The 56,246-nt window shown below is 54.9% G+C and carries 56 protein-coding genes, 3 tRNA genes and 2 pseudogenes (2 of these 61 cut by a window edge); 44 read left to right on the top strand and 17 right to left on the bottom strand.

Annotated features, from left to right (window positions below; all coding sequences use genetic code 11):
• On the top strand, window positions 1–530 hold the 3' portion of the coding sequence (gene tcyN, locus ACOTXC_RS06055) for an L-cystine ABC transporter ATP-binding protein TcyN (RefSeq protein ID WP_023306513.1). Its footprint begins 223 nt before the window's first position; the window shows 530 of its 753 coding nt (coding positions 224–753); its start codon lies off the left edge, out of view; the stop codon is at window positions 528–530.
• Window positions 531–753: 223 nt separating this feature from the next.
• A complete protein-coding gene (gene sdiA / locus ACOTXC_RS06050) occupies window positions 754–1,476 on the top strand; it encodes a transcriptional regulator SdiA (RefSeq protein ID WP_032622448.1) in 723 nt (240 codons plus the stop codon).
• A 64-nt stretch (window positions 1,477–1,540) separates the two neighbouring features.
• Here the strand turns inward: sdiA and ACOTXC_RS06045 are convergent, their stop codons facing one another.
• Both ACOTXC_RS06045 and ACOTXC_RS06040 read right to left on the bottom strand, forming a co-directional pair.
• Window positions 1,541–1,765 (bottom strand): DUF2594 family protein, encoded by a 225-nt coding sequence (locus ACOTXC_RS06045; protein WP_003859644.1) that lies wholly within the window; start codon window positions 1,763–1,765, stop codon window positions 1,541–1,543.
• Window positions 1,752–1,832: a hypothetical protein gene (locus ACOTXC_RS06040; protein WP_421767512.1), complete on the bottom strand. Its 81-nt coding sequence runs from the start codon at window positions 1,830–1,832 to the stop codon at window positions 1,752–1,754. The genes ACOTXC_RS06045 and ACOTXC_RS06040 overlap by 14 nt, the downstream gene beginning before the upstream one ends.
• A 398-nt stretch (window positions 1,833–2,230) precedes the next feature.
• On the opposite strand from ACOTXC_RS06040, the gene uvrY reads away from it, so the two are divergent.
• From uvrY to ACOTXC_RS06010, 6 genes are all read left to right on the top strand, one after another.
• A complete protein-coding gene (gene uvrY / locus ACOTXC_RS06035) occupies window positions 2,231–2,887 on the top strand; it encodes a UvrY/SirA/GacA family response regulator transcription factor (RefSeq protein WP_017384478.1) in 657 nt (218 codons plus the stop codon).
• Window positions 2,884–4,716 (top strand): excinuclease ABC subunit UvrC, encoded by a 1,833-nt coding sequence (uvrC, locus tag ACOTXC_RS06030; RefSeq protein WP_023300478.1) that lies wholly within the window; start codon window positions 2,884–2,886, stop codon window positions 4,714–4,716. The genes uvrY and uvrC overlap by 4 nt, the downstream gene beginning before the upstream one ends.
• Window positions 4,717–4,772: 56 nt before the next feature.
• Complete coding sequence (gene pgsA, locus ACOTXC_RS06025; RefSeq protein ID WP_003859652.1) at window positions 4,773–5,321, top strand: CDP-diacylglycerol--glycerol-3-phosphate 3-phosphatidyltransferase; 549 nt, start codon at window positions 4,773–4,775, stop codon at window positions 5,319–5,321.
• Window positions 5,322–5,484: 163 nt separating this feature from the next.
• Window positions 5,485–5,560, top strand: a tRNA-Gly gene (locus ACOTXC_RS06020).
• Window positions 5,561–5,611: 51 nt separating this feature from the next.
• Window positions 5,612–5,685 (top strand) — tRNA-Cys (locus tag ACOTXC_RS06015).
• Between the two features lie 11 nt (window positions 5,686–5,696).
• Window positions 5,697–5,783, top strand: a tRNA-Leu gene (locus ACOTXC_RS06010).
• A 126-nt stretch (window positions 5,784–5,909) separates the two neighbouring features.
• Here the strand turns inward: ACOTXC_RS06010 and ACOTXC_RS06005 are convergent.
• Window positions 5,910–6,032: pseudogene (locus ACOTXC_RS06005) on the bottom strand (integrase); the annotation flags it as partial.
• Here ACOTXC_RS06005 and ACOTXC_RS06000 point away from each other — a divergent pair.
• The 3 genes and pseudogenes from ACOTXC_RS06000 to ACOTXC_RS05990 all read left to right on the top strand — a co-directional run bounded on the left by ACOTXC_RS06000 (window position 5,979) and on the right by ACOTXC_RS05990 (window position 7,562).
• Window positions 5,979–6,281 (top strand): DUF4225 domain-containing protein, encoded by a 303-nt coding sequence (locus ACOTXC_RS06000; RefSeq protein ID WP_421767486.1) that lies wholly within the window; start codon window positions 5,979–5,981, stop codon window positions 6,279–6,281. The pseudogene ACOTXC_RS06005 and the gene ACOTXC_RS06000 overlap by 54 nt on opposite strands.
• Window positions 6,282–6,283: 2 nt before the next feature.
• The gene (locus ACOTXC_RS05995) at window positions 6,284–6,607 is read left to right on the top strand and encodes a hypothetical protein (protein ID WP_023306512.1); all 324 of its coding nucleotides are present in this window, start codon (window positions 6,284–6,286) and stop codon (window positions 6,605–6,607) included.
• Between the two features lie 29 nt (window positions 6,608–6,636).
• A pseudogene (locus ACOTXC_RS05990) lies at window positions 6,637–7,562 on the top strand (LysR substrate-binding domain-containing protein).
• A gap of 5 nt (window positions 7,563–7,567) precedes the next feature.
• Here the strand turns inward: ACOTXC_RS05990 and ACOTXC_RS05985 are convergent.
• The 6 genes from ACOTXC_RS05985 to ACOTXC_RS05960 all read right to left on the bottom strand — a co-directional run bounded on the left by ACOTXC_RS05985 (window position 7,568) and on the right by ACOTXC_RS05960 (window position 13,177).
• Window positions 7,568–8,038, bottom strand: coding sequence for a hypothetical protein (locus ACOTXC_RS05985; RefSeq protein ID WP_063146296.1), 471 nt, complete (start codon window positions 8,036–8,038; stop codon window positions 7,568–7,570).
• A 163-nt stretch (window positions 8,039–8,201) separates the two neighbouring features.
• Complete coding sequence (locus ACOTXC_RS05980) at window positions 8,202–8,918, bottom strand: ABC transporter ATP-binding protein (RefSeq protein ID WP_193130223.1); 717 nt, start codon at window positions 8,916–8,918, stop codon at window positions 8,202–8,204.
• Window positions 8,915–9,790 carry an ATP-binding cassette domain-containing protein gene (locus ACOTXC_RS05975; RefSeq protein ID WP_023306508.1) on the bottom strand — a complete coding sequence of 292 codons (876 nt, stop codon included), beginning with the start codon at window positions 9,788–9,790 and terminating at the stop codon, window positions 8,915–8,917. Before ACOTXC_RS05975 ends, ACOTXC_RS05980 begins: the two co-directional genes overlap by 4 nt.
• Window positions 9,787–11,061, bottom strand: a complete 1,275-nt coding sequence (livM, locus tag ACOTXC_RS05970) for a high-affinity branched-chain amino acid ABC transporter permease LivM (protein WP_421767485.1) — start codon at window positions 11,059–11,061, stop codon at window positions 9,787–9,789. Before livM ends, ACOTXC_RS05975 begins: the two co-directional genes overlap by 4 nt.
• An 11-nt stretch (window positions 11,062–11,072) precedes the next feature.
• Window positions 11,073–11,987, bottom strand: a complete 915-nt coding sequence (locus tag ACOTXC_RS05965) for an ABC transporter permease subunit (protein WP_003859667.1) — start codon at window positions 11,985–11,987, stop codon at window positions 11,073–11,075.
• A 68-nt stretch (window positions 11,988–12,055) separates the two neighbouring features.
• Window positions 12,056–13,177, bottom strand: coding sequence for a branched-chain amino acid ABC transporter substrate-binding protein (locus ACOTXC_RS05960; RefSeq protein WP_023300472.1), 1,122 nt, complete (start codon window positions 13,175–13,177; stop codon window positions 12,056–12,058).
• Window positions 13,178–13,588: 411 nt separating this feature from the next.
• Between ACOTXC_RS05960 and ACOTXC_RS05955 the strand changes: the two genes are divergently transcribed.
• Window positions 13,589–14,257, top strand: a complete 669-nt coding sequence (locus ACOTXC_RS05955) for a YecA family protein (protein WP_421767484.1) — start codon at window positions 13,589–13,591, stop codon at window positions 14,255–14,257.
• Between the two features lie 28 nt (window positions 14,258–14,285).
• Here the strand turns inward: ACOTXC_RS05955 and tyrP are convergent, their stop codons facing one another.
• Window positions 14,286–15,497, bottom strand: coding sequence for a tyrosine transporter TyrP (tyrP, locus tag ACOTXC_RS05950; protein WP_421767483.1), 1,212 nt, complete (start codon window positions 15,495–15,497; stop codon window positions 14,286–14,288).
• Window positions 15,498–15,685: 188 nt separating this feature from the next.
• On the opposite strand from tyrP, the gene ACOTXC_RS05945 reads away from it, so the two are divergent.
• The gene (locus ACOTXC_RS05945) at window positions 15,686–15,925 is read left to right on the top strand and encodes a YecH family metal-binding protein (RefSeq protein ID WP_032622412.1); all 240 of its coding nucleotides are present in this window, start codon (window positions 15,686–15,688) and stop codon (window positions 15,923–15,925) included.
• Between the two features lie 36 nt (window positions 15,926–15,961).
• On the opposite strand, the gene ftnA is transcribed toward ACOTXC_RS05945, so the two are convergent.
• Window positions 15,962–16,459, bottom strand: a complete 498-nt coding sequence (ftnA, locus tag ACOTXC_RS05940; protein ID WP_022648525.1) for a non-heme ferritin — start codon at window positions 16,457–16,459, stop codon at window positions 15,962–15,964.
• A gap of 200 nt (window positions 16,460–16,659) precedes the next feature.
• Window positions 16,660–16,998, bottom strand: coding sequence for a YecR family lipoprotein (gene yecR / locus ACOTXC_RS05935; RefSeq protein WP_157507299.1), 339 nt, complete (start codon window positions 16,996–16,998; stop codon window positions 16,660–16,662).
• Between the two features lie 245 nt (window positions 16,999–17,243).
• Between yecR and ACOTXC_RS05930 the strand changes: the two genes are divergently transcribed.
• Entirely contained in the window at window positions 17,244–17,882 is a 639-nt protein-coding gene (locus tag ACOTXC_RS05930) for an RpiB/LacA/LacB family sugar-phosphate isomerase (RefSeq protein ID WP_421767482.1), read from the top strand.
• Between the two features lie 42 nt (window positions 17,883–17,924).
• On the opposite strand, the gene ACOTXC_RS05925 is transcribed toward ACOTXC_RS05930, so the two are convergent.
• Complete coding sequence (locus tag ACOTXC_RS05925) at window positions 17,925–19,343, bottom strand: MFS transporter (RefSeq protein WP_421767481.1); 1,419 nt, start codon at window positions 19,341–19,343, stop codon at window positions 17,925–17,927.
• A gap of 214 nt (window positions 19,344–19,557) precedes the next feature.
• On the opposite strand from ACOTXC_RS05925, the gene azuC reads away from it, so the two are divergent.
• On the top strand, window positions 19,558–19,641 hold the full coding sequence (gene azuC / locus ACOTXC_RS05920; protein WP_003859682.1) for a stress response protein AzuC: 84 nt from the start codon (window positions 19,558–19,560) through the stop codon (window positions 19,639–19,641).
• 106 nt (window positions 19,642–19,747) lie between these two features.
• Window positions 19,748–19,999 (top strand): DUF2766 family protein, encoded by a 252-nt coding sequence (locus ACOTXC_RS05915; RefSeq protein ID WP_003859683.1) that lies wholly within the window; start codon window positions 19,748–19,750, stop codon window positions 19,997–19,999.
• Between the two features lie 80 nt (window positions 20,000–20,079).
• On the opposite strand, the gene ACOTXC_RS05910 is transcribed toward ACOTXC_RS05915, so the two are convergent.
• Entirely contained in the window at window positions 20,080–21,423 is a 1,344-nt protein-coding gene (locus ACOTXC_RS05910; RefSeq protein WP_022648521.1) for an anaerobic C4-dicarboxylate transporter, read from the bottom strand.
• 577 nt (window positions 21,424–22,000) lie between these two features.
• Window positions 22,001–22,504, bottom strand: a complete 504-nt coding sequence (locus tag ACOTXC_RS05905) for a non-heme ferritin-like protein (RefSeq protein WP_022648520.1) — start codon at window positions 22,502–22,504, stop codon at window positions 22,001–22,003.
• A 504-nt stretch (window positions 22,505–23,008) separates the two neighbouring features.
• Between ACOTXC_RS05905 and ACOTXC_RS05900 the strand changes: the two genes are divergently transcribed.
• The 6 genes from ACOTXC_RS05900 (at window position 23,009) to otsA (ending at window position 29,809) form a co-directional block, all read left to right on the top strand.
• Window positions 23,009–23,566 carry a DJ-1/PfpI family protein gene (locus ACOTXC_RS05900; protein ID WP_045308667.1) on the top strand — a complete coding sequence of 186 codons (558 nt, stop codon included), beginning with the start codon at window positions 23,009–23,011 and terminating at the stop codon, window positions 23,564–23,566.
• A gap of 316 nt (window positions 23,567–23,882) precedes the next feature.
• Entirely contained in the window at window positions 23,883–24,872 is a 990-nt protein-coding gene (gene araF, locus ACOTXC_RS05895) for an arabinose ABC transporter substrate-binding protein AraF (protein ID WP_023300466.1), read from the top strand.
• Window positions 24,873–24,943: 71 nt separating this feature from the next.
• A complete protein-coding gene (gene araG / locus ACOTXC_RS05890; RefSeq protein WP_023300465.1) occupies window positions 24,944–26,458 on the top strand; it encodes an L-arabinose ABC transporter ATP-binding protein AraG in 1,515 nt (504 codons plus the stop codon).
• Window positions 26,459–26,472: 14 nt separating this feature from the next.
• A complete protein-coding gene (araH, locus tag ACOTXC_RS05885; RefSeq protein WP_022648516.1) occupies window positions 26,473–27,453 on the top strand; it encodes an arabinose ABC transporter permease AraH in 981 nt (326 codons plus the stop codon).
• Between the two features lie 153 nt (window positions 27,454–27,606).
• Complete coding sequence (gene otsB, locus ACOTXC_RS05880) at window positions 27,607–28,410, top strand: trehalose-phosphatase (protein WP_022648515.1); 804 nt, start codon at window positions 27,607–27,609, stop codon at window positions 28,408–28,410.
• Complete coding sequence (gene otsA / locus ACOTXC_RS05875; protein WP_022648514.1) at window positions 28,385–29,809, top strand: alpha,alpha-trehalose-phosphate synthase; 1,425 nt, start codon at window positions 28,385–28,387, stop codon at window positions 29,807–29,809. Before otsB ends, otsA begins: the two co-directional genes overlap by 26 nt.
• Window positions 29,810–29,824: 15 nt before the next feature.
• Here otsA and uspC read toward each other — a convergent pair whose 3' ends face one another.
• Complete coding sequence (gene uspC / locus ACOTXC_RS05870) at window positions 29,825–30,253, bottom strand: universal stress protein UspC (RefSeq protein ID WP_022648513.1); 429 nt, start codon at window positions 30,251–30,253, stop codon at window positions 29,825–29,827.
• 797 nt (window positions 30,254–31,050) lie between these two features.
• Between uspC and flhD the strand changes: the two genes are divergently transcribed.
• The 6 genes from flhD (at window position 31,051) to cheW (ending at window position 36,456) form a co-directional block, all read left to right on the top strand.
• Window positions 31,051–31,401, top strand: a complete 351-nt coding sequence (flhD, locus tag ACOTXC_RS05865; protein WP_003859693.1) for a flagellar transcriptional regulator FlhD — start codon at window positions 31,051–31,053, stop codon at window positions 31,399–31,401.
• A 2-nt stretch (window positions 31,402–31,403) separates the two neighbouring features.
• Complete coding sequence (gene flhC, locus ACOTXC_RS05860; RefSeq protein ID WP_022648512.1) at window positions 31,404–31,982, top strand: flagellar transcriptional regulator FlhC; 579 nt, start codon at window positions 31,404–31,406, stop codon at window positions 31,980–31,982.
• Window positions 31,983–32,105: 123 nt separating this feature from the next.
• Complete coding sequence (motA, locus tag ACOTXC_RS05855) at window positions 32,106–32,993, top strand: flagellar motor stator protein MotA (protein ID WP_003859696.1); 888 nt, start codon at window positions 32,106–32,108, stop codon at window positions 32,991–32,993.
• Window positions 32,990–33,919 (top strand): flagellar motor protein MotB, encoded by a 930-nt coding sequence (gene motB / locus ACOTXC_RS05850; RefSeq protein WP_022648511.1) that lies wholly within the window; start codon window positions 32,990–32,992, stop codon window positions 33,917–33,919. The genes motA and motB overlap by 4 nt, the downstream gene beginning before the upstream one ends.
• 4 nt (window positions 33,920–33,923) lie before the next feature.
• Window positions 33,924–35,933, top strand: a complete 2,010-nt coding sequence (gene cheA, locus ACOTXC_RS05845) for a chemotaxis protein CheA (RefSeq protein WP_421767480.1) — start codon at window positions 33,924–33,926, stop codon at window positions 35,931–35,933.
• A gap of 19 nt (window positions 35,934–35,952) precedes the next feature.
• Entirely contained in the window at window positions 35,953–36,456 is a 504-nt protein-coding gene (gene cheW / locus ACOTXC_RS05840) for a chemotaxis protein CheW (protein ID WP_003859699.1), read from the top strand.
• 96 nt (window positions 36,457–36,552) lie between these two features.
• Here cheW and ACOTXC_RS05835 read toward each other — a convergent pair whose 3' ends face one another.
• On the bottom strand, window positions 36,553–37,812 hold the full coding sequence (locus ACOTXC_RS05835; protein ID WP_022648509.1) for a dicarboxylate/amino acid:cation symporter: 1,260 nt from the start codon (window positions 37,810–37,812) through the stop codon (window positions 36,553–36,555).
• 427 nt (window positions 37,813–38,239) lie between these two features.
• Between ACOTXC_RS05835 and ACOTXC_RS05830 the strand changes: the two genes are divergently transcribed.
• From ACOTXC_RS05830 to ACOTXC_RS05755, 16 genes are all read left to right on the top strand, one after another.
• A complete protein-coding gene (locus ACOTXC_RS05830) occupies window positions 38,240–38,812 on the top strand; it encodes a spore coat protein U domain-containing protein (protein WP_022648508.1) in 573 nt (190 codons plus the stop codon).
• Between the two features lie 7 nt (window positions 38,813–38,819).
• Window positions 38,820–39,365: a Csu type fimbrial protein gene (locus ACOTXC_RS05825; protein ID WP_022648507.1), complete on the top strand. Its 546-nt coding sequence runs from the start codon at window positions 38,820–38,822 to the stop codon at window positions 39,363–39,365.
• A gap of 16 nt (window positions 39,366–39,381) precedes the next feature.
• On the top strand, window positions 39,382–40,143 hold the full coding sequence (locus ACOTXC_RS05820; protein ID WP_023300459.1) for a fimbrial biogenesis chaperone: 762 nt from the start codon (window positions 39,382–39,384) through the stop codon (window positions 40,141–40,143).
• Window positions 40,119–42,503 carry a fimbria/pilus outer membrane usher protein gene (locus tag ACOTXC_RS05815; protein ID WP_421767479.1) on the top strand — a complete coding sequence of 795 codons (2,385 nt, stop codon included), beginning with the start codon at window positions 40,119–40,121 and terminating at the stop codon, window positions 42,501–42,503. Before ACOTXC_RS05820 ends, ACOTXC_RS05815 begins: the two co-directional genes overlap by 25 nt.
• A complete protein-coding gene (locus ACOTXC_RS05810) occupies window positions 42,500–43,462 on the top strand; it encodes a Csu type fimbrial protein (RefSeq protein WP_023300457.1) in 963 nt (320 codons plus the stop codon). Before ACOTXC_RS05815 ends, ACOTXC_RS05810 begins: the two co-directional genes overlap by 4 nt.
• An 86-nt stretch (window positions 43,463–43,548) precedes the next feature.
• The gene (gene tar, locus ACOTXC_RS05805) at window positions 43,549–45,216 is read left to right on the top strand and encodes a methyl-accepting chemotaxis protein II (protein ID WP_023306492.1); all 1,668 of its coding nucleotides are present in this window, start codon (window positions 43,549–43,551) and stop codon (window positions 45,214–45,216) included.
• Window positions 45,217–45,260: 44 nt separating this feature from the next.
• Window positions 45,261–46,862 carry a methyl-accepting chemotaxis protein IV gene (gene tap / locus ACOTXC_RS05800; protein WP_421767478.1) on the top strand — a complete coding sequence of 534 codons (1,602 nt, stop codon included), beginning with the start codon at window positions 45,261–45,263 and terminating at the stop codon, window positions 46,860–46,862.
• 19 nt (window positions 46,863–46,881) lie between these two features.
• Window positions 46,882–47,748 carry a protein-glutamate O-methyltransferase CheR gene (gene cheR, locus ACOTXC_RS05795; protein ID WP_206227741.1) on the top strand — a complete coding sequence of 289 codons (867 nt, stop codon included), beginning with the start codon at window positions 46,882–46,884 and terminating at the stop codon, window positions 47,746–47,748.
• Window positions 47,745–48,794: a protein-glutamate methylesterase/protein-glutamine glutaminase gene (locus ACOTXC_RS05790; RefSeq protein WP_014884341.1), complete on the top strand. Its 1,050-nt coding sequence runs from the start codon at window positions 47,745–47,747 to the stop codon at window positions 48,792–48,794. The genes cheR and ACOTXC_RS05790 overlap by 4 nt, the downstream gene beginning before the upstream one ends.
• A gap of 17 nt (window positions 48,795–48,811) precedes the next feature.
• Complete coding sequence (gene cheY / locus ACOTXC_RS05785) at window positions 48,812–49,201, top strand: chemotaxis response regulator CheY (protein ID WP_000763862.1); 390 nt, start codon at window positions 48,812–48,814, stop codon at window positions 49,199–49,201.
• Between the two features lie 10 nt (window positions 49,202–49,211).
• Window positions 49,212–49,856, top strand: a complete 645-nt coding sequence (gene cheZ / locus ACOTXC_RS05780; RefSeq protein WP_022648501.1) for a protein phosphatase CheZ — start codon at window positions 49,212–49,214, stop codon at window positions 49,854–49,856.
• A 149-nt stretch (window positions 49,857–50,005) separates the two neighbouring features.
• Window positions 50,006–51,154, top strand: a complete 1,149-nt coding sequence (gene flhB / locus ACOTXC_RS05775; RefSeq protein ID WP_022648500.1) for a flagellar biosynthesis protein FlhB — start codon at window positions 50,006–50,008, stop codon at window positions 51,152–51,154.
• Complete coding sequence (gene flhA / locus ACOTXC_RS05770; protein ID WP_003859723.1) at window positions 51,147–53,225, top strand: flagellar biosynthesis protein FlhA; 2,079 nt, start codon at window positions 51,147–51,149, stop codon at window positions 53,223–53,225. The genes flhB and flhA overlap by 8 nt, the downstream gene beginning before the upstream one ends.
• Window positions 53,225–53,617, top strand: a complete 393-nt coding sequence (gene flhE / locus ACOTXC_RS05765; RefSeq protein WP_048966690.1) for a flagellar protein FlhE — start codon at window positions 53,225–53,227, stop codon at window positions 53,615–53,617. Before flhA ends, flhE begins: the two co-directional genes overlap by 1 nt.
• Window positions 53,618–53,878: 261 nt before the next feature.
• Window positions 53,879–55,462, top strand: a complete 1,584-nt coding sequence (locus ACOTXC_RS05760; RefSeq protein WP_022648498.1) for an MFS transporter — start codon at window positions 53,879–53,881, stop codon at window positions 55,460–55,462.
• A 4-nt stretch (window positions 55,463–55,466) separates the two neighbouring features.
• A protein-coding gene (locus ACOTXC_RS05755; RefSeq protein ID WP_032622451.1) for a glycoside hydrolase family 88/105 protein crosses the window boundary here: on the top strand, window positions 55,467–56,246 show its 5' portion. 360 nt of this gene lie beyond the right edge of the window; only the first 780 of its 1,140 coding nucleotides appear in the window; the start codon lies at window positions 55,467–55,469; its stop codon lies off the right edge, out of view.

Below are 56,246 nucleotides of genomic sequence, written 5' to 3'. Positions count from 1 at the left end.
AGCAAAAAGGGCTGATTCGCCGCCTGCGTCAGCATGTTGGCTTCGTATTCCAGAGCTTTAATCTCTTTCCGCACCGTACGGTGCTGGAAAATATTATCGAAGGTCCGGTCATCGTAAAGGGTGAACCAAAGGAAGACGCGACGGCCCGCGCCCGCGAGCTGCTGGCAAAGGTTGGCCTGGCCGGGAAGGAGACGAGCTATCCGCGTCGGTTATCTGGCGGGCAGCAGCAGCGTGTCGCCATTGCGCGCGCGCTGGCGATGCGCCCGGATGTGATCCTGTTCGACGAACCCACATCCGCACTCGATCCTGAGCTGGTCGGGGAAGTGCTTAACACTATCCGACAGCTGGCGCAGGAAAAACGCACGATGGTGATTGTGACGCATGAAATGAGCTTCGCTCGCGACGTTGCCGATCGGGCAATTTTCATGGATCAGGGGCGAATAGTAGAGCAGGGGCCAGCTAAGGCGCTGTTTGCCAATCCTCAGCAGCCTCGAACCCGCCAGTTCCTTGAAAAATTCTTAATGCAGTAGCATTTTCACGCTCAATTTGCTCCAGATGTCACTTCTGGAGCAAATTATCCTCCCATAAATTCAGTTTTGTTGATTTTTTATTCCACCCGATGTGGATAAGCCATCGCCAAATTAAAGATAATCCGTCTGTGGTCGATATTTTATATAAATGATCCTGCTTTATGTGTTAGGTTATATTCACCATAATAATGATTATCTTTATCAGAGGCTTCATTCGGCAAGTATGAGGGATATAGACTTTTTCACCTGGCGACGGGAATGCGTCCTCCGGTTTCAGGAAATGACCTGTGCTGACGAGGTATATCAGGAACTTCAGCGACAAACGCAGGCGCTTGAATTCGATTATTATGCGCTTTGTGTTCGACACCCTGTGCCATTTACCCGCCCGCGAACATCCGTCCATTCCAGTTATCCGCAACAATGGATGGCGCAATATCAATCCGAGAATTATTTCGCCATTGACCCGGTACTGAAGCCGGAGAATTTCATTCAGGGTCATTTGCCCTGGACGGATGAATTATTCACGGATGCCCAGCAATTATGGGACGGCGCGCGGGACCACGGTTTACGTAAGGGAATAACCCAGTGTCTGATGCTGCCAAATCATGCGCTCGGCTTCCTCTCCGTGTCATGTACTAGCTTACAGGCACACTCGATATCCAGTGAAGAAATTGAGCTGCGTTTACAAATGCTGGTTCAGATGGCGCTCACTACACTGTTGCGCTTTGAACATGAGACGGTGATGCCGCCGGAAATGAAATTCAGCAAGCGTGAACGGGAAATTCTGAAGTGGACCGCAGAAGGGAAGACGTCGGCAGAAATTGCCATCATTCTTTCCATCTCGGAAAATACAGTCAACTTCCATCAGAAGAATATGCAGAAGAAATTCAACGCGCCGAATAAGATCCAGATAGCGTGTTATGCCGCGGCGACTGGGCTTATTTGAATGATATCACGTTCTGCGTGTCAGACGAGGAAAAGGCTGAATGCACTGCATCCAGCCTTTTTTGTTACTGGCGGTAGGCTTGTTTAATTTGCTTAACTGTATTGGCAAAAACAGCGGATTCCGCCTGATCTTCCATCTGCGCGATCTGTTTTTCCATTTTAATGATCACACGTCCAGCATCAGCCTGGCCCATCGCCTGTAGCATAAGCGTCAGCAGCGACTTCAGGCAGTTTACTTCCTGTGCCAGTTCCTGGTTATTCTCGGCAGTGGCAAATTCAGGTGTGCTCATTTTTTTTCCTCATTATAAAACAGCGCATGAGCGCGACGATGAAAGTTAAGGCGGCGGAGTATACCACAAGCTGCGGCAAAAAATGCAGTGGTTGTTTTTTATACTTTTACGCGTATTGATTATTGGCCGGTGCGGATTATGAAGGTAATCTGCCCAATATGTTAGCGACAATTAAATGTTTATCGCCGGTACGCCATCCGTTAATTGTTGTTACAAAAAAATGAGAGCATTTTTTAGTTTACGTTAACAAATGTTTTGGTGGCTTTTTGAATGCTGGTGCTAAAAAAATAGCGGTAAAGCCCAGTACACATGGGTTTTCTTTCCACTTACTGTACAGCCTAATTTCCAAAAACGAGACCCGAATCGTATAGCCGATTTTTTAGCGTTTTAATCTTGCATGGAAAACCGTTAATATAAACCTAATTAGCAGTCAGTAGCGTTATCCCTATTCTGGAGACATTTCCTTTGATCAACGTCCTTCTTGTTGATGACCACGAACTGGTGCGCGCAGGGATACGACGCATTCTTGAAGATATAAAGGGTATTAAAGTTGCCGGCGAGGCGTGCTGTGGCGAAGATGCCGTCAAATGGTGTCGCGCGAACTCCGCAGACGTGGTGCTGATGGATATGAACATGCCCGGTATTGGCGGGCTTGAAGCCACGCGCAAAATCGCGCGCATGTTCGTTGATACCAAAGTCATCATGCTGACCGTCCATACCGAAAATCCGCTGCCCGCCAGGGTCATGCAGGCGGGGGCTGCGGGGTATCTCAGTAAAGGCGCTGCGCCGCAGGAAGTCGTCAATGCGATCCGCACCGTTCACGCAGGGCAGCGCTATATCGCTTCTGATATTGCTCAACAGATGGCGTTGAGTCAGATTGAACCGGAAAAAACGGAATCTCCGTTTGCCAGTTTGTCTGAGCGCGAATTGCAGATTATGCTGATGATCACTAAAGGTCAGAAGGTGAATGAGATTTCTGAGCAGTTGAATCTCAGCCCGAAAACGGTCAACAGCTATCGCTATCGGATGTTCAGTAAACTGAACATTCACGGTGATGTCGAACTGACTCACCTGGCCATTCGCCATGGTTTGTGCAATGCGGAGTCGTTAATAAGTCAGTGAGTGAAGCGTTCGATTCAAAAGCATTTCTGAAAACCGTCACCAGCCAGCCAGGCGTCTACCGGATGTATGATGCTGGCGGTACGGTTATCTATGTCGGTAAGGCGAAAGATCTGAAGAAACGCCTTTCAAGTTATTTCCGCAGCAACCTTGCCTCCCGTAAAACCGAAGCGCTGGTCGCACTTATACACAACATTGATGTCACCGTAACGCACACGGAAACGGAAGCGCTGCTCCTTGAGCACAACTACATTAAGTTGTATCAGCCGCGCTACAACGTTCTGCTGCGTGATGACAAGTCCTATCCGTTTATCTTCCTGAGCGGCGACACGCACCCGCGGCTGGCGATGCATCGTGGCGCTAAGCATGCGAAAGGTGAATATTTCGGCCCCTTCCCGAATGGTTATGCCGTGCGGGAAACGCTGGCGCTTTTGCAAAAAATCTTCCCTGTTCGCCAGTGCGAAAACAGCGTTTATCGCAACCGCTCCCGGCCATGCCTGCAATATCAGATTGGCCGCTGCCTGGGACCATGCGTTGAAGGGCTGGTGAGCGAAGAAGAGTACGCGCAGCAGGTGGAATATGTCCGCCTGTTTTTAGCCGGGAAAGACGATCAGGTGCTGACGCAACTGATTACCCGCATGGAAAAAGCCAGCGCGGCGCTGGAATTTGAGGAGGCCGCACGCATCCGCGACCAGATCCAGGCGGTGCGCAGGGTGACCGAGAAGCAGTTTGTTTCCAATACGGGCGACGACCTCGATGTCATCGGCGTTGCCTTTGACGCCGGCCTGGCCTGCGTTCACGTGCTGTTTATTCGTCAGGGCAAAGTGCTCGGCAGCCGCAGTTACTTCCCGAAAGTGCCGGGCGGGACTGAGATGGGTGAAGTGGTGGAGACCTTTGTCGGCCAGTTTTATTTGCAGGGCAGCCAGATGCGTACGCTGCCCTCGGAGATCCTGCTCGACTTCACGCTGGACGATAAAACCCTGCTGGCGGACTCACTTTCAGAGCTGGCAGGTCGCCGGGTGAATGTCCAGACGAAACCGCGCGGCGATCGTGCGCGTTATCTGAAGCTGGCGCGAACCAATGCCGCCACGGCGCTGACCACCAAACTTTCCCAGCAATCGACCGTCAGCCAACGTTTAACCGCCCTTGCTACGCTGCTCAAGCTGCCGGAAGTGAAACGCATGGAATGCTTCGACATCAGCCATACGATGGGTGAGCAGACCGTGGCGTCGTGTGTGGTCTTTGATGCCAATGGCCCACTGCGGGCAGAGTATCGTCGCTATAACATCACCGGCATTACGCCCGGTGACGATTATGCTGCCATGAATCAGGTGCTGCGTCGTCGCTATGGTAAAGCGATTGAAGAGAGTAAAATCCCGGACGTTATCCTTATCGACGGCGGGAAAGGGCAGTTGGGGCAGGCGAAGGCGGTATTCGAATCGCTCGACGTGGAGTGGGATAAGAACCATCCGCTGCTGTTAGGGGTAGCGAAAGGGGCAGATCGTAAGGCTGGCCTGGAAACGCTGTTCTTTGAGCCGGAAGGCGAGGGCTTTAGCCTGCCGCCAGATTCCCCTGCACTGCACGTGATCCAGCACATCCGAGATGAGTCGCACGATCATGCCATTAGCGGACACCGCAAAAAACGGGCGAAAGTGAAAAATACCAGTACCCTTGAGACGATTGAAGGCGTCGGGCCAAAACGTCGCCAGATGCTGTTGAAGTATATGGGCGGATTGCAAGGATTACTCAACGCCAGTATGGAAGAAATTGCAAAAGTGCCGGGTATTTCGCAAGGGCTGGCAGAAAAGATCTACTACTCGTTGAAACATTGAGGGCTCTGTAGCAACATAGAGCTAAATTTTACTGACAACAGACAGTTACCGTCATCATGCGATTTAATATCCCTACGTTGCTTACTCTCTTTCGCGTTGTGCTCATTCCGTTCTTCGTCCTGGCATTTTACCTGCCGGTCGTCTGGGCGCCTTTTGCCTGTGCGCTTATTTTCCTGATTGCCGCCGTGACGGACTGGTTTGACGGTTATCTGGCGCGTCGCTGGAACCAGAGTACCCGCTTTGGCGCGTTCCTCGATCCGGTTGCGGATAAGGTGATGGTGGCAATCGCGATGGTGCTGGTGGCGGAACATTATCATACCTGGTGGGTGACGCTGCCTGCCGCGACGATGATTGGCCGTGAGATTATTATCTCTGCCCTGCGCGAGTGGATGGCGGAGCTGGGTAAACGCAGCAGCGTGGCGGTGTCCTGGATCGGTAAAGTTAAAACCACTGCGCAGATGGCGGCGCTGGTGTGGATGCTGTGGCGTCCGAATGCTTGGGTAGAGTGGGCCGGCATTGGTCTGCTGTGGGTTGCGGCGGTGCTGACATTGTGGTCAATGCTGCAATATTTGAACGCTGCGCGCGGTGATTTGCTTGAACAGTGATCGTTTCGGCTTAATTTTCAGCAAACGATCCTGAGATGCAAAAAATAACGTTGACTCATAACGTCATATCAGTAGAATGCAACGCATCGAACGGCGGCACAGTAAGCCGGACGATAATGAAATCAAGTGCTTAGCAAGTCGTTAAATAGTTACTTGATAACATGCGGGAATAGCTCAGTTGGTAGAGCACGACCTTGCCAAGGTCGGGGTCGCGAGTTCGAGTCTCGTTTCCCGCTCCAGATTAATGCATCGGCAGTTTGCGGGTGCAGGTCGAAAGACAAAAGATTTAAGGCGCGTTAGCAAAGCGGTTATGTAGCGGATTGCAAATCCGTCTAGTCCGGTTCGACTCCGGAACGCGCCTCCACTTTCTTCCCTGGCCGGATGGTGGAATCGGTAGACACAAGGGATTTAAAATCCCTCGGCGTTCGCGCTGTGTGGGTTCAAGTCCCACTCCGGCTACCATGGGAAAAGTAGAATAAAATCAATGATAAGCAGTGTCGTGTAAACCACCGAAAGGTGGTTTTTTATTGCCTAACTTTCGCCATTCGCCATTCTTTCTCCATTCGGCTTCACCATAAAAAGAGGGCATTACTGCCCTCCGACTACCGGAACTATAGGAATTTTTCTATCATAACGTGCTGTCTGTGACGCGTTTTTATGACCAGCGATTCCCTGTTTTTCGTTAAGCGTGCCTTCCAGATCCGATATCCCTTAAGATTTGCTGCTACGAAGTTAGGTTATGGTAATAACGAGGCTGACTTAGTCTATGGCGTCGTTGATCTCTCTTTATCGGCATATGGTGCGGGCAGAAAAGTTTTGGGTCCCAGAGAGAGGTCCTGGAGTTTATTCCACGATTATATCAGAGGTTGGCAAGAGGCATCTAAAACCGCAATGGCGCTGGATTTGACCAGTGGGAGTATTACGGGGTGGCAGATGTACCAGATAGCAAAAGAGAATTGATTATGTCTCAAGAGTTAGAATTTTCGCTTCATCCACCTGTTTGGCCTGCCGTGGCCTATTTCATTGTATCTATTGCAATTTTTCTCTTGCTTTATCTCGGCAAACTAAAAGTTAACAGGCTGCATAAATACCCGCTATTTATCGCGTATAGGGTGTTTGTAATCGCTATTGCAGCCGTTCAGATAAACATCTTTGCCAATGGCTACGAGTTTGTCAGCAGCTTTTTGCATATAGATTTTGACCCCTATCGCTATGACTCGGTATATTGGGGCTCATTGTTTTTCTCCATAATTTACTTGCTGGCATTGCCCCGGAACAAGTTTTAGCATAATGAAATTTTCATTTAAGGGACGCTATGTCTTTACCGCCATTGTATGCACTGCGTGCGTTTGAAGTTGCTGCGCGGTTGAACTCCTTCAGTAAAGCCGCTGAAACGCTCAATATTACGCCGGGCGCGGTCAGCAGACATGTCCGTACCCTTGAACTGTGGTTCGACTGCGAGCTTTTCAAAAGGCAAGGTCCTCGCGTGGAGGTCACTGAAGCCGGGCGAGTGCTTGCCGGACAGCTGAACGAAAGCTTCACGAGCATTGAATGGGCCTGCCGGGCATTTCGCAGTGAAAACCATCTGCTGCGGTTAAAAACACCCAGCACCCTGACCATGAGATGGCTTCTCGACGTGCTGCGATCTTTTCGCAACAACCATCCAAAACCGCAGGTGGAGATTGCCAGCGTCTGGATGGACATTGACACCGTTGATTTCAATCTTGAGCCATACGACTGCGCCATCCTTCTCGGTAATGGCCGTTTTGGTGAGACAACGGAAAGCCAGCTGCTTTTTCATGAATGGCTTATCCCGGTTTGCACCCCATCGCTTATCGAACCGGCCCGGCAGCGGCTTCCGCAATGCGATTTGATCCATCCTTCACCGGACAGACGTGACTGGCGGCGCTGGCTGCGAAGAACAGGATTGTTTCCGGGGCTCGATATGAGCAGCGGCATGGTGTTTGATACCCTTGACAGGGAAGTATCGCCGCGATGAACGGGCACGGCATCGCTATCGCCGACCTGCATCTCACGCTTGATGCCCTGAAAAGCGGCCTGCTGGGCCTGCCGTTCAGGGAAGCTATCGCGACGGGAGATGGTTACTACCTCGTCTGGCCAAAAAATTCGCTCAAAAGAGAGAGCATCCAGCACCTTCTGGGCTGGCTGCAAAACCATACCCCGGTCGTTCCGGCTCTGGATATCGATTACCTGGAATACGATGAAAGCCGGGTTTATTAATACCGTTATGAGTAAGAGATGTTTGCCATCTTTTTATAGCGTTCTGGCAAAGCGCTGTTCAGGCTGAGTACCTTATCCAGAATATAAAATGCTGGCGTGTTTTTCTGCTGCTCAGCGTCAATAATTGCACCGCGTAATATCGTGGCGGCAGACGAAATCCTGTGAAAATATTCTTCAGTCTCAGGCGTCTGTAATTCACCCGACGTGGCGTAGCGCACGTGCGGCCAGCCGGAGAAGTCGAGCAGCGGAAGGGGCTTTCCTGCTTCAGGATGACAGGCTGAAATCAGCGCAGCCGCTTGCTTAGGGTCGCGATGGGCAACGGACAGCATGTATACGCGCTGCGAAAACGGTGACAGAGCCTCTGAGTGATGTTTCTTAGCCATAAGCATGGCCATAAAATCCTGTAAATCATCGGCTGAATTGGTGTCAGGTGGTAATACAGTTTTCATTAACTGATATAACGCATCAAGTGTCATATTTGCCCCGGATCCTCTTATCATTATTATTCAGTTTGCGGCTGAACGTTTTATCGACCCGCGCAAAGGCGGGTCGTAAAGATGATATTTGAATGCGGTCGCATCAGAAAAACGATTAATAATGGCAATCACTGTGAGTTTTTCTCACTATAGCCTCCAGGCTTCACACGCCGCCCAGGTACGCCTTCCTCACCTCCGGATCCTTTAGCAACGCCTCGCCGCTGCCGCTTAACCGAATCTGCCCGTTAACCATCACATAGCCGCGGTCGGACAACTTCAGCGCGTGGTGGGCATTCTGCTCGACCAGAAAAATCGTCATTCCGTTACGGGCCAGTTCGCGCAGCGTCTGGAAGATCTGTTTAACCACGATTGGTGCGAGGCCGAGGCTGGGTTCATCCAGCAGCAGAAGTTTAGGACGGCTCATCAGCGCCCGGGCAATAGCCAGCATCTGCTGTTCACCGCCGGAAAGCGTCATCGCCCGCTGGTTACGCCGCTCCTTGAGGCGAGGGAAGAGGTCGAACATACTTTGCATATCTTCAGCTGCATGCTGATTGCCGACGGGGATTGTCCCCATCAGCAGGTTCTCTTCTACAGACATATCCGGGAAAATGCGTCGTCCCTCAGGTGCCTGCGCGATGCCGCCGGTGGCAACATAGTGGGTGGATTTGTGGCTGATATCCTCGCCGCAGAAGAGGATCTGCCCGTTGCGGATCCGGGGATGACCAAAGACAGACATCAGTAATGTTGACTTCCCCGCGCCATTAGCGCCAATCAGGGCCACGGTTTCCCCTTTGTTTACCTCAAGTGAAACCTGCTTCAACGCCTGGATCACCCCGTAAAAAACGTCCACATTATGAAATTGAAGCATCGGTGCGCTCACAGATTTACCTCGCTTTCGTCGGTGCCCAGATACGCGGCAATCACTTTTTCATTGTGCTGGATCTCAGCCGGTTTACCTCTGGCAATCACATCGCCGTGATCGAGCACAATGATGTCATCAGAAATGCCCATCACCATCCCCATATCATGCTCGATCAGCAAAACCGTGATGTCGTGGTGGTCGCGCAGGAACCGGATGATCTCGCTCAGCTTGTGCGTCTCCACCGGGTTCAGGCCGGCAGCAGGTTCATCGAGACAAATCATCTCCGGGCCGGTGCACATGGCGCGGGCGATTTCGAGGCGTCGTTGCTGGCCATAGGACATTTCCCCGGCCAGACGGTTCGCGCAATCTACCAGATCCACCACCTCCAGCCAGTAAAACGCCCGGTCCAGCGCCTCGTTCTCTGCCCGACGATACGCAGGGGTGTTCAGCACCCCCGCCAGCAGATTGCGGTTGACGCGCATGTGCTGTGCCACCAGCAGGTTTTCCACAACGGACATCTCGCGGAACAGGCGGATGTTCTGAAACGTACGCGCAAGACCCGCGCGGTTCACCAGATGCGTGCCGCCAAACATCTTATAGAACAGGCGTTGACCAAGCTGCGCCGGGCTGAGCCAGTCGCCCGGCTGGAGTTTCTGGCCGAGCACCTGAATGACATTGGTGGTTTTATTTCGTGCATTGAACAGAATGTTGCCGCCGGAGGCCCGGTAGAAACCGGTCAGGCAGTTAAAGACGGTTGTTTTTCCCGCGCCGTTAGGCCCAATGAGTGCAGTAATAGAGCCGCGCTGCACCTCAAGATTGACGTCGTTTAAGGCCTTGATCCCGCCGAAGTGCATCATCAGATGTTCTACACGCAAAATCGTTGCGTTCATGGCGCCACTCCTTTACGCACGGCAAATCCGCTGCGGTTGATGCGGATCAGACCGCGAGGACGCCAGATCATCATCATCACCATCAGCATGCCAAACAGCAGCACGCGGTATTCCGCAAAGCTGCGCAGCAGTTCCGGCGTGACGGTCAGCACAAAGGCGGCCAGTACGACGCCGACGGTGGAGCCCATCCCGCCCAGGACCACAATCGCGAGGATGAGGGCCGATTCAAAAAAGGTGAAAGAGGTGGGGTTAACAAACCCCTGCCAGGTGGCAAAAAACACCCCGGCGATACCTGCCGTCGATGCGCCCAGGGTGAAGGCCGAGAGTTTGACCAGAACGTGGTTGAGCCCCATGGAACGGCAGGCAATCTCATCCTCACGGAGCGCTTCCCACGCCCGTCCAATGGGCATTCGGGTCAGCCTGTGTTTAATGTACAGCACCAGCATGACTACCAGGAAAAGTACCGCATAGATGAAAATAAACTTCATGTTGGGGTTATAGGTCAGGCCGAAGAACTCGTGGAAAGGGACGCCGCCTTCTTTGGCGCGTCGGCCAAACTCCAGGCCAAAAAAGGTCGGGGCAGGGGCTGAAACGCCGTTAGGCCCGCCGGTGAATGTAAGCCAGTTGTTCAGCACCAGACGGATGATCTCGCCAAACCCGAGCGTGACGATGGCGAGATAATCCCCGTGCATGCGCAACACCGGAAAGCCGAGCAGGGCGCCCGCGCCCGCAGCCATTAGCGCCGCCAGCGGCAGCATGCTCCAGAACCCAAGCCCCAGATACTGATACCCGAGCGCCAGCCCGTAAGCGCCGATGGCATAGAAGGCGACATAACCCAGATCCAGCAGCCCTGCCAGGCCAACGACAATGTTCAGCCCAAGACCGAGCAGGACGTAGATCAGTCCGAGTATAGCGACCGTCAGAACGTATTTTGTGGCCACAAACGGGAAGCAGATCGCCAGCGTGACAATCAGCGGAATGATCCAGCGCATGCGGCTTTTATACGCCGGTGGCCGGACATACACCCCCGCATTGTCGGATTCAAACCGCGCCTGTAAACGTCCTCCGGCCGCCGTAGCTGAAAAGGCGCTCAGCAAAAAGCGTCCCAGCATCACCGTGCCTACAATCCACGCCAGCCGCTGGCCGTCAAAGGTAAAGCTGTAACCATCCAGTATGACGCCCGCAATCGGGCCGAAAATAATCAGGGCGATCATTCCGGAAAAAATCGCGTCCAGAATGCAGCGCTTCAGGGAAAAGCCGTCAGAGGTCATCGCGTTGTTCCTTACACTTTAGCCACGACAGGGCGGCCCAGCAGCCCCTGAGGACGGAAGATCAGGATTAATACCAGCAATCCAAACGAGAACACGTCTTTATAATCCGAGTTCACCATCCCGGAGAATTGCGCTTCTGCGACGCCCAGAATCAGCCCGCCAAGCATCGCACCGGGCAGAGAGCCGATGCCGCCCAGCACCGCTGCCGTAAAGGCCTTGATGCCGATAACGAACCCGACGTAAAAATCAAAGGTGCCGTAATTCATGGTGATCAGCACGCCCGCCAGCCCGGCCATGGCTGCGCCGATAACAAACACCAGCGAAATAATTCTGTCGGTGTTGATACCCAAAATGGAGGCCATCTTACGATCCTGCTGCACCGCACGGCACATGCGCCCTAAGCGGGTACGGTTGATAATCCAGGTCAGCACCAGCATGCCCGCGAACGAGGCGATGAGAATAAAGACTTTGGTATAGGTTATCTGGACAAACCCTTCGCCGAGGTGAAAACGCAGCACACCATCCAGCATGGTCGGTACGCCCTGCTGCCGTGGGCCCTGGCTGAGCTGGACGTAGTTTTGCAGTATCAACGACATCCCGATGGCCGAAATCAGCGGCGCCAGACGCGTCGAATTGCGTAGCGGCTTATAGGCGATGCGCTCAATCGTCCAGCCATAAACGCCGGTGACCACGATGGTGAAAACCAGGGTTCCCAGGATCAGCAGCGGAAAGGAGTGGAGTCCAAAAAACGCCAGCAGGGCCAGGCCAATGGCCGAGAGATAGGCGGAGATCATATACACTTCGCCGTGGGCGAAATTGATCATACCGATGATGCCGTACACCATGGTGTAGCCGATGGCGATAAGACCATAGACCGAACCCAGCGTTAAGCCATTAATTAATTGTTGCAGGAAGAATGTACTCATGGTCGCGCACCTGAATAAAGGGTTACGCCGACAGTCAGACCTGCCGGCGTTGAGCAGATTCCGTCCCGTTATGGCACTTCTTTATATTTGCCTTTGTCGTCCCACTGGTAGACCACGTAGTCAGACACTTTGAGGTCACCTTTGCTGTCCCAGGCTTTTTTACCCATCACCGTGTCGACAGGATTGGCCTTCAGCCACTCGCTGGCTTTTGCGGAATCCGTCCCTTTCGTGGCCTTGAATGCCGCTGCGATAGCCTGCACAGACGCGTAGGCGTAGAGGGTGTATCCTTCTGGTTCAAATTTACCGGCGCGGAATTTCTCGATGACGGCTTTTCCGTCCGGGATCAGGCGCGGGTCTTTACCGAAGGTCATGTAAATACCGTTGGTGTACTGCGCCCCACCGGCGGCGGTGACCATCTCTTCATTGACGATACAGTCTCCCGAGAAGAACTTCGCCTGCACGCCCTGTTCACGCATCTGGCGAACCAGCGGGCCCGCTTCCGGGTGACAGCCCCCGAAGAACACCACGTCTGGTTTTTGTGCGCCAATTTTGGTCACCAGCGCGTTAAAGTCTTTCTCCCCGCGGGACAACCCTTCGTACATCACTTCCTTAACGCCGCGTTTCGCCAGCGCCGCTTTAGTGGCGTCCGCCAGCCCCTGACCGTAGGTGTCTTTATCGTGGATGATGACGACCCGTTTGGCTTTAAGCTTATCAAGAATAAAATCGCTGGCGACCTGGCCCTGCTGGTCGTCACGTCCGCACATGCGGAACATATCGCTCATGCCCCGCTCGGTAATAAGCGGGTTCGTTGAGCCGGGGGTGATGGAGAGGATCCCGGCATCGCTATAGACCTCGGAGGCGGGCATGGTCGACGAGGAGCAGAAGTGGCCGACGACCGCTTTCACTTTATCCTGATCGACTAAGCGGTTGGCGACGGCAACGGCCTGTTTGGGTTCGCAGGCGTCATCGCCCTGAACCAGTTTGATTTTCTCACCGTTGATCCCGCCAGCGGCGTTAATGTCTTCCGCCGCCTGCGTAGCGCCATGCCAGTATTGATCGCCATAGGTTGCGTTCGGGCCTGTGAACGGCCCGGCCACGCCGATCACGATATCGGCCTGTGCAGAAAAGGCCGTCACCAGACAACCGGCCAGCAACAGGGAGAGGGGAGTTTTGGTAAATTTCAGCGACATTATTATGTTCCTTAGCAAAGAGGTTTTTGCACCAGGTATAAACCCGAACGCCTGATGGCATCGTAAATCCAAAAACAAGAGCGAGAACAAAATGCACTTTAGAAGCAATCTCGTGCTTAATACGGCGAGGATCCCACGCACCGCGAAGCGCGCAGAACATTAAGCAAAAAGGTTGCCAGAATGGTTAATCCCTTGACCGGGTCACAACACGTTGAGTATAGAGCGCCGTTTTATGCGCCTTTGCGGGATGAGATGAATTTACAGCGGAGATCACATCTCCTTAACAACAAAGCCCATAAGTTGTGCAACGGTCACGATTTGCACGTTTTTGCAGCAATAAAGACCTAAACTTCAGATAGGCATGCGCGGCGATATATGTCAGGATCGTTTTTTTTATCAGGAGTATCAGCAATGGCTGAAGGCCCATTAAATGAAAGCGAGATGGCGTGGCTGGAAGAGACATTAATCTCTTACGGACACGACGATGCATCCGTGATTGACGTGTCCGAACTGGACGGCATGCTTACCGCAGTACTTTCCGGTCCCGTTGTGGGGGAGCCCGACACCTGGCTGGTGGCGGTATGGGGTGGCGAGAAGTATATTCCGCGCTGGAAAAACGATCGTGAGATGAACCGTTTTATCGATCTCTGCTTTAAGCACATGAACGATATTGCCGAGCGCCTGAGCGAATACCCGGATCAGTTTGAACCGCTGTTTGGCTATAACGACGTTGACGGTCAGAGCTATACCGTAGTGGAAGAGTGGTGCTATGGCTACATGCGCGGCGTGGCGCTGACGGACTGGTCATCCCTGCCGGAAGCGCTGGAAGCGGATCTGGCGGTGATTGCCCTGCACGGAACGGAAGAGAACAGCGAGAAGCTGGAAGCGCTGACCGAAGAGGAGTATATGGCCAGCATCGAGAGCATTCAGCCTGCGGCGCTGCGTTTGTACAACTACTGGGTGGCTAATCCGCAGCAGCCGGAAGCGAAAAAGCCGATCGTGAACGGGTCGAAGGTGGGACGTAACGATCCGTGTCCGTGCGGGAGCGGTAAGAAGTTTAAGAGTTGCTGTCTGCACTGAAAAAAGGGGCTATTCATAGCCCCTTTTTTTATCCCACTTCCGGCAGCATCCCCGCTGCAATCAAAATCTGCACCAGAATAATCACCACCCCACAACCAAACACCACGCACAGCAGCGGCTTACCACCCGCCACGCGGTATCCTTGCTGCGGATGTTGCTGGCGGCTCTTCCACGCCAGCAGGGAAGGCAGCAGCAGGGCCAGTACCGATAACGCCACGCCAGCATATCCTAGCGCCATCACAAACCCGCGCGGATAAAAGAGCGCGAAGGCCAGCGGCGGCAGGAAGGTCATCGCCCCCGTCTGTAAGCGTCCGGCAACGGTATTGCGACGCTGGAACAGATCCGCCATATAGTCAAACAGGCCAAGCGCTACGCCGAGGAAGGAGGTTGCCAGCGCCAGGTCTGCAAACAGATGTACCGCCAGCTCCACGTGTGAAGAGGCCACCACGTTACGCAGGGCAACCAGGAATCCATTCAGACCAGAATGCTCTGCCATCAGGCCGATAAAGGTGGTGGAATCAATACTGCCCAGCGTCACCAGCTGCCAGAACAGGTAAGCAATCAACGGAATGGCGCTGCCGATCACAAAGACGCGGCGCAGCTTGCGAATATCCCCGTTCATATAGCTCACGATGCTCGGCACGCTGCCATGAAAACCGAAAGAGGTGAAAATCACCGGGATGGCCGAAAGCGCCAGACCTTTCTCCAGCGGGAGGGAGAGCAGGTTAACCTTGTGCACATGCGGTGCCAGCAGCACCAGCATCACAACAAGGAAGAGAATTTTGGCGCTGAACAAAAAACGGTTAAACAGATCGACCAGCGACGTGCCCGCACAAACCACGCCGCCACCGATCAGCGTAAAGACAATGGCGCCTGTTTCCGGTGAAAGCGACGCACCGAAGCCGTCATTGATGCTTGACGCAATTAGCTCCCCGGCGCCGCTGATGTAGGCGGCGGTCAGCGCGTACATCAGGAACATCATGCTGAAACCGGTGATCCACTGCCCGTAGCGTCCAAGATAGCGTGCAGCCAGGGAGCCTAAGCCGGTATCGGCAGGGACATGTTGATAAACCTCCAGCAATAATAGCGCGGTGTAACACATCAGGGCCCAAAGACCACCCAGCAGCACTACGATAACCCCAAACCCGACGCCGGCGGCAGCCAACGGCATGGCCAACATTCCTGCGCCAATTGTCGTTCCGGCGACGATAAAAATACTTCCCAGAGTTCTGTTCTTCACGCTTTCCTCTACAACGCTTCCATACCGCGACTCATTCTGCGGCGCAGAGTAAGGGAAAAGCACCATCTCGTCAAATCACCGTTACATAGGGTGTAATGATTAATTTACAAAAAGAAAGGGGGAACCTGCGCCAGCGCAAAGCGTGTCGTGGAGGGAGCATTTAGTCTGCTTTTTATTTGCGAGAGGTAATGATGTCAATTCACGGACACGACGTGCTGAATATGATGATTGAGTCAGGTGAGCGTTATACGAAGGAGAGTCTGGTTGAGGCGATACATGCCCGCTTTGGCGAAGCGGCGCGTTTCCATACCTGTTCAGCTTCGGAAATGACAGCCGCGGAGCTGGTGGCGTTTCTGGCGGCGCGCGGAAAATTCATTCCGGCAGCAGACGGATTTTCCACGCACGAAAGTAAAATTTGCCGTCATTGAATAAAGCGGTGCTGAAAACTCAGCACCGCTTTTCTATTAATTCTGCGTGTCGAGCGTCGACAGCTCTTTATCAATGAAGTACAGACCTTCCCCGGATTTACCTGCCAGAGATAATTTATCCAGCACGGATTTAAACAGCTTCTCTTCTTCGTGCTGTTCAGCCACATACCACTGAAGGAAATTAAAGGTTGGATAATCCTGACTGGTCATGGCGGCATGAGCCAGTTCATTTATTTTCTGGGTGATCAGCTGTTCGTGCTCATAGGTGGCACGGAACAGTTCATCAAGAGAGCCGTACTCGGCGAAAGGCGATACCACGTTATCAATGCGCGGCAGGCTGCCGGTGTCCGTCAGGTAATCAAACAGACGCTGCATGTGCGTCATCTCTTCCTGGGCATGACGACGCAGGAAGGCGGCAGCCCCTTCAAAGCTGTGATAGCTGCACCAGGCGCTCATCTGCTGATAAAGCAGGGAAGAAAATAGCTCAAGATTCATTTGCGCATTGAGCTTGTCGATCATTTCAGTTTTTAACATGGTGCAGCTCCGGTTTATTAATTCTGGTTCACGATGAGCGACACTATAATTTGTTATTTAATTATTTGCAAAAAGTAAAATAAATATTTATTTATTAAAAATACGAATGGGAATAAAACGCATTGCCGCCATTTATATTTATTAATGAGAATTATTTTTGTTCTTATTAAATAAACTGCCAGCGTGACTGGCAGTCGCGGTTAATACCACGGATTCTGGCTGGAAGAGGTAACGGCATATCCCTGACATTTATACTGAATGGTCACACTTTCGTTCAGACAGAGTGAACCGCTGATCAGGGTGCAGGTTTTAATCGGCTGCCCGTAGGCTGACGCGGAGGCGTAGCCCATACGTTGGCAGGCCTTTGTTGCCATACCGTTATTAACATAGTCATCAGACCAGGCGTTTTGCAGCATGGTCTGGCCATAGTCGAGGCGCACAATTCCGTTTGGGGCATCCGTACTACTGACTTCTGCCTGACGGTTGATGCTGCAACCGGCGAGCAACAGGATCGTTCCGGCTATGATTACACGTTTCATGTTTCACTCTGCGTGACGGGAAATACGCCATTGTAACCAACGCGACGGGACGCAATGGCCGGAATAGCCGGAGGATCTGCCCTTTCACTGTACAACGAGCCGGGCCACCGCGCGAAATTGTGAGCGCATCTTTGTTTTTTAAAACAAGTTTTCACTTAATTTGAAAGTGCGTTTGTTTGATAGTAAGGTTAAGTTGAAAAGGTATCCACAGCGGGATCGCCCGCCATGCATTCAGGAGAGACAAGATGAAAATTGCACTGATGATGGAAAACAGCCAGGCCGCTAAGAATCCCATCATCCTTAATGAGCTGAAAGCCGTTGCTGATGAGAAAGGTTTCCCGGTCTATAACGTCGGTATGAGTGATGAGAACGATCATCATCTCACTTATATTCACCTGGGCATCATGGCGAGCATTCTGCTTAACGCTAAAGCCGTTGATTTTGTTGTCACCGGCTGCGGTACCGGGCAGGGCGCGTTAATGTCCCTGAACATCCATCCGGGTGTGATTTGCGGTTACTGCATCGATCCTGCGGATGCTTTCCTGTTTGCGCAAATCAACAACGGTAACGCGCTTTCTCTGCCGTTTGCGAAGGGCTTCGGCTGGGGGGCAGAACTGAACGTACGCTTTATCTTTGAGAAAGCGTTTACCGGACGCAATGGCGAAGGCTATCCACCAGAGCGTAAGGAGCCGCAGGTGCGTAACGCCGGTATTCTGAACCAGGTGAAAGCGGCGGTGGTAAGAGAAAACTATCTGGATACCCTGCGTGCAATCGATCCTGAGCTGGTTAAAACCGCCGTCTCAGGCCAGCGCTTCCAGCAGTGCTTCTTCGAGAACTGCCAGGACAAAGAGATCGAAGCCTTCGTGCGCGGTATTGTTGGCTGATTTCCTTTGCCGGGCGGTGCGTTGCCCGCCCGGCACAGAGCCTTACTTTTTCGATGATACCGCGCTGCCTGCATATTTGGTCAGACGCAGCGTGTCAACCATTCCCACCAGGCAGATCAGCGCGATCGCCACAAATGCCAGCCGGAAGCTCATTCCCGGCATGCCGGCAATCCCCATCGTCTCACTGACTTTTTCCCCGATACGAATACCAATGGCCCCGAGCGTGATCCCAAGTCCCACGGCAAGCTGCGTTGCGGTTGAAAACAGCGTATTGGCATAGCTCATCTGCGCAGAGGGTACATCCGCAAAGGCCAGCGTACTGATGGCTGTAAACTGGATCGAACGAAAAACGCCACCCAGATAGAGGATCAGCATGACGAGCCACACAGGAGTCTGCGGCGTAAGAAAGGCGCAGGCCAGCAGCGCCAGGACATTAAGTGAACCGTTAATCAGCAACAGCCGCTTAAACCCCAGGCTGCGGATCAGGGGCGTCGTCGCCGGTTTAATGGTGAGATTGCCTACGAAAACGGCCAGCACCAGCAGGCCAGAATGGAACGCGTCCATGCCAAAGCCGACCTGGAACATCAGCGGTAACAGGAACGGAACCGCGCTGATGGAGGCGCGAAACAGCGATCCGCCGTACAGGGTGACGCGAAACGTCGGCACTTGCATCGCATCGAGCCTGATCATCGGCCAGGTTGCCCGCTTAAAGTGGCGCAGCGCCAGGCTCAACGCGGCGACACCGACGATAAACAGCGTGGCGGTTAATCCTGTCCGCAGAGGCTCTGCGCCCATCAACTCCATCGCATAAACCAGGCTCACCATGGCAAGGGTGGTGACCACAAAACCCGGTAAATCAAACGGTCGGCGCGTATCTTCATGCAGGTCTGGAATGATTCGCAGTGCCAGCAAAATGGCGATTATCCCCAGCGGCACGTTAATAAAGAAGATCCAGCGCCAGTCGGCATAGCTTGTAATGAACCCGCCCAGCGGCGGGCCGATGATCGGCGCGACCAGCGCAGGCCACGTCAGGGTGGCGATTGCCGTGATGAGCTGATGCTTTGGCGTTGTACGTAACACGGCCAGGCGACCCACAGGCACCATCAGCGCGCCACCCATGCCCTGGAAGACGCGCATTGCGACAAACTCCTCGAGCGTGGTGGACAGGCCGCAAAATACCGAGGCCAGCGTGAAGATCGCCAGCGCGAGGGCAAATACTTTTCGCGCGCCGAAGCGGTCGGCGATCCAGCCGCTGGCGGGGATCAGCACGGCAAGGGTGATCAGGTAGGCGCTGATGCCGATATTCAGATCCACGGCCTGTACGCCGAAGCTTTTTGACATATCCGGCAATGCGGTGGCGATCACCGTCCCGTCCAGAAACTCCATAAAGAAAGCACCGGCCACCAGCAGTGCCGCAGGCGATAATCCACGGCTCTCTTTGCCGGATACGTTTTCACTCATTCTCTTCCTGCCCGCTCAAAAAATTTTATAAAAATTTACTGGAATTTATAAGTCTGTAACGTGCGGATTTATCGTGCCTTTTTTTAACAAACCGGCAGCACTGAGGGTTTGTTAACCGTGATGCAGGTCACAAAATGGTTGATTTTTGTGATGGCGGTCATATTATAAGCGTATTGATAATAACACCTGCATAACACGTTACTGGAGCAACATAATGAAACTGCGCAAAATCCTGAAAAGCATGTGGGCTAACTACTGCACAACGTTTAAAGACGTCCCACCGGGTGCGATGTTCTGATAAAAAAACCTGCTTCGGCAGGTTTTTTTATGTCTGCGGACGACGAGAGGGAGATGGAAGGGCGTCTGTTTTGCTACTATGGCGGCCTTTGAATAAGGAGAACCCCATGTCACAAAACCTGAGCGCCGATCAGGAACTGGTATCTGACGTCGTCGCCTGCCAGCTGGTTATCAAACAAATCCTTGATGTGATTGACGTTATCGCGCCGGTTGAGGTACGCGAAAAGATGTCGACCCAGCTAAAAAACATCGATTTCACCAATCATCCTGCTGCGGCGGACCCGGTTACGCTCCGCGCGATCCAGAAAGCGATCGCGCTGATTGAACTGCGCTTCACGCCGCAGGGTGAGTCACATTAAAATAAACCGATGTTTTAAAATTAGAAACCGTTTTCTGATTTTACGTCGAAGGGCGACAGAGTCTGTCGCCCACAGAAGGCTCAAAAGAACGTCTGCACCAGCAGATAGCTCACCACGCAGGCACAGCTGACGCCAATCAGACCCGGCAGAATAAAGCTGTGGTTGATGATGAATTTACCGATGCGGGTGGTGCCGGAGCGATCGAATCCAATACAGGCCAGATCGCTCGGATAGGTGGGCAGCACAAAGTAGCCGTAGGAGGCCGGGAAGAAGGCCACCAGCATTTTCGGATCGATGCCTAACATCAACCCCATCGGGGCGACTGCGGTTAAGGCCGCGGCCTGGCTGTTGACCAGTTTCGACACCAGAAACAACACGATGGCATACGTCCAGGGATGACTCTTCACTACCCCCTCCAGTGCCATTTTCAGTTCGTCGAGATGCGCCTGGAAAAAGGTATCGCTCATCCATGCCACGCCAAACACCGAGAAGATGGCGACCATCCCCGCCTTAAATACCGCTCCGTTTGAAATGGCCGACGCATTAACCTTACAGGTCATCAGCATGATGGCCCCGGCAATAAGCATCATCATTTGAATGACAAGGTTCATCGACAGGGCCGTCATTTTGCCTTTGATTTCAAACGCCGGACGCAACTCGGGCAACGCACCCAGCAGGACCACAACGGCAATCCCGGCGAAGAAGATCCACGTTGACCAGTAGGCCTGTTTAGGGAAACGCTGATCCATCAACGTCTCCGTTCCCCCATAGATAAACTCCCGCTGTTTCGGATCTTTCAGCTTTTCCTGAAATTCAGGATCGTCTGCGAGGTTTTTCCCCCGGCGCAGGCTCCACAGTGCCGCAATGGCGACGCCTGACAGTGAGGCCGGTACGGAAACGGCGAGTATTTCGAGGATCCCCCACGCGTGGCCGATACCGTGCTGCGCACCCAGAATTGAGACCAGCGAAACGACGGCCACGGAAACGGGGGAGGCGGTGATCGCCATCTGTGAGGCCACCGAGGCCACCGCCATCGGCCGTTCCGGGCGAATGCCTTTTTTCAGGGCGATATCCGCGATAATGGGAAACATAGTGTAGACGACGTGGCCGGTCCCGCAGAGAAAGGTCAACATCCAGGTGGTAAACGGCGCGAGAAGGGTGATGTGCTGGGGATGTTTACGCAGCAGGCGCTCTGCGAATTGCATCATCACGTTCAGGCCACCGGCGGTTTGTAGCGTGGCCGCGCAGCCGATGACGGCGAGGATCGTTAGCATCACGTCAACCGGCGGTTTACCGGGTTGCAGACCAAAGACAAAACTCAAAATAAACAGGCCGATGCCGCTTATCAGCCCCAGGCCCATCCCGCCGAAGCGGGTACCTACCAGCAGGCAGAGGATAATGACAATAAACTCAATGGTGATCATGATGCTCCCTCGTTAATGAATGTAATTAAACAAATCATTACACGATGTGGGGTTATTCATTGGGAGCAAGATCTGATTTGTTAAATGTCAGCAAAAGCAGGGAGTTGGCACCCACTCCCTGACGGGCTGAGGGATCCCCAGTAATTTGAAAGCAAAAGCGATAACGTTGCCTTCAGAATAACTGAAGGCTTTCAGCGATGCCTCGGTCCGGCTGTAAATCGCTGAGGCGTTTCCTGTAGGCCGGGGCGAGGCGCAGGGATGCGCCGAGAGGGCGGGCTTTACAGGGATGTTACCTCCGCCCGTCCCCGATAAGCCGGAAGGAATAAGCCGAAGGTACCGCGAAGCGGCGATTTTCCGCCGGAAGCCCGGGTCGCCAGGGTGGTGGCGACTGAGCCACCCTGGCACGTTCACCGGTTATGCCGTGACAGAGTAGCAAGGAACATAAAGTGAACGGAATGACCACCAGAGCCGTATGTTCCCCCTCACCCCAGCCCTCTCCCTCAAGGGAGAGGGGGCCGTCTGTGCAGGCATTATTTTGTGGGGAACTCTCAGCCCTGACGGGAGCGGGTGAAGGAACTTAGTGGTGTTGCACGGTAGCTATGTCGAGAAGATGGCGGTCCGTCTGCTCCAGACAGATCCCTGCGCGTTTCGCGTTGCGGATTTCGTCTGCGAGCGTTTTCAGCAGCATGCCATCCTGCTGCTGCTCTCTGTCCATATCACGTAAAAACTTGAGGGTAATGATGTCCTGTTGCGCTTTGGCTTCATCGGCCAGCTTGTTCAGCTTCGTACAGCGTTGCTCATACTCTTCAAGCGTTTTCTGGAACAGTTCCTCCAGAGAGGAGTAATTATCTTCAATCGTTTCAAGCTCTTTGACTGTGGGATTGGCGCCGATGGCTTTCAAAAAGTTAAAGACACGCATCATGTGCGTGACGTTACTTTGCGCCTGAGTACGAAAGAAGGTGGCAGTGCCGTTGAGGCTTTTTCTGGAACACCAGGCGCTCAAATGCAGATGCAGATTTGAAGCATAAAACTCCAGGTTCATCTGGGCATTCAGTTTTTGCATCATCGTTTGGGTAGTCATACTCATATCCTTATTGACTGTGGGACTTGATGTCCGCTACTAAACCTGACCCGGCAGGTACTGACGATTGAATAACAGAAAAAGATTTCTGCAAGGTAAACAAACTCGAAAATTCACGTCCTGTGTTCGATTTAAATAAGCATACGCTTCTCTTTGAATTAAGAAAACTCTTAGTTGGGCTGTGTTTACCATACATTACAAATTTAAATATAGCGCAGAACAGAAAACAGGTGACGAGATCTAATATTTTTTATCTATATGATTTTAATGATATTAAAATCAGTTCTTCCCATTTTTATCGTTTCAGGAAACCTTCTGTGGCGGGAAATTCTGTGAAAGTGTTAAATCAGAAATAATAACTGCAAATATATCCTGCTGTAGCAAATTTGAGCTAAATCAATTTTCCCGCAATATACGGTTCTGTGATCGCGTCGTAAGATTGTTATCTAACAAATCTGGAAAATGAAACGATGTTTTATATCTTTTCACTTGTAGGGGTTTATGATGACAAAAGTTGCGGTGCTGCTGGCACCTGGTTTTGAAGAAGCAGAAGCGATTATCACAGTTGATATCCTGCGTCGCTTGCAGATTGAGGTGGAAACGCTGGCCTGCGCGGAGTCCCGTGCGGTAGTGAGTTACCACAATATCCCCATGGTGGCTGACAGTACCTTAACGGAACGTATTAATACGCTGTATGACGCGGTCGTGTTACCCGGTGGGCCGCAGGGGAGTATCAATCTTGCGGCTAACCAGGAGGTGATACGCTTTGTTTCCGCGCATGACGAGCACGGCAAACTCATCTGCCCGATCTGCTCTGCGGCTGCGCGGGTGCTGGGCGCAAACGGGCTACTGAAGGGGCGGCGCTACGTCTGTTCCGGCGATCTTTGGCAGACCGTTGATGATGGAGTATATGTAGATGCGCCGGTGGTGGAGGATAACAACCTCATCAGCGGCAAGGGGCTGGGGCACGCTTTTGACTTTGCGCTGACGCTCTCTGCGCGTCTGTTGGGCGACGATGCCCCCGTGCGCGATCATGCTGAACACATCTATTACCGCTGGTAAATTTTCTGCCGGACGCTAAGGCGTCCGGGTTACAGGGATTTCTTAGCTGACCTTATGGATAATCCTGCTTAACTCCTTTCCATTTGTAGGACAATTACGTCCTTTTTTATGTCATTTTTCGCTGAATTTATGTACGCAATTACTGTAATTCTGCGGTGTGATGTCGCTCTCTTATGGATGATTAATTTCCCGCTAAAACTATCTCCAGCAATAACGCTTATAACGAGGTAAGCGCTAATGCCTTGTTTTAAGTCCGATTAAATAAGTTGTTCGCCATTATTCCCTACAGATAAGAATGCTAAAGCTGGAGTTTACCATGCACAAATTTACTAAAGCGCTGGCGGCCATCGGCCTGGCTGCCGTTATGTCACAATCCGCTATCGCTGAAAATTTAAAGCTCGGTTTTCTGGTTAAACAGCCGGAAGAACCGTGGTTCCAGACCGAATGGAAATTTGCTGATAAAGCCGGAAAAGATTTGGGATTTGAGGTAATTAAAATCGCCGTACCTGACGGCGAGAAAACGCTTAACGCCATTGATAGCCTGGCGGCGAGCGGCGCGAAAGGTTTCGTTATCTGTACGCCGGATCCAAAGCTGGGTTCAGCGATTGCCGCGAAAGCGCGCGGTTATGACATGAAAGTGATTGCGGTGGACGATCAGTTCGTGAATGCCAAAGGCAAACCGATGGATACCGTTCCGCTGGTGATGATGGCGGCCACCAAAATCGGCGAGCGTCAGGGCCAGGAGCTCTATAAAGAGATGCAAAAACGCGGCTGGGATGTAAAAGAGACCGCCGTGATGGCCATTACCGCTGACGAGCTGGATACCGCCCGTCGTCGTACCACGGGCTCCATGGACGCGCTAAAAGCGGCTGGCTTCCCGGAAAAACAAATCTACAAAGTCCCGACCAAATCCAACGATATCCCGGGTGCCTTTGATGCGGCGAACTCCATGCTCGTCCAGCATCCGGAGGTGAAACACTGGTTGGTGGTGGGGATGAACGATAACACCGTGCTGGGCGGCGTGCGTGCAACGGAAGGCCAGGGCTTTAAAGCACCGGACATTATCGGGATCGGCATCAACGGCGTGGACGCCGTGAGCGAACTGTCTAAAGCGCAGGCGACCGGCTTCTACGGCTCTCTGCTGCCGAGCCCGGATGTCCACGGCTATAAATCCAGCGAAATGCTTTACAACTGGGTGACCAAGGGGGTTGAGCCGCCGAAATTCACCGAAGTAACTGATGTGGTGCTGATCACCCGCGATAATTTCAAAGAGGAGCTGGCGAAAAAAGGACTGGGCGGTAAGTAATACGCTGTGATTGCGCCCCTCACACGCCGTGAGGGGCCTGACGTACACACTACAGGAATCACGGAGTCGTTATGCAACAGTCTGATCCGTATCTCTCTTTCCGCGGCATCGGTAAAACATTCCCCGGCGTAAACGCGCTGACCGATATCAGCTTCGACTGCTATGCCGGTCAGGTTCATGCCCTGATGGGGGAGAACGGCGCGGGAAAATCCACGCTGCTAAAAATTCTCAGCGGCAACTACACGCCCACCACCGGCACGCTGGCCATTCGCGGCGAAGAGGTGGCCTTTGCCGATACCACGGCAGCGTTAAACGCGGGCGTCGCCATCATCTATCAGGAGCTGCATCTCATTCCTGAAATGACCGTGGCGGAGAACATCTACCTGGGCCAGCTTCCGCATAAAAGCGGCGTGGTCAACCGCTCGCTGCTCAACTATGAAGCGGGCTTGCAGCTCAGGCACCTTGGGCTGGATGTCGATCCGCAAACGCCCCTTAAGTATCTCTCCATCGGTCAGTGGCAGATGGTGGAAATTGCCAAAGCGCTGGCGCGTAACGCCAAGATCATCGCTTTTGACGAGCCAACCAGCTCGCTCTCGGCGCGTGAAATTGAAAACCTCTTTCGCGTGATCCGCGAGCTGCGCAAAGAGGGCCGCATCATTCTGTACGTCTCCCACCGTATGGAAGAGATTTTTGCCTTAAGCGATGCCATCACCGTGTTTAAGGATGGCCGCTACGTGCGCACCTTCACCGATATGCAGCAGGTCAATCATGACCAGCTGGTGCAGGCGATGGTCGGGCGCGATCTGGGGGATATTTACCACTGGAAGCCGCGCGAGTACGGCCCTGAGCGTCTGCGTCTGGATAGCGTTAAAGCCCCAGGCGTGCGCACACCTATTTCACTCTCGGTGCGCAGCGGCGAAATCGTCGGGCTGTTTGGCCTTGTGGGGGCAGGGCGCAGCGAGCTGATGAAAGGGCTGTTTGGCGGGACGCGTATTACCCAGGGCCAGGTCTTCGTCGACGGGAAAAAGGTCGATATACAGAAGCCTGCGCAGGCGATTAACGCGGGCATCATGCTCTGTCCGGAGGATCGAAAGGCCGAAGGCATTATTCCGGTGCACTCGGTGCGCGACAACATCAACATCTCTGCCCGGCGCAAGTTCATCCGCGCGGGATGTCTGATTAACGACGGGTGGGAGGCGCGCAACGCTGATCACCATATCCGTTCGCTGAACATCAAAACTCCCGGGGCTGAACAGCTGATCATGAATTTGTCCGGCGGCAACCAGCAAAAAGCCATTCTGGGGCGCTGGCTGTCGGAAGACATGAAGGTCATTTTGCTGGATGAACCAACGCGCGGTATCGACGTGGGGGCGAAACACGAAATCTATAACGTCATCTATGAGCTGGCAAAACGCGGCGTGGCGGTGCTGTTCGCCTCCAGCGATCTGCCCGAGGTGCTGGGCGTTGCCGACCGCATTGTTGTGATGCGCGAAGGTGAAATTGCCGGTGAATTGCTGCATGAACAGGCGAATGAACAACAGGCGTTGAGTCTCGCCATGCCTAAAGTTAGCCAGGCTGTCGCCTGAGTAAGGAGTCAATGATGTCCTCTGTTACTACATCCGGAGCGCCGAAGTCGGCTTTCAGTTTTGGCCGCATCTGGGACCAGTACGGCATGTTGGTGGTTTTTGCCGCCCTGTTCGTTGCGTGCGCGATTTTTGTGCCAAACTTTGCGACCTTCATCAACATGAAGGGGCTGGGGCTGGCTATCTCCATGTCCGGCATGGTGGCCTGCGGAATGCTATTCTGCCTGGCCTCCGGCGATTTTGACTTGTCGGTCGCCTCGGTGATTGCCTGTGCCGGGGTCACCACTGCCGTGGTGATCAATATGACCGAAAGCCTGTGGATCGGCGTGCTGGCGGGGCTGATGCTCGGCGTGCTGAGCGGTCTGGTGAACGGCTTTGTGATTGCGCGCCTGAAGATTAACGCCCTGATCACGACGCTTGCGACCATGCAAATCGTGCGCGGTCTGGCCTATATCATCTCCGACGGTAAGGCGGTGGGGATTGAAGACGAGCGCTTCTTTACGCTGGGCTATGCCAACTGGCTGGGCTTGCCTGCGCCTATCTGGCTGACGGTAGCCTGTCTGATCCTGTTTGGTTTCCTGCTTAACCGCACCACCTTTGGACGTAATACCCTGGCGATTGGCGGGAACGAGGAAGCGGCGCGTCTGGCGGGTGTCCCGGTCGTACGGACCAAGATCATTATCTTTGTGCTTTCCGGGCTGGTGTCGGCAGCGGCGGGGATTATTCTGGCGTCGCGTATGACCAGCGGCCAGCCAATGACCTCTATCGGTTATGAGCTGATTGTCATTTCCGCCTGCGTATTGGGGGGCGTATCCCTCAAGGGCGGCATCGGAAAAATCTCATATGTGGTGGCGGGGATCCTGATTCTGGGGACCGTGGAGAACGCCATGAACCTGCTTAATATTTCTCCGTTCTCTCAGTACGTCGTACGCGGCCTGATCCTGCTGGCAGCAGTGATCTTCGACCGTTACAAGCAAAAAGCTAAGCGTACCGTCTGATTTATTTTTAGCCACTTATCTGCTCAACTATTAACCATAGTTGACCCCCTGACCGGCCCGCCAGTTATGCTGACAGGCCGGTTGCTAAATGGCGAGCGCCGTCACACTGTCTATACTTACATGGCTGTTTTGTTCACTGTAAGGAGGATTAGGGTGGCTGACTTGTTAACCGCACCGCCTGTACTGCCCGGAAAATTTGCTTTCTTTTTTGACCTCGACGGGACGCTCGCCGGGATTGAACCGCATCCTGACGACGTTGTTGTACCGGATTTGGTGTTAGAGAATTTGCAGCAGCTCTCCCGACAGAACGAGGGGGCACTGGCATTGATTTCAGGGCGCTCAATGGCCGAGCTGGATGTGCTCGCCAGTCCTTATCACTTTCCGCTGGCCGGTGTGCACGGAGCGGAGCGCCGCGATATCCATGATCAACTGCATATAGTTTCACTCCCCGATACGCTGGTTCAGGCGCTGCATGCGCAACTCTCTTCTGCTCTGGAACTGCTTCCCGGTACGGAACTGGAAGCCAAAGGCATGGCCTTTGCGCTGCACTACCGTCAGGCGCCTCACCATGAGGCGGCGATCTTTTCGGTAGCAAGAAGCGTGGCGGAAGCCCATCCGGAGCTGGCGTTACAGCCCGGTAAATGTGTGGTCGAGATTAAACCAGCAGGAATTAATAAAGGCGCTGCCATTGCAGCGTTTATGGCGGAAGCGCCGTTTAAAGGGCGTACGCCAGTATTTTTTGGGGATGACCTGACCGACGAGGCCGGGTTCAGCGTGGTAAACCAGGCCAGTGGCATGTCTGTCAAGGTAGGGCCGGGTGAAACCGTTGCCGGATGGCGGCTGGAAAACGTCGCCAGCGTCTGGCAGTGGATATCTGATGTCGCTAACCAGCAACAACAACAAATAGCGCAAAACAACGGGAGAAATCATTATGGGTCGCTTAGTCGTCGTCTCTAATCGCATCGCACCGCCGGATGATAAAAAAGCCAGTGCCGGTGGCCTGGCGGTCGGGGTATTAGGTGCCCTCAAAGCCGCGGGTGGTCTCTGGTTTGGCTGGAGCGGGGAAATCAGTAATGATGAGAAACCGCTTAAAAAGGTGTCACGGGGCAATATCACGTGGGCTTCCTTCGCACTCAGTGAGAAGGACTATGATGAATATTATTCCGAGTTCTCAAACGCCGTGCTGTGGCCAGCGTTTCACTATCGTCTGGACCTGGTGAAATTCCAGCGTGAATCCTATGAAGGCTATATGCGCGTTAATGCGCTGCTGGCAGATAAACTGCTGCCGCTAATCGAAGAAGACGATATTTTATGGATCCACGATTACCATCTGCTGCCTTTCGCCAGAGAGCTGCGAAAACGTGGTGTGAATAACCGAATCGGTTTTTTCCTACACATTCCTTTCCCGACGCCGGAGATTTTCACGGCACTGCCGCAGCATGAAGAGATCCTTGAGGCGCTGTCTGATTACGACCTGCTCGGTTTCCAGACGGAAAACGACAGGCTGGCCTTCCTCGACAGCGTGTCCGGTAAAACCCGACTGGTTACTCACGGCGGCAAATCTCACACCGCGTGGGGACGTAATTTCCATACCGAGGTCTACCCGATTGGTATTGAGCCAGACGAAATTGCCGAGCAGGCCTCCGGTCCATTGCCTCCGAAGCTTGCCCAGCTTAAGGATGAACTCAAGCACGTTAAGAATATCTTTTCGGTTGAACGACTTGATTATTCCAAAGGTTTGCCGGAGCGATTCCTCGCGTACGAAACCCTGCTGGAAAAATTCCCGCAGCATCACGGCAAGATTCGTTATACCCAGATAGCGCCGACCTCGCGCGGTGAGGTTCAGGCCTATCAGGATATCCGTCACCAGCTTGAGACCGAGGCAGGGCGCATCAACGGGCGCTACGGGCAGCTTGGCTGGACTCCACTTTTCTATTTGAATCAGCACTTTGAGCGCAAAATTCTGATGAAAGTGTTCCGCTATGCGGACGTCGGGCTGGTCACGCCCCTGCGCGACGGGATGAATCTGGTGGCAAAAGAGTATGTTGCAGCACAAGATCCTGCTGACCCGGGTGTGCTGGTGCTGTCTCAATTTGCCGGTGCGGCAAACGAGTTAACCTCAGCGCTGATTGTAAACCCTTACGATCGCGATGACGTGGCAAATGCCCTGAACCGTGCGTTAACTATGCCGCTTGCGGAACGTATTTCACGCCATTCGGAAATGATGGAGACCATCATGAAGAATGATATTAACCGCTGGCAGGCGCGTTTTATTGACGATTTGCGCGCGATCCAGCCGCAAAGTCAGGAAGGTGATCTGCAAAAAAAGATCGCGACCTTCCCTAAACTCGCCTGATTTTCTCCGGGGGCATTAATTGCCCCCAAGAGGCACCAGCAGGACATCAACCTGGCTTGACGAAACGATAGATTTTGCCGAGCATGCCGCACGAGAAAAAAAACTCTGGTTATGATTTCCGCAAATAACCAGGTCAATATTCTCTTTCTGACAGATGTCGAGTATATGCGCGCTTAATTCACCGGTCGCGATAACGGTCTGATGAATCGGATAGTCTGCCCTCTCCACTAACTCTTGCAGGAATTGGTGCGTTTCCTCCTGCAATACCTCACGTATATCTTCCAGCATCGGCGCAGCCAGCTGATTATACATTTCGGGTTCTGCAGCCAGCGTGATGAGGCTGATGCGGGCATTGGCGGGGCGGGCGATGGATACGGCTCGGGCGACAAGCTGGTGGCTTTCGGGAGAAACAGCAACTGAAACAAGCAGATGGGAGTAACTCATCACGCACTCCTTTGATGTCAGAATGACAAGTTTCCCCAGCTTTACCGCGAAACTGCCATTACTGCAAGAGGTGAATGCGTCATTAGTGTGAAGCTTATCATAATTATTCATTAATTATTCTTATAAGAAGAATAACTGAAAAGATGGCCTAAATGAAAAAAATTAACAGCTTAACGTAAATTACACATTTTCCCTTCCGGGTGGTTAACTCGCCTTAACTCATCATCAACCCGGCGTAGATCGTTACGCAACGAAACTGATTTTTGTGTTGCCAGCGTTAACCTCCTGTTTTTACTTTATTAATTAATGGTAGTTTCAACGTGAAGTTTTCCCCATAGCAGATCAATGCGGATTTGCCCTGTCTTTACATTTCCCAGACCCAATTCCCCCGTCCGGATGCATGAGTATTCGTTCCTGAAGAATATAAACAAGCTTGGGTTGGATAAAAAACACCCAAATTACAAGTCACGCTGATGGATTTATGGGTTACATTCGCGTAAATTATGTGACGCAGATCACATTTTTTTTAAATTCCAGGGGGGGGCTGCATTGTATGTGTCAAAACTGACGAGTAGAGTTTGCGTCGAATTAGGAAAAATCTTAGTTATTTGTAAGAAAAGATAAAATGTGTAACCGACATTTTGGCCATGTTAACCGGTCACGCGCTTTACGACGTACAAACCTAAATTCAACTATGCATTTGGCCTTTTCTTTTTATACCGGGTGATTTCCCGGCGACATCACGGGGTGCGGTCTTTCCGCATAAAAATAATAGTTGGTTATTCGGGATGGGAAAAATGCATACATCCGAGTTGCTAAAACATATTTACGACATCAATTTGTCGTATTTATTGCTCGCGCAGCGTTTGATTAGTCAGGACAAACCGTCAGCGATGTTTCGTCTGGGTGTTAACGAAGAGATGGCAACCATGCTGGGGGGATTAACACTTCCGCAGATGGTCAAGCTGGCTGAAACCAATCAGCTTGTCTGCCAGTTCCGTTTCGATAACCCGCAGACCATTACGCGTCTGACTCAGGAATCCCGCGTGGACGATCTGCAACAGATCCACACCGGTATTCTTCTCTCCACCCGCCTGCTCAACGAAATCAGCCAGCCTGACGACGTAGCCCGGAAGAAAAGGGCTTAACAATGAGCGAAAAAAGCATTGTTCAGGAAGCCCGTGATATCCAGCTGGCAATGGAACTCATCACGCTGGGTGCGCGTTTACAAATGCTGGAAAGCGAGACGCAACTGAGCCGTGGTCGTTTGATCAAGCTGTACAAAGAATTGCGTGGTAGCCCACCGCCAAAAGGCATGCTGCCGTTTTCGACTGACTGGTTCATGACCTGGGAGCAGAACATCCATGCTTCCATGTTCTGTAACGCCTGGCAGTACCTGCTTAAAACGGGCTTATGCAGCGGCGTGGATGCCGTGATTAAAGCCTACAAACTTTACCTTGAGCAATGCCCGCAGCAGGAACAGGGACCCCTGCTGGCGCTGACCCGCGCCTGGACGCTGGTGCGTTTTGTTGAAAGCGGAATGCTTGAATTGTCGCGCTGCAACTGCTGTGACGGCAATTTTATTACCCACGCGCACCAGCCTGCGGGCAGCTTCGCCTGTAGTTTATGCCAGCCTCCATCCCGAGCCGTAAAAAGACGTAAACTTTCCCGGGATGCTGCCGATATTATTCCACAACTGCTGGATGAACAGATCGAACACGCTGTTTAACCCGAACCTGTGGGCAAGATTCCAGCAGCGGTAAGCGATTACCGCTGCTTTTTTTTACCCTGCGTTCAGGTCACGCGCTCGAAATGAACGTCCTGCCATAGTCACTAGCGGAAGGATGATGTCGTGCTTATCTTATTAGGTTACCTGGTAGTTCTCGGTACAGTTTTCGGCGGTTACATGATGACCGGCGGGCACCTTGGAGCACTCTATCAACCGGCTGAACTTGTCATCATCGGCGGTGCAGGGGTAGGGGCTTTTATCGTTGGTAACAACGGTAAATCGATCAAGGGCACGCTGAAGGCGATTCCGCTGCTGTTTCGTCGCTCGAAATACACCAAAAGCATGTATATGGATCTTCTGGCGCTGCTCTATCGCCTGATGGCGAAGTCACGTCAGCAAGGAATGTTCTCGCTGGAGCGGGACATTGAAAACCCGAAAGAGAGCGAAATTTTCGCCAGCTACCCGCGTATTCTGGCTGACGCGATGATGCTCGATTTTATCGTCGATTACCTGCGACTGATCATCAGCGGCAACATGAACACCTTCGAAATTGAAGCCCTGATGGACGAAGAGATCGAAACCCACGAGAGCGAATCCGAAGTTCCGGCCAACAGCCTGGCGCTGGTGGGCGACTCGCTTCCGGCGTTCGGTATAGTGGCGGCGGTCATGGGCGTCGTTCATGCCCTGGCCTCGGCGGATCGCCCGGCGGCTGAACTGGGCGCCCTGATTGCCCACGCGATGGTGGGGACGTTCCTTGGTATTTTACTGGCATACGGCTTTATCTCCCCGCTGGCGAGCGTGCTGCGCCAGAAGAGCGCTGAAACCACCAAAATGATGCAGTGCGTGAAAATTACGCTGCTCTCAAACCTCAACGGTTATGCGCCACCGATCGCCGTCGAATTTGGCCGTAAGACGCTCTACTCCAGCGAACGTCCGTCGTTTATCGAACTGGAAGAGCACGTGCGCGCGGTGAAAAACCCCAACCAACAGACGACAACTGAGGACGCATGAAAAACCAGTCCCATCCGATCGTCATCGTAAAAAAACGCAAGCATAAGGGGCACGGGCACGGTTCTCACGGCTCATGGAAGATCGCGTACGCCGATTTTATGACCGCCATGATGGCCTTCTTTCTGGTGATGTGGCTGATCTCCATCTCCAGCCCAAAAGAGCTTATTCAGATTGCGGAATATTTCAGAACGCCGCTGGCGACGGCGGTCACCGGCGGGCCGCGCATTTCGAACAGCGACAGCCCGATCCCCGGCGGCGGTGACGATTACACCCAGCAGCAGGGCGAAGTGAAAAAACAGCCTAACATCGACGAGCTGAAAAAACGGATGGAGCAGGCGCGCCTGAAAAAACTGCGCGGTGACCTGGATCAGCTGATTGAGGCGGACCCTAAACTGCGCGCGCTGCGTCCGCATCTGAAAATTGACCTGGTGCAGGAAGGGCTGCGTATTCAGATCATCGACAGCCAGAACCGACCGATGTTCAAAACCGGCAGTGCCGACGTGGAGCCCTACATGCGCGATATTCTGCGTGCGATTGCACCGGTGCTGAACGGCATTCCGAACCGCGTTAGCCTCTCCGGTCACACGGATGATTTCCCGTACGCCACGGGAGAGAAGGGATACAGCAACTGGGAGCTTTCTGCCGATCGCGCCAACGCCTCGCGTCGCGAGCTGGTGGCGGGTGGGCTTGATGATGGCAAGGTCCTGCGCGTGGTCGGCATGGCTGCAACCATGCGCCTGACCGACCGCGGACCGGATGACGCCATCAACCGTCGTATCAGTCTTTTAGTGCTGAACCAGCAGGCGGAGCAGGCCATCCTGCATGAAAACGCCGAAAGTCAGAATGAGTCACTGGACGATTTAAAACAGCCTGGGGCCGTCCCTTCGGCTGCCGTTCCAACATCGCCACCAGCCAATCCGAGGTGATAGCGTGAGCATGGATATTACCGATTTTTACCAGACATTTTTTGATGAAGCCGACGAATTGTTGGCCGATATGGAGCAACATTTGCTGGATCTGGTGCCCGAGGCACCGGACTCAGAACAGCTCAACGCCATCTTCCGTGCGGCGCATTCCATTAAAGGCGGAGCCGGAACGTTTGGATTTACCATTTTGCAGGAAACGACCCATTTAATGGAAAACCTGCTGGATGAAGCACGACGCGGTGAGATGCAGCTCAATACCGACATTATCAACCTGTTTTTGGAAACGAAAGATATTATGCAGGAACAGCTCGACGCCTATAAAAGTTCGGCAGAGCCTGATGCCGCCAGCTTTGAATACATCTGCAACGCGCTGCGTCAGTTAGCGCTGGAAGCCAAAGGTGAGGCGTCTGCGCCCGTTGTCCCTGCGGCAAAACTGAGCGTTGTTGACGCCGCGGCCAAACCAGACAGTGCGCCTGATGCGCCCGCAGGAAAATTGCGCGTAGTGCTGTCACGGCTGAAAGAGAACGAGGTCAACCTGCTGGAAGAGGAGCTGGGTAACCTGGCGACGCTCAGCAACGTGGTGAAGGGTAAAGACAGCCTGGCCGCGACGCTCGACGGCGGGATCGGTCAGGATGACATTGTGGCGGTGCTGTGCTTCGTGATTGAAGCGGATCAAATTGCGTTTGAAACCGAGGCGGCGGCCGTTGAAGTGCCCGCGCCGGCAGAAATTGCCCCTGCGGTAGTTGCCGCTACTCCGGCCCTGAAAGCCGTGCCAAAAGAGACGGCCGCCCCGGCCCGCGGTGAAAAACCGGCGGCGCGTTCCAGCGAGTCCACGAGCATTCGCGTGGCGGTGGAGAAAGTGGATCAGCTGATCAACCTGGTGGGTGAACTGGTGATCACCCAGTCGATGCTGGCCCAGCGCTCCAACGAGCTGGACCCGGTGACCCACGGCGATCTCATCACCAGCATGGGCCAGTTACAACGTAACGCCCGCGATTTGCAGGAATCGGTGATGTCCATCCGCATGATGCCGATGGAATATGTCTTCAGCCGCTTCCCGCGCCTGGTGCGCGACCTGGCCAGCAAGCTCAACAAACAGATCGAACTCACGCTGATGGGCAGCTCCACCGAGCTGGATAAGAGCCTGATTGAACGCATTATCGACCCGTTAACGCACCTGGTGCGTAACAGCCTCGACCACGGCATTGAGCTGCCGGAAAACCGCGTGGCAGCCGGAAAATCGCCAGTGGGCAACCTGATCCTGTCAGCAGAACATCAGGGCGGCAACATCTGCATCGAAGTGACCGATGACGGCGCGGGCCTGAACCGCGAGCGCATTCTGGCGAAGGCGATTTCGCAGGGCATGGCGGTCAACGAAAACATGACTGACGAAGAAGTGGGCATGCTGATTTTTGCCCCGGGCTTCTCAACCGCAGAGCAGGTCACCGACGTTTCCGGCCGCGGCGTGGGCATGGACGTGGTGAAACGTAACATTCAGGAGATGGGCGGTCACGTTGAGATCCAGTCTAAGCAGGGCGCGGGCACCACGATCCGTATCCTGCTGCCGCTGACGCTGGCCATTCTTGACGGCATGTCCGTTAAAGTGGCGGACGAAGTCTTTATTCTGCCGCTGAACGCGGTGATGGAATCCCTCCAGCCGCGCGAAGAAGATCTGCATCCGCTGGCGGGCGGCGAGCGCGTGCTCGAAGTGCGCGGCGAGTACCTGCCGCTGGTGGAACTGTGGAAAGTGTTCGAAGTGGACGGGGCAAAAACCGAGGCCACGCAGGGTATCGTTGTGATCCTGCAAAGCGCCGGACGCCGCTACGCGCTGCTGGTCGATCAGCTGATTGGTCAGCATCAGGTGGTGGTTAAGAACCTGGAAAGTAACTACCGCAAAGTGCCGGGGATCTCTGCTGCCACCATCCTGGGTGATGGTAGCGTCGCGCTGATCGTCGATGTATCGGCACTTCAGGGATTAAATCGTGAACAACGTGTGGCGAACACAGCCGCCTGATTAAGTAAAAGGTAATAACATGACCGGTATGAGTAACGTAACGAAACTGGCGGGCGAGCCCTCTGGGCAGGAATTCCTGGTTTTCACTTTAGGTGATGAAGAGTACGGTATCGACATCCTGAAAGTGCAGGAAATTCGCGGGTACGATCAGGTAACGCGCATCGCGAATACGCCAGCGTTTATCAAGGGTGTGACCAACCTGCGCGGTGTGATTGTGCCTATCGTGGATCTGCGCGTGAAGTTCAGCCAGGGCGATGTGGAGTACAACGATAACACGGTGGTGATTGTTCTGAATCTGGGGCAGCGCGTGGTGGGGATTGTGGTGGACGGCGTGTCAGATGTGCTGTCGCTGACCGCCGATCAAATCCGTCCTGCGCCGGAGTTTGCGGTCACGCTGTCGACGGAATACCTGACGGGGCTGGGTGCGCTCGGCGAGCGTATGCTGATTCTGGTGAATATTGAGAAGCTGCTGAACAGCGAAGAGATGGCGCTGCTGGATATTGCGGCGAATCACGTGGCATAAAATAATGCCGGGTGGCGGCTTCGCCTTACCCGGCCTACAAATGGCTCGAACACGTAGGCCGGGTACGCGTTAGCGCCACCCGGCTCTTTTGTATCTTTACGCCTCCTGCTCCACCAGCTCTGCCTCCGCTTCCCGCGCCCCTTCATTCTGCGACAGCATCGCCGTCGCAATCCCGTTCCCCAGCACGTTAATGGCCGATCTCCCCATATCCAGGAAATGGTCAATCCCCATCAGCAGCAGGATCCCGGCTACCGGAATGTTAAAGCTCGGAATGGTTGCCGCCAGCACCACCAGCGACGAGCGCGGTACGCCCGCAATGCCCTTCGAGGCCAGCATCAGCGTTAACATCAGCACCGTCACCTCGGTAAAACTCAGGTGAATGTTGTACGCCTGGGCAATAAACATTGAGGCGAACGAGCAGTACACCATGGAGCCGACCAGGTTAAACGAGTAGCCGATCGGCAGGACGAAAGAGGCGATATTCCGTGAACAACCAAAGCGCGCTAACTGCTCCAGCGTTTTTGGGTATGCCGCTTCAGAGCTGCTGGTGGTAAACGCCACCAGCACCGGATCTTTCAGCATCGCCACCAGACGGAAAATCTCTTTCTTCAGTACCATGTAACCCACGGCCAGCAATACAAGACAGGTCAGGAGGATCGCCACATAATAACCGCCAATAAACGAGGCATAGTTCAGCAAAATGCCCAGCCCCTGGGTGGCAATGACGGACGAAATCGCCGCGAAAATGGCCAGCGGCGCAACGTACATCACGTAGCCCGTCACCTTCAGCATAATGTGGGATACCACATCCAGCGCCGCGACCAGCGGGGCGTTGAATTTTTGGCCCAGTGACGCGCCGCCAATGCCGAAGAACATCGAGAAGACCACAATTTGCAGGATCTCATTGTTGGCCATCGCGCCGGCAATGCTGGTTGGAATGGTGTGTGACAGGAAGGCTTTCAGCGACATCCCGCTCACGGCCAGGCCGGTATCAACCGTCTCTGTCGGAATGCTCAGGTTCAGACCGCTGCCGGGTTGTTCAAGGGTAACAATAAACAGCCCCACCAGAATGGAAAGTACGGATGAGCTGATAAACCACACCATCGCTTTACCCCCGACGCGCCCAATCGTAGACGTTTCACCCAGCCTCATAATGCCCACCGTCAGGGTGCTGAACACCAGCGGGGCTATCACCATCTTGATCAGCCGCAGGAAAATATCGGTCAGCAGGGTGATGTTCTCCGACCAGGCCTGTATCGCGTCGGGCGAAGCATACTCATGGATCGCCGCACCGGAAAGAATGCCCGCCAGCATGAAAATCACGATGAAGAGCGTGAGTTTGTTTGCACTTGCCACAAAAAGATCCTCTATGCGCTAAAAGAGTTTCCTGCGTCAATGCATACAATATTTTTATTTAAGCGCAGGAAAATATTCGGGGCATAAATTGAAGTAAAGCTGCGTGAGTTACAACTTGTTTTTAATTTTTATGAAATTCGTTGTTTTTATCATGACGATATATTGTGACTCAGATCACGCTACAGGCGATATATCCTCAAGTTAAGCAAGAATAATGCCCATTTTTTTTTGCTAACCCTTTGTAATGTTTGTTAATAACCTGTTAATTCGAGCGGGGTTGCCCTCTTTTTGATGAAAGTGGTTGAAGTGCTAACCATAAACTAAATTCTCAGTAACCGCGCCGGGGAATGTTTAAGCGGGGCTAACATACTGAACAGTATGAATAAAATATGGCAAGCGAACCTATATTTCTTCTGGAGGGTGGTAAATGAAAAGAAAACTTCTTTTTATCTGCGCGGGCACGCTGCTGACGGCGGCAACGGTCGGTCAGGCTCTCGCGGTCACCAGTAGCGGCACTATCGGCGCGACGTTGACGCTGACCAACGGCTGCTTGATCAACGGCTCGCCAACGCAAAACGGCATTAACTTCGGGACGCTCGATTTCGGCACTCATCCTGCAACATTCTCCACCCTGACAACCCAGTTAACCGGTGCCAGCGGAGGAAACACCTTTACCATTCAATGTACCACTGCCAGTTACACGGTGGCGATCACCGGCAACACTAACGCTACCGCACCCGGAACCGTTGTCGGCACCCCAGGTACGCCGGGCCGCTATCTGGTCAACACCGCCAATGCGGCGCAGGGCGTTGCCTACAGCCTGTTCAGCGATAGCGGTTACAACAACGTGGTTGCGAACAATGCCGCGTTGCCGGTCGCCTCTACTGCGGGTGGGGTGGATAGCTACACCCTCTATGCACGCATTACGGGCGGCGGCAATAGCGTGACGGTCGTACCGGGAACCTATACCGACACGATTAACGTCAGCGTCACCTACTGATTCAGCCATGAAGGCATTGTTATGTCTGCGCGACAGCGCAGAGGGCGTCGTGCACCCTTTTTTGACCCTGTTGGTCGGGCTGATGTTGATCCCAGACGCCGGGGCGGTGACGTCTCAGTCATTCAGGGTGAGCGCGACGGTTGTGCCTGGATGCTCGGTGAGCACCGGCACCGGCGGGCGTTTCGGTACGCTGAATTTCGGGACCCGCAGCGGCGTGGAGAGCGCACCGGTCAGCACCAGCTTTGTTGCCGACGGCGCGTTGTCCATCGCCTGCACACCGGGTGTGGCGCTAAGTATGAGCATTAACGGCGGTCAGAATTATAGCTCTGTGCGGCGGATGACGCGTTCAGGCGGGACAGAAGTGGTCGGTTACCGGCTCTACAGCAGCAGCTCTCTGGCCGCAAACAGTGAAATTGGGGTTAACCAGGCAATACCGATTACCTATACCAACAGCAATAACATCGCGCTGCCTCTTTTTGGCGTCGCGCTTTTGACCGGGTTTAGCCCGTCAGGAACGTATTCAGATCAACTCACCGTGACCTTGTCATGGTAGGAAAGGGAGAGCATTGATGAAGCCATTTTTCAGGCGGTCAGGCCTGTTGAGTCTGTTGGGGATAACGGCCCTTACAGCGGTTAAGGCGCAAGCAGCCGCAACCATTCTTCTTTGGCCTATCGATCCGTGGCTTTCGGCAGACGCCAGAGCAACTGAATTGTGGATCCAGAATCAGGGCAACAGCGCCACGACAATGCAGATACGCATTGTGCGCTGGAAACAGGAGGGCGGATATGAGCGTTACACCGCCCAGCAGGATGTGGTCGCCAGCCCGCCGATCGTGACTATCGCTAAAGGCAGTAAACAGCTTATTCGCCTGATTAAGCAGGGGACGATCCCGTCCGGCGTCGAGCAAGCCTACCGCATCATTGTGGATGAGATTCCCCAGCCGGATGCCAAAGCGGAACCGTCTATGGGCCTCAAACTGCAAATGCGCTATTCCATTCCCTTATTTGTTTATGGACAGGGGATCCCCACCCTCAACGAAGGAGAGCATCACGCGCTGGCGAACACTCAGCAGCTCAACTGGCGGGTCATTCAGGAGGAGGGGAAACCCGCGCTTGAGGTCCGCAATCAGGGGAACGTTCACGTCAGGCTCAGCCAGGTTGCGGTTGAGCAGGGCGGGCAAAAACGCACGGTTGCCGAGGGGCTGCTGGGTTATGTGCTGCCAGGCAGCACCCGAAGCTGGCCGCTTCCGGCAGGGATTTATCAGCCGAATCGGATGAGCGCGCAAATTAATGCCAGGGATACGCAATGGCAATCGACGCCCGTCAACTGAAACCGGCGATGATGATCCTGCTTTGCGTCAGTACCAGCGCATTTGCCGAAACCGGCGACGACAGTTTACCGCCGCCGCCGGACGCGCGGACGATGAACGGCGAAGCTGTATTCCAGCTCGCCCTGGTGCTGAACCACTATGACACGGGTCTGGTGGTGCCGGTGACGCAGCGCGAGGGCGCCTGGTTTATTTCAGGAGCGGATTTGCTTCGCGCCGGACTGCCGCAGGAGCATGTGCCTGCCGGAGAGGTGAACCTTTCAACGCTCTCATCGGTACGCGTAGAGTATGACAGCAGCGCCCAGCGGCTCATGCTGACGGTCCCCCGGGACTGGGTTGCGGCGCGGATCACGTCGTTTAGCGGTCAGAGCGCGCAAAGCAAGCCGCATTATGGCCGGGGCGCGCTGCTCAACTACGACGTTTATACCAACCATACCGAGCACACGGGCGGCCAGGCGTCGGTGTGGCATGAGTTCCGCTATTTCAACGAAGACTATTCGTTTTCTTCGACAGGGTATGCCCGACAGAATTTCGCCGGAAGCAGCGGGCAGCAGGAAGGATACGTGCGCTATGACTCAACCCTGCTGATCACCAACGAGGAGGATGCCACCACCTGGACCGTCGGGGACGTCATCAGCGATGCGCTGAGCTGGAGCACCAGCGTGCGGATGGGCGGGATCAGCTATGGGCGCGACTTCTCCCTGCGTCCGGATCTGGTGACCTGGCCGCTGCCGGCGTTTTCCGGTGAGGCGGCCGTCCCGACCTCGGTCGATCTCTTTATTAATGGCTACCGTTCCGGCTCCACCCGCCTTCAGCCGGGGCCGTTTACCCTCACTAATCTGCCGTACATCAACGGCGCAGGGGATGCGGTACTGGTCACCACCGACGCGCTGGGACGTCAGGTGAGCACCACGCTGCCGTTTTATGTCAGCAGCGATCTGCTGAAGCAGGGGTTAAGCGACGGCGCCGTGACGCTGGGCAGCCTGCGGCGCAACTACGGTATAGAGAATTTTGACTATGGCCCGGCGGCGGGCAGCGGATCGTATCGCTACGGGGTGACCGACTGGCTGACGCTGGAGGGGCATGCGGAAGGGGCGGAGTCGCTGGCGCTCGGCGGCGCGGGCACGGTGCTGAAGCTCGGGCGTTTTGGCGTGGTGAACACGTCTTATACCCAAAGCCGGATGCGCGGCGACGAAGGGGGCCAGATGAACTGGGGCTATCAGTACAGCACCAGCGAGTTTAGCGTAGCGACCCAGCATACCCGACGCGACCGCGGCTTCGGCAACCTCGCCCTGTACGATCAGCCCACCGTTTATGATGAATATGATAACCCCGTTGCCAGCCTGAGCCGCAATACCGACCAGTACTCCTTAACCTTTAACCTCGGTGATTACGGCAATATCGGTGCGGCGTGGATCGGCGTGGAGAGTTTTGACAGCCGGAAAACCGAGCTGCTCAACCTCTCCTGGAGCCGAAATCTGTGGCGCTCAAGCAGTATTTACCTGGCGGCCAGCCGTGACCAGCAGCGGGATGACTGGACGGTTGCGCTGTCGTTGCAGGTCCCTCTGGGCGAACGTGACAGCGCCGCCGTTACCTTTGAAAACACGCCTGACGCAGGCAGCACTCAACGCATTAACTACAACCACTCGATGCCGTCTGACGGCGGCTTTAGCTGGAACATGGCCTGGGCCAACCAGTCGCGGTCGAGTAACTATCAACAGGCCACGCTCGGCTGGCGGAATAACAATGTTGAGCTTCAGGGCGGCGGCTACGGTGAGAAGGGGATGATGACCTGGTGGGGCGAGGCGATGGGCTCTGTCGTCCTGATGGACGGTGAGCTGTTTGCGGCGAACAAAATCAACGATGCGTTTGTGGTGATCAGCACCGACGGACATCCGGACGTACCCGTCAGCTACGAGAACCAGCCGGTTGGTAAAACCAATAATAAAGGTTATCTGCTGGTCAGCGGCGTTTCCGCCTATTACCCGGCGAGCTACCGCATTGATACCCTGAACTTACCTGCGGATACCCGGCTGAAAGAGACCGAGCGTCGGGTGGCGATTCGTCGGCATAACGGTTATCTGGTGGATTTCCCGATGGAGCAGGAGCGGGTTGCCAGCGTGATCCTGCATGACGTGCAGGGCAATGCGATCCCGGTGGGAAGCCAGGTCAAACGCGCGTCCCGCAGTAGCGCGGTTGTTGGCTACGACGGCCTCGCCTGGCTGGAAAACCTCAACGATGTGAATCCTCTGGAGGTCATCACCCCGGACGGTAAACGCTGTATCGCAACGTTGAACGTGGGCGAAAATCCCGAGCATAAGCTGCAAACCTACGGTCCGCTGACCTGCCGGGAGGCACCGTGAAACGCCTGTTGATAGCCATACTGCTGCTGTTCTCGGGCAGCGGCTGGGCGGCCTGCACCGTCAGTACGGTGAACGCCTCGTTTGGCAGCGTCACCTCATTCGCCCTGAGCAGTACGGGGGAGGTGCAAACCACCGGCACGCTGGTGGTGTCCTGCGATACTGTTCTCAACCTGCTAACCAACGACTCGGTGACGCTGACCTACACCTCGGCGTCGATAGCCGCCAACAGCCGCGCCACCATGAAACGTACCGATAATGCGGCCATCGCGGACGTTATCCCCACGCGCCTGTGCGGTGCCACTGGCTGCGGCGGAAACAGTGAAGTACAAATCAGCAAAACCTATACCTGGAATGGCAACACCCTGCTCGGGCTGCTGGGGTCAAGGCGCTACAACATTCCGCTTTATTTCCGTACTGTGCCGGGGCAGAACGTCACGGCCGGGCCGTACCAGGTGTTGTTAACGTTCAGCATCAACTACAACGTGTGCGCCGTTGGCGCGGGCGGGCTATGCCTGACCCCGCAAACCGGCACGGCAACTACCTCCATTCTCCTCAACATGACCGTCACCAACGATTGCAGCACGATGACCACGCCGGACGTGAATTTTAACAGCGCGCCGCTGGTGCAAAATTTTCCCACCGTTTCGCAGTCGATCGCCGTCACCTGCACCAAGGGCAGCACCTACACCATAGGCATTAATAATGGAGCAAACGCCCTGAACAACGTTCGTCGTATGGTTAGCGGCAGCAATTTTATGAGTTACGACATCTATAAAGAGGCGACCAGCAACCGCTGGGGCGGCAGTGGCAGCGAGCGCTGGGCCAGCGCCAGCTCATCCCAGGTCAGTACCGACGGGCTTTTACGCACCTATAACTACAGCGCTAAGGTCCTGACCAGCCAGGCCACGCCTCCTGCCGGAACCTACACCGACACGCTGATCGTTGACGTCGCGTTCTGACTCCCCGCGCTTTTCCCTTTCGCAAATGTAAAGTTCCCGTGGCCCCTGCCGATAACACCGTTAATCAATCGATGAGAAGGTGTTGTATGTTGAACCGTATCCGCGTTGTCACAATGCTTATGATGGTGCTGGTCATTTTCGCACTTCTTCAGCTTATTTCTGGCGGCCTCTTTTTCTCCTCGTTAAAACAGAACCAGGACAGCTTCGCGGCCTCGAACGATTTGCGGATGCAGCAAAGCGAACTGACCACAACCTGGGATCTGATGTTGCAGACGCGTATCAATCTGAGCCGCTCGTCTGCCCGCATGATGATGGATCCGAACAACCAGCAGAGCAGCGCAAAAACGGAACTGCTGAAGAATGCGCGCGCCACGCTGGCAGACGCGGCGAAACATTACGAGGCCTTCAAAAAAATCGCCCCTCAGCCCGCAATGGCGCAGGCGAGCGCGAACATAGATGAAAAATATCTGGCCTACTTCGCCGGCCTCACGGAGCTGGTGCAGTTCCTGGAGAAGGGCAATATGGACGCCTATTTCGCGCAGCCGACCCAGGGCATGCAGAACGCCCTTGGCGCGGCGCTCGGCGAGTACGCCAAAGCCAGCGGCGAGCTTTATCACTCCGCCTTTACGCAAAGCCAGAACGACTACCGTTTCGCGAAATGGCAGATGGCGGTGCTCGCCCTCGCGCTGGTTATCGTGCTGGTGGCCGTGTGGTACGGCATTCGTCATATCCTTCTTAACCCGCTTGGCCGCGTCATTGCCCATATCCGCGATATTGGCCGGGGCGATCTCACGAAAACGCTGACCGTTTCTGGTCGCAACGAGATCACCGAGCTGGCGACCAGCGTCGACCATATGCAGCGTTCGCTGATTGATACCGTCGCCAACGTGCGCGAGGGGGCGGATGCCATCTATACCGGCACGAGTGAAATCGCGATGGGCAACAACGATCTCTCGTCCCGTACCGAACAGCAGGCGTCCGCTCTGGAAGAGACGGCGGCAAGCATGGAGCAGCTCACCGCGACCGTGAAGCAGAATGCCGACAACGCCCGTCAGGCGTCGCAGCTTGCAGAAAGCGCGTCCGACACCGCCCAGCGCGGCGGTCGGGTGGTCGACGGCGTGGTGAAAACCATGCATGACATTGCCGACAGCTCGAAGAAAATCGCCGATATCATCAGCGTTATCGACGGCATTGCCTTCCAGACCAACATTCTCGCGCTGAACGCGGCCGTTGAAGCGGCGCGTGCGGGCGAGCAGGGACGTGGGTTTGCCGTGGTCGCTGGCGAAGTACGTAACCTCGCCAGCCGCAGCGCCAATGCGGCGAAAGAGATCAAAGCCCTGATTGAAGACTCTGTTTCACGCGTGGATACCGGCTCGGTGCTGGTGGAAAGTGCGGGTGAAACCATGAATGACATCGTGAATGCCGTGACGCGCGTGACGGACATCATGGGTGAAATCGCCTCTGCATCGGATGAGCAGAGTCGTGGTATTGACCAGGTCGCTCTGGCGGTATCGGAAATGGATCGTGTGACGCAGCAAAACGCCGCCCTGGTGCAGGAGTCCGCTGCCGCGGCCGCTGCGCTTGAGGATCAGGCGAGCCGCCTGAAAATGGCCGTCTCGGCGTTCCGTCTTACTTCAAAAACAACAAATACGGTCAGCTCGCGGTCAGCGTACAGCGAAGCAACCCCGGCGCCCGTGACAACACCTACGCGCGCAGCGGTGACCGGACAAGATGAAAACTGGGAAACATTTTGACTGACAATTAAACCGCGGCTGCTTGCCGCTTGATGGGAGCGTGGATGTTAAATCGTATTCGTATCTCGACCACACTGTTTTTGATTCTGATCCTGTGTGGGGTTTTGCAGGTTGGCAGTAACGGGTTGTCTTTCTGGGCGTTTCGCGATGGCTATCAGAATTTGCAGGAAGTTGAGACGAGTAATCAGCAGCGCTCCGCACTGGCACAAACGCGTGCCGTGCTGTTACAGGCAAGCACTGCGCTGAACAAAGCAGGGACGTTAACCGCGCTGAGCTATCCGCCGGATGATATTAAGGCGCTGATGGTCGTGGCCCGCAGCAGCCTGAAGCAGGCCGACGCGCAGTTTAAGACGTTTACGGCGCAGGAGGCGGTGAGTGAGAAAGAGAAAACGCTGAAAGTCGCCATGAAAAAGACCTTTGATGTGTGGTACGGCGATCTCGACCATCAGGCGACGTGGCTGGAGAACAACCAGCTTTCTGACTTCCTGACCGCGCCGGTGCAGGCGTCTCAGACGGCATTTGACGACAGCTTTAACGCATGGCAGCAGGATATTAACCAGTTTGTGGCGCGTGCCGGTGCGGACAGCCGTACCAGCTACCGCATGTCAGGGGTGATTTTCCTGACCATGGTGATCCTGGCCGCCCTGCTGACCGGCGGCTCGCTGTGGTGGTCGCGCAAAATGATCGTCCAGCCGCTGGCGATCGTCAGCAGCCACTTCGACAGTATGGCGAAGGGCGACCTGGCGCGTCCGGTGGCCGTGTATGGCAGGAATGAAATATCAGCGATTTTCGCCAGCCTGAAGGCGATGCAGAGTTCGCTGCGGGAAACCGTAAGCAACGTTCGTCAGGGCAGTTACGCCATGCATACCGGGATCTCCGAGATTGCGGCAGGCAATAACGATCTCTCATCCCGCACCGAACAGCAGGCGGCATCGCTGGCGCAGACGGCGGCCAGCATGGAGCAACTGACCGCGACGGTAAGCCAGAACGCCGATAACGCGCGTCAGGCGTCCGACTTGTCAAAACAGGCGGCGATGACGGCGAAACGTGGGGGCGACCAGGCTTCTCACGTCGCCAGCACGATGCAGCAGATTGCCGCCAGCTCGCAGAAAATTGGCGACATTATCAGCGTCATCGACGGTATCGCGTTCCAGACCAATATTCTGGCGCTGAACGCGGCCGTTGAAGCGGCGCGTGCCGGAGAGCAGGGGCGCGGGTTCGCGGTGGTTGCCGGTGAAGTCCGAAACCTCGCCAGTCGCAGCGCCAACGCGGCGAAAGAGATCAAAGGGCTGATAGAAGAGTCGGTCTCCCGCGTTCAGCAGGGCTCCGCGCTGGTGGATACCGCCGCGCAGACCATGCACGAGATTGTCACCTCCGTGACGCGGGTTAACGACATTATGGGCGAGATTGCCTCGGCGTCTGATGAACAACGCCGTGGTATTGAGCAGGTGGCGCAGGCCGTTACACAGATGGATCAGGTTACGCAGCAGAACGCCTCACTGGTGGAAGAGGCGGCGGCGGCTACCGATCAGCTGGCAAACCAGGCGGATCACCTTACCGGGTTGGTCGCCGTATTTAATGTGAAAGAGCACGTTGAAGCAGTAACAGAAGTCGGACGGTCACAGGCCGTACCCGTTGTATCCTGAATGTGATTGAGAAGGCGCTATGACATCACCCATGCCCTCAGGGCAAACGTCATTATTGTTGCAGATGACACAGCGCCTCGCGCTGTCCGACGCGCATTTTCGTCGGATATGTCAGTTAATCTACCAGCGTGCGGGGATCGTGCTTGCGGACCATAAGCGAGACATGGTCTACAACCGGCTGGTGCGGCGCTTGCGCACGCTGGGGCTGGATGATTTCGGCCGCTATCTGAGCATGCTCGAAGCGAACCAGAACAGCGCCGAATGGCAGGCATTTATCAACTCATTAACCACCAACCTGACCGCGTTTTTCCGCGAGGCGCATCACTTCCCGGTGCTGGCGGAACACGCCCGTCGCCGTAGCGGAGAGTATCGCGTCTGGAGCGCGGCAGCCTCTACCGGGGAAGAGCCGTACTCGCTGGCCATCACCCTTGCAGACACCCTGGGAATGGCGCCGGGCCGCTGGAAAGTGTACGCCAGCGACATCGACACCGAAGTGCTGGAAAAAGCCCGTAACGGCGTTTATCGCCAGGATGAACTAAAAACGCTGTCTCCTCAGCAGCTACAGCGTTACTTCATGCGCGGTACCGGCCCGCATGAAGGACTGGTGCGCGTACGCCAGGAGCTGGCGAACTGCGTGGAATTCGCCCCCGTTAATTTACTGGATAAGCAGTACAACGTGCCGGGGCCATTCGACGCCATTTTTTGCCGTAACGTGATGATCTATTTTGATAAAACGACGCAACAGGAGATTCTGCGTCGCTTTGTTCCGTTGCTCAAGCCTGACGGTTTACTGTTTGCCGGGCACTCGGAAAACTTCAGCAACCTCGTGCGTGAGTTTAGCCTGCGTGGGCAAACGGTTTATGCGCTGAGTAAGGAAAAAGCATGAGTAAAATCAGGGTATTGTCTGTCGATGATTCTGCGCTGATGCGTCAGATCATGACCGAAATCATCAATAGCCACAGCGATATGGAGATGGTGGCAACAGCGCCCGATCCGCTGGTCGCGCGGGATTTAATCAAAAAATATAACCCCGACGTGCTGACGCTGGATGTCGAAATGCCACGCATGGATGGCATCGATTTCCTGGAAAAATTAATGCGCCTGCGCCCGATGCCGGTGGTGATGGTGTCATCTCTGACAGGTAAAGGTTCAGAAATCACCCTGCGCGCGCTGGAGCTGGGGGCGGTGGATTTTGTCACCAAGCCGCAGCTCGGCATTCGCGAGGGGATGCTGGCGTACAGCGAGATGATCGCCGAGAAAATCCGTACCGCGTCGCGCGCAAAACTGGCGGCCCACAAGCCGATGGCCGCGCCGGCAACCCTGAAGGCCGGACCATTACTCAGCTCGGAAAAACTGCTGGTCATTGGGGCGTCAACCGGAGGAACAGAGGCAATTCGCCATGTACTCCAGCCATTGCCGCTCTCAAGCCCGGGTATCCTGATTACGCAACATATGCCGCCGGGGTTTACCCGCTCATTCGCGGAGCGCCTGAATAAGCTGTGCCAGATCAGCGTGAAAGAGGCGGAAGACGGCGAGCGCGTGCTGCCGGGTCACGCGTATATCGCCCCGGGTGACAAACATATGGAGCTGGCGCGCAGCGGGGCGAACTATCAAATCAAAATTCATGACGGGCCGCCGGTTAACCGGCACCGTCCGTCGGTGGATGTGCTGTTTCATTCGGTGGCGAAACATGCGGGGCGCAACGCCGTGGGGGTGATCCTGACGGGGATGGGCAACGACGGCGCCGCCGGAATGCTCGCGATGCACCAGGCTGGCGCCTGGACGATTGCGCAGAATGAAGCAAGTTGTGTGGTGTTCGGCATGCCGCGCGAGGCCATCAATATGGGTGGCGTAAGCGAAGTGGTCGATCTTAGCCAGGTAAGCCAGCAGATGCTGGCGAAAATCAGTGCCGGACAGGCAATACGTATTTGACTCAGGAGTATTATTTTATGGCGGATAAAGAGCTTAAGTTTTTGGTTGTGGATGACTTTTCCACCATGCGTCGCATTGTGCGCAACCTGCTAAAAGAGCTAGGCTTCAACAACGTTGAAGAAGCAGAAGACGGGGTGGATGCGCTGAACAAACTCCAGGCTGGCGGGTTTGGTTTTGTTATTTCCGACTGGAACATGCCGAACATGGACGGTCTCGAACTGCTGAAAACCATCCGCGCGGATGCAGGCATGGCCTCTCTGCCGGTGCTGATGGTGACCGCAGAAGCGAAGAAAGAGAACATTATTGCCGCTGCACAGGCGGGCGCAAGCGGCTACGTGGTGAAGCCATTCACCGCGGCGACTCTGGAAGAGAAGCTCGGGAAGATCTTCGAGAAACTCGGCATGTGAGGTGATGGAAATGTTGCAACCTGCTATGAAACCCGTTGAAGAACATTCGCCGAGCGACATTATTGCCCGTATTGGTAGCCTGACCCGCATGCTGCGCGACAGCCTCCGTGAGCTGGGGCTGGACCAGGCTATCGCCGAAGCGGCGGAAGCCATCCCCGACGCGCGCGACCGTCTGGACTACGTGGTGCAGATGACCGCGCAGGCGGCCGAGCGAGCGCTGAACAGCGTTGAGGCGTCACAGCCGCACCAGGATGCGATGGAGAAGGGGGCGAAAGCGCTGACCCAACGCTGGGATGAGTGGTTTGAGAACCCCATTGAGCTGGCGGATGCCCGCGAACTGGTAACGGACACCCGTCAGTTCCTGGGCGATGTGCCAGGGCACACCAGCTTCACCAATGCGCAACTGCTGGACATCATGATGGCGCAGGATTTCCAGGACCTCACCGGCCAGGTGATCAAGCGCATGATGGATGTGATTCAGGAGATTGAACGTCAGCTGTTGATGGTGCTGCTGGAAAATATTCCGGAACCGGCTGCCCGTCCGAAACGCGAGAACGAAAGCCTGCTCAATGGTCCACAGCTTGACACCAGTAAAGCGGGCGTGGTGGCAAGCCAGGATCAGGTGGACGATCTGCTGGACAGTCTTGGTTTCTGATTGCCCTTCTGCCTCAGGCTGTGAACGCGGCCTGAGGTTGTTCAGAACAAAAACAGCGAAAAGAGCCCGAATAAACGGGCTTTTCCCGCCATTGGATTTTCTCTGCGCTGGCATGATACCCGTGAATTAATGGGCTGCGAGCAGGCACAGTGGCAGAAGAGAACGACGACAAAACAGAAGCCCCCACACCCCACCGACTTGAAAAAGCCCGTGAGGATGGGCAGATCCCCCGATCCCGAGAGCTGACCTCCCTGCTGATCCTGGTGGTGGGCGTCTGCATAATCTGGTGGGGCGGGGAGATGCTTGCCCGCAGACTGGCGGGAATGCTCTCTGCTGGCTTACGTTTTGATCACAGCATGGTCAATGACCCCAATCTGATCCTCATTCAGATCATCAACCTGGTAAAAAGCGCCATGATCGCTCTGCTGCCGTTGATTGCCGGGGTGGTCATCGTGGCTCTTGTTTCGCCGGTCATGCTCGGTGGCCTGGTGTTCAGCGGTAAATCGCTGCAACCGAAATTCTCCAAGCTCAACCCGCTACCCGGTATTGCGAAAATGTTTTCAGCTCAAACCGGGGCTGAGCTTCTTAAAGCGATCCTGAAATCGCTTCTTATGGGCAGTGCTGCCGGGTTTTTTCTGTGGCACCACTGGCCGGAGATGATGCGTCTGATCAGTGAATCCCCCATGACGGCGATGAAGAATGCCCTGAACCTGGTCGGATTAGGCTCGCTGCTGGTGGTTCTCAGCATTATTCCGATGGTGGCGTTCGACGTTATCTTCCAGATCTTTTCCCATATCAAGAAGCTGCGAATGTCGCGTCAGGATATTCGCGATGAATATAAACAGATGGAAGGCGACCCGCACGTCAAGGGCCGTATCCGCCAGATGCAACGTGCTGCCGCGCGTCGTCGCATGATGGAAGATGTGCCGAAAGCCGATGTGATTGTCACTAACCCGACCCACTACTCCGTGGCGCTTCAGTACGACGAAAACAAAATGAGCGCACCGAAAGTGGTGGCGAAAGGGGCCGGGCTAATTGCGCTGCGCATTCGTGAGATCGCGACGGAAAACCGCGTACCGATCCTTGAAGCACCGCCATTAGCCCGTGCGCTGTATCGCCACGCGGAAATTGGACAACAGATCCCGGGCCAGCTCTACGCCGCTGTCGCAGAGGTGCTGGCCTGGGTGTGGCAACTGAAACGCTGGCGTTTAGCGGGCGGTCAACGACCTGTAAAACCTGAGAACCTTCCGGTGCCTGAAGCACTGGATTTTTTGAACGAGAAGGACACTGATGGCTAATCTGGTGGCAATGTTGCGCCTGCCCGGCAACCTGAAATCGACGCAATGGCAGATCCTTGCCGGACCGATTCTGATCCTGCTAATTCTGTCGATGATGGTGCTGCCGTTACCGGCATTTATCCTCGACCTGCTTTTCACCTTCAACATTGCGTTGTCCATCATGGTGCTGCTGGTGGCGATGTTCACCCAGCGCACGCTGGAGTTCGCCGCGTTTCCAACGATCCTGCTGTTCACCACGCTGCTGCGCCTCGCGCTGAACGTTGCCTCCACGCGTATCATCCTGATGGAAGGGCACACCGGCGCGGCGGCGGCGGGCAAGGTGGTCGAAGCCTTCGGTCACTTCCTGGTGGGCGGCAACTTCGCCATCGGTATCGTGGTGTTCGTCATTCTGGTGATTATCAACTTCATGGTTATCACTAAAGGGGCGGGGCGTATCGCAGAAGTGGGCGCGCGCTTCGTGCTCGACGGGATGCCGGGCAAGCAGATGGCAATCGACGCCGACCTGAATGCCGGGCTGATTGCGGAAGATGAAGCAAAAAAACGCCGTGCCGAAGTGACCCAGGAGGCAGATTTCTACGGCTCCATGGACGGTGCGAGTAAGTTTGTGCGCGGTGACGCCATCGCGGGCATTCTGATCATGGTGATTAACGTCGTCGGCGGCCTGCTGGTCGGCGTGCTGCAACACGGCATGGACATGGGCCACGCAGCGGAAAGCTATACGCTGCTGACCATTGGTGATGGTCTGGTGGCGCAGATCCCGGCACTGGTGATCTCCACCGCGGCGGGGGTGATTGTGACCCGCGTCAGCACCGATCAGGATGTAGGCGAGCAGATGGTGGGGCAGTTGTTCAGCAACCCGCGCGTTATGCTGCTCTCCGCGGCGGTACTGGGCCTGCTTGGTATGGTGCCGGGCATGCCAAACCTGGTATTCCTGCTGTTCACTGCCGCGCTGCTGGGCCTTGCCTGGTGGATGCGTGGCCGCGAAACGCAGCCTAAGGCAGAGCCAGCGCCGGTCAAAATGCCTGAGAACACCCAGGCGGTGGAAGCCACCTGGAACGACGTTCAGCTCGAAGATTCGCTGGGGATGGAAGTGGGGTACCGCCTTATCCCGATGGTGGATTTCCAGCAGGATGGCGAACTGCTTGGCCGTATCCGCAGCATTCGTAAAAAATTCGCCCAGGACATGGGCTTCCTGCCGCCGGTGGTGCATATCCGGGACAATATGGATCTCCCGCCCGCACGCTATCGCATCCTGATGAAAGGGGTGGAAATCGGCAGCGGTGATGCGTACCCCGGCCGCTGGCTGGCGATTAACCCTGGCACGGCCGCTGGCACGTTGCCGGGTGAGCAGACGACCGACCCGGCCTTTGGTCTGGCGGCCATCTGGATTGAGAGCGCCCTGAAAGAGCAGGCGCAGATCCAGGGTTACACGGTTGTTGAGGCCAGTACCGTGGTCGCGACGCACCTCAACCATCTGATTGGCCAGTTCTCCGCGGAACTGTTTGGACGTCAGGAGGCGCAGCAGCTGCTTGACCGCGTAACGCAGGAAATGCCGAAGCTGACCGAAGATTTGGTGCCGGGCGTGCTGACCTTAACCACCCTGCACAAAGTGCTGCAAAATCTGCTCGATGAGAAGGTGCCGATCCGCGATATGCGCACCATTCTGGAAACACTGGCCGAGCATGCGCCGCTCCAGAGCGATCCACATGAGCTGACGGCGGTGGTGCGCGTGGCGCTCGGGCGCGCCATAACCCAGCAATGGTTCCCGGGAACAGGCGAAGTGCAGGTGATTGGCCTGGACACGCCGCTGGAACGTCTGCTGCTTCAGGCCCTACAGGGCGGTGGCGGGCTGGAGCCGGGTCTGGCGGACAGATTGCTGGCGCAAACCCAGGAGGCGCTGGCGCGTCAGGAGATGCTGGGCGCGCCGCCGGTGCTGCTGGTGAATCATGCGCTGCGTCCGCTGCTGTCGCGCTTCCTGCGCCGGAGCCTGAACCAGCTGGTGGTGCTGTCGAATATGGAGCTGTCCGATAACCGCAATATTCGCATGACGGCGACCATAGGAGGGAAATAATGCGTAAGTGGCTGTGGATCTTATTTTTCCCGCTGGCGGTGCAGGCCGCAGGCGAGGGGGCATGGCAGGCCAGCAGTATCGGCTTAACGCTCAACCATCGGGGGGAGTCGATCTCCTCCCGTCCGCTGTCAGCCTCTGAGCCCGTCTCCGGGCAGATGACGCTGGTGGCCTGGAATTACACCCTGACGGGGCCCACACCGGCCGGGTTGCGGGTGCGGCTGTGCTCGCTGACCCGCTGCGCGGAAATCGAGGGCCAAAGTGGCATCACCCAGGCCTTCAACGGGGTGTCTGCTCAGGAACCTTTACGCTTTATCTGGGAAGTGCCAGGCGGCGGACGTCTGATCCCGGCGCTGAAGGTTCAGCGCAACGAGGTGCTCGTCAACTACCGCTAACTGCCCGCCTTTTCGCCAGTCTTCAGGCATTTCTGAAGGCTGGCTCGCAAAATTGACCTTCCCTTTTGATACAAAAGAAACGCTGTTTTATAAATCAGTGACACGCGTATTGAGACTCTTTGCATTTTTGCCATTCACCACCCTGTGATGGCAGAAACAGAAAGGTTTCACCAGGTCGATACTTTTACTGTAGCCGTGTAAAAACTCCCGGACGAGGTTTGCTTACAGGGAGTCTCCCAAAACTGATTAGGGTTGACGGCAATGAAAACACGTAAAATTGGACTCGCAAATTATCTTGCTTACGGTTCAGGGGACTTCCTCGGAGCGGGGACTACCGCCCTGACGGCCGCCTGGCTTTTGTATTTTTATACGACCTTCTGTGGACTCACACCGATTGAAGCAACCTTTATCTTCGCTGCCGCAAGGGTGCTGGATGCGGTTGTCAGTCCGTTAATGGGCTTTTTAACCGATAATTTTGGTACCACCTGGCTGGGTAAGCGTTTTGGCCGGCGTAAGTTCTTCATCCTGCTCGGTATTCCCTGCGTTTTCAGCTACTCGCTGATGTGGGTAGGGGACATGAGTTTCTGGTATTACCTGCTGACGTATCTGATCTTTGATATTGTTTACACCATGATTCTGGTGCCGTATGAAACGCTGGTGCCGGAAATGACTGACGATTTCAAACAAAAAACCAAATTCTCCGGGGCGCGTATCTCCATGGCCCAGATGTCCGCCATTTTGGCCTCCTTCCTGCCGGGGATCCTGCTCACGCATTTCGGCAAAGACAACGCGATCTCCTTCTTCTATGCAAGCCTGGTCTTCTCCGTACTTTGCGCGCTGATGCTTACTTTCGTCTGGTTCTTCACCTGGGAGCGTCCGCGGGAAGAGTGGTCTGAAGCAGCCCTGCGCGCTGAAGAAGAGAAGAAAAAGCTGACCCTGGGACAGAGCCTGAACCGTCTTTTTGTCGAATTAAGTTCGACGCTGCGTATCAAGATTTTCCGCCAGCATCTGGGCATGTATCTCGGCGGCTATATTGCCCAGGATGTGTTCAACGCCGTATTCACCTATTACGTGGTGTTTGTGCTGATGCAGGAAGCATCCATGGCGTCCAACCTGCTGGGCACGATGGCCATCTTCCAGTTCCTCGCCGTGATTGGCATGATCCCGCTGTGCATTCGCTTCGGACCTGCGCCGTCTTACCGCATGGTGGTCGTGCTGTTTGGCCTGGCCTCGCTCTCTTACGCGGTGCTTTATTACGCGGGCCTGAGCGACGTTTACGCTCTGCTGCTGCTGATCTCTGCGGTTGCCGGTCTTGGCCGCGGGGGTATCAACTACGTACCGTGGAATACCTACACCTACATTGCTGACGTGGACGAAGTGATCACCGGTCAGCGTCGCGAAGGGATCTTCGCGGGCATCATGACGCTGACCCGTAAAGCGTCCCAGGCCGGTGCGGTAATGCTGGTGGGGATCGTGATGCAGATGTCTGGCTTTGTCAGCGGTCAAAAAGTGCAGCCTGCGGAAGTGAGCCACACTATCCTGATGATCCTGAGCGTCGGCACCATTCTGGTACTGTTCTGCGGCTTCCTGGTCTCCCTGCGCTTCAAACTCAATTTGCAGACCCACAGCACCCTGCGTGAAGAGACCGCGAAAATGCGCGAGTCCGGCCATGCGATGCCGGAGGCGGCGACCCCGCAGGCCCGCGCCACCGTGGAGATGCTGGCCGGTATGCCGTATGAATCCCTGTGGGGCAACAACAATATCGGTTACCTGAATCGCAACAAGCCGGCGGCCCCTTCACTGAAGGATCGTGCGGTACTGAATTCGACATACAACAGAGGTTAAGATGATGAAAGTTTGGCCTGTCAAACATAGCCCGTTACTGCGTCAGCCTGAGCGCTTTATCGCCAGGGATGAACTGAAATCGCTGATTCAAAAGGTGACGCATAATCTGGTCAATATCCACGACAAAACGGGTGAGTTTTTGCTGCGGCTGGACGACGGGCGCGTGATCGACACCAAAGGCTGGGCCGGATGGGAATGGACGCACGGCGTTGGTTTGTACGGTATCTGGCAGTATTACTGCCAGACCGGTGACGCAGGCATGCGCGAGATTATCGACAGCTGGTTTAATGACCGTTTCGCAGAAGGCGCAACCACCAAAAACGTGAATACCATGTCGCCGTTCCTGACACTGGCGTATCGCTACGAAGAGACCAAAAACCCGGCCTGGCTGCCGTGGCTGGAAAGCTGGGCGGAATGGGCGATGAATGAGATGCCGCGCACCGAACATGGCGGCATGCAGCACATCACACTGGCGGAAGAGAACCATCAGCAGATGTGGGATGACACGCTGATGATGACGGTGCTGCCGCTGGCGAAAATCGGCAAGCTGCTTAATAAGCCGGAGTACGTCGAGGAGGCGATCTATCAGTTCCTGCTCCACGTACAGAACCTGATGGATCGTGAGACGGGGCTGTGGTTCCACGGCTGGAATTACGACGGCAATCACAACTTTGCCCGGGCCCGCTGGGCGCGCGGCAACAGCTGGCTGACCATCGTGATCCCGGATTTCCTCGAACTGGTGGATCTGCCAGAAAACAACGCCGTTCGTCGCTATCTGGTGCAG

Source organism: Enterobacter cloacae complex sp. IR5428 (assembly GCF_049238585.1).
Lineage (GTDB): Bacteria > Pseudomonadota > Gammaproteobacteria > Enterobacterales > Enterobacteriaceae > Enterobacter > Enterobacter intestinihominis.
Note: the sequence above shows the minus strand (reverse complement) of the source record. Positions and strands in the feature narration are given on the sequence as shown.

What these genes read in the sequence shown, in the direction of transcription:
- ACOTXC_RS05760 (WP_022648498.1), top strand. Translation starts at nt 53,879, where the DNA reads ATGAAAACACGTAAAATTGGACTCGCAAATTATCTTGCTTACGGTTCA.
- livM (WP_421767485.1), bottom strand. Translation starts at nt 11,061, where the DNA reads ATGACCTCTGACGGCTTTTCCCTGAAGCGCTGCATTCTGGACGCGATT.
- cheY (WP_000763862.1), top strand. Translation starts at nt 48,812, where the DNA reads ATGGCGGATAAAGAGCTTAAGTTTTTGGTTGTGGATGACTTTTCCACC.
- ACOTXC_RS06045 (WP_003859644.1), bottom strand. Translation starts at nt 1,765, where the DNA reads ATGAGCACACCTGAATTTGCCACTGCCGAGAATAACCAGGAACTGGCA.
- tap (WP_421767478.1), top strand. Translation starts at nt 45,261, where the DNA reads ATGTTAAATCGTATTCGTATCTCGACCACACTGTTTTTGATTCTGATC.
- ACOTXC_RS05815 (WP_421767479.1), top strand. Translation starts at nt 40,119, where the DNA reads ATGGCAATCGACGCCCGTCAACTGAAACCGGCGATGATGATCCTGCTT.
- cheW (WP_003859699.1), top strand. Translation starts at nt 35,953, where the DNA reads ATGACCGGTATGAGTAACGTAACGAAACTGGCGGGCGAGCCCTCTGGG.
- ACOTXC_RS05960 (WP_023300472.1), bottom strand. Translation starts at nt 13,177, where the DNA reads ATGTCGCTGAAATTTACCAAAACTCCCCTCTCCCTGTTGCTGGCCGGT.
- ACOTXC_RS05995 (WP_023306512.1), top strand. Translation starts at nt 6,284, where the DNA reads ATGTCTCAAGAGTTAGAATTTTCGCTTCATCCACCTGTTTGGCCTGCC.
- ACOTXC_RS05925 (WP_421767481.1), bottom strand. Translation starts at nt 19,343, where the DNA reads ATGAGTGAAAACGTATCCGGCAAAGAGAGCCGTGGATTATCGCCTGCG.
- ACOTXC_RS05945 (WP_032622412.1), top strand. Translation starts at nt 15,686, where the DNA reads ATGATGTCAATTCACGGACACGACGTGCTGAATATGATGATTGAGTCA.
- ACOTXC_RS06000 (WP_421767486.1), top strand. Translation starts at nt 5,979, where the DNA reads ATGACCAGCGATTCCCTGTTTTTCGTTAAGCGTGCCTTCCAGATCCGA.
- ACOTXC_RS05830 (WP_022648508.1), top strand. Translation starts at nt 38,240, where the DNA reads ATGAAAAGAAAACTTCTTTTTATCTGCGCGGGCACGCTGCTGACGGCG.
- flhC (WP_022648512.1), top strand. Translation starts at nt 31,404, where the DNA reads ATGAGCGAAAAAAGCATTGTTCAGGAAGCCCGTGATATCCAGCTGGCA.
- ACOTXC_RS05965 (WP_003859667.1), bottom strand. Translation starts at nt 11,987, where the DNA reads ATGAGTACATTCTTCCTGCAACAATTAATTAATGGCTTAACGCTGGGT.
- pgsA (WP_003859652.1), top strand. Translation starts at nt 4,773, where the DNA reads ATGCGATTTAATATCCCTACGTTGCTTACTCTCTTTCGCGTTGTGCTC.
- uspC (WP_022648513.1), bottom strand. Translation starts at nt 30,253, where the DNA reads ATGAGTTACTCCCATCTGCTTGTTTCAGTTGCTGTTTCTCCCGAAAGC.
- araG (WP_023300465.1), top strand. Translation starts at nt 24,944, where the DNA reads ATGCAACAGTCTGATCCGTATCTCTCTTTCCGCGGCATCGGTAAAACA.
- otsA (WP_022648514.1), top strand. Translation starts at nt 28,385, where the DNA reads ATGGGTCGCTTAGTCGTCGTCTCTAATCGCATCGCACCGCCGGATGAT.
- tar (WP_023306492.1), top strand. Translation starts at nt 43,549, where the DNA reads ATGTTGAACCGTATCCGCGTTGTCACAATGCTTATGATGGTGCTGGTC.
- ACOTXC_RS05790 (WP_014884341.1), top strand. Translation starts at nt 47,745, where the DNA reads ATGAGTAAAATCAGGGTATTGTCTGTCGATGATTCTGCGCTGATGCGT.
- ACOTXC_RS05825 (WP_022648507.1), top strand. Translation starts at nt 38,820, where the DNA reads ATGAAGGCATTGTTATGTCTGCGCGACAGCGCAGAGGGCGTCGTGCAC.
- ACOTXC_RS05820 (WP_023300459.1), top strand. Translation starts at nt 39,382, where the DNA reads ATGAAGCCATTTTTCAGGCGGTCAGGCCTGTTGAGTCTGTTGGGGATA.
- flhE (WP_048966690.1), top strand. Translation starts at nt 53,225, where the DNA reads ATGCGTAAGTGGCTGTGGATCTTATTTTTCCCGCTGGCGGTGCAGGCC.
- ftnA (WP_022648525.1), bottom strand. Translation starts at nt 16,459, where the DNA reads ATGTTAAAAACTGAAATGATCGACAAGCTCAATGCGCAAATGAATCTT.
- ACOTXC_RS05915 (WP_003859683.1), top strand. Translation starts at nt 19,748, where the DNA reads ATGTCACAAAACCTGAGCGCCGATCAGGAACTGGTATCTGACGTCGTC.
- flhA (WP_003859723.1), top strand. Translation starts at nt 51,147, where the DNA reads ATGGCTAATCTGGTGGCAATGTTGCGCCTGCCCGGCAACCTGAAATCG.
- motB (WP_022648511.1), top strand. Translation starts at nt 32,990, where the DNA reads ATGAAAAACCAGTCCCATCCGATCGTCATCGTAAAAAAACGCAAGCAT.
- cheR (WP_206227741.1), top strand. Translation starts at nt 46,882, where the DNA reads ATGACATCACCCATGCCCTCAGGGCAAACGTCATTATTGTTGCAGATG.
- araH (WP_022648516.1), top strand. Translation starts at nt 26,473, where the DNA reads ATGTCCTCTGTTACTACATCCGGAGCGCCGAAGTCGGCTTTCAGTTTT.
- ACOTXC_RS05900 (WP_045308667.1), top strand. Translation starts at nt 23,009, where the DNA reads ATGACAAAAGTTGCGGTGCTGCTGGCACCTGGTTTTGAAGAAGCAGAA.
- ACOTXC_RS05930 (WP_421767482.1), top strand. Translation starts at nt 17,244, where the DNA reads ATGAAAATTGCACTGATGATGGAAAACAGCCAGGCCGCTAAGAATCCC.
- ACOTXC_RS05905 (WP_022648520.1), bottom strand. Translation starts at nt 22,504, where the DNA reads ATGACTACCCAAACGATGATGCAAAAACTGAATGCCCAGATGAACCTG.
- ACOTXC_RS05955 (WP_421767484.1), top strand. Translation starts at nt 13,589, where the DNA reads ATGGCTGAAGGCCCATTAAATGAAAGCGAGATGGCGTGGCTGGAAGAG.
- sdiA (WP_032622448.1), top strand. Translation starts at nt 754, where the DNA reads ATGAGGGATATAGACTTTTTCACCTGGCGACGGGAATGCGTCCTCCGG.
- azuC (WP_003859682.1), top strand. Translation starts at nt 19,558, where the DNA reads ATGAAACTGCGCAAAATCCTGAAAAGCATGTGGGCTAACTACTGCACA.
- cheZ (WP_022648501.1), top strand. Translation starts at nt 49,212, where the DNA reads ATGTTGCAACCTGCTATGAAACCCGTTGAAGAACATTCGCCGAGCGAC.
- ACOTXC_RS05910 (WP_022648521.1), bottom strand. Translation starts at nt 21,423, where the DNA reads ATGATCACCATTGAGTTTATTGTCATTATCCTCTGCCTGCTGGTAGGT.
- ACOTXC_RS05985 (WP_063146296.1), bottom strand. Translation starts at nt 8,038, where the DNA reads ATGACACTTGATGCGTTATATCAGTTAATGAAAACTGTATTACCACCT.
- ACOTXC_RS05975 (WP_023306508.1), bottom strand. Translation starts at nt 9,790, where the DNA reads ATGAACGCAACGATTTTGCGTGTAGAACATCTGATGATGCACTTCGGC.
- araF (WP_023300466.1), top strand. Translation starts at nt 23,883, where the DNA reads ATGCACAAATTTACTAAAGCGCTGGCGGCCATCGGCCTGGCTGCCGTT.
- flhD (WP_003859693.1), top strand. Translation starts at nt 31,051, where the DNA reads ATGCATACATCCGAGTTGCTAAAACATATTTACGACATCAATTTGTCG.
- yecR (WP_157507299.1), bottom strand. Translation starts at nt 16,998, where the DNA reads ATGAAACGTGTAATCATAGCCGGAACGATCCTGTTGCTCGCCGGTTGC.